Annotated in this window: 44 protein-coding genes (1 of these 44 running past the window's edge); 20 read left to right on the top strand and 24 right to left on the bottom strand. The window is 71.9% G+C overall.

Annotated features, from left to right (window positions below; genetic code table 11):
* The 6 genes from treS to ACWGKQ_RS27885 form a co-directional block, all read left to right on the top strand.
* Positions 1–938 carry the 3' portion of a maltose alpha-D-glucosyltransferase gene (treS, locus tag ACWGKQ_RS27910; RefSeq protein WP_453294710.1) on the top strand. 781 nt of this gene lie to the left of the window's left edge, so the window shows 938 of its 1719 coding nt (coding positions 782–1719); its start codon lies beyond the left edge, outside the window; it ends in the stop codon at positions 936–938.
* Between the two features lie 31 nt (positions 939–969).
* Positions 970–2331 (top strand): maltokinase N-terminal cap-like domain-containing protein, encoded by a 1362-nt coding sequence (locus ACWGKQ_RS27905; protein ID WP_453294709.1) that lies wholly within the window; start codon positions 970–972, stop codon positions 2329–2331.
* 5 nt (positions 2332–2336) lie between these two features.
* A complete protein-coding gene (gene glgB / locus ACWGKQ_RS27900) occupies positions 2337–4583 on the top strand; it encodes a 1,4-alpha-glucan branching enzyme (protein ID WP_453294708.1) in 2247 nt (748 codons plus the stop codon).
* Between the two features lie 106 nt (positions 4584–4689).
* Positions 4690–5778 (top strand): glutamate--cysteine ligase 2, encoded by a 1089-nt coding sequence (locus ACWGKQ_RS27895; protein WP_453294720.1) that lies wholly within the window; start codon positions 4690–4692, stop codon positions 5776–5778.
* 129 nt (positions 5779–5907) lie between these two features.
* Entirely contained in the window at positions 5908–7812 is a 1905-nt protein-coding gene (locus tag ACWGKQ_RS27890; RefSeq protein WP_453294707.1) for an AMP-dependent synthetase/ligase, read from the top strand.
* A gap of 94 nt (positions 7813–7906) precedes the next feature.
* On the top strand, positions 7907–8341 hold the full coding sequence (locus ACWGKQ_RS27885) for an ATP-binding protein (protein ID WP_453294706.1): 435 nt from the start codon (positions 7907–7909) through the stop codon (positions 8339–8341).
* Positions 8342–8399: 58 nt separating this feature from the next.
* Here the strand turns inward: ACWGKQ_RS27885 and ACWGKQ_RS27880 are convergent, their stop codons facing one another.
* Positions 8400–9209 carry a methyltransferase domain-containing protein gene (locus tag ACWGKQ_RS27880; RefSeq protein ID WP_453294705.1) on the bottom strand — a complete coding sequence of 270 codons (810 nt, stop codon included), beginning with the start codon at positions 9207–9209 and terminating at the stop codon, positions 8400–8402.
* Positions 9210–9480: 271 nt separating this feature from the next.
* On the opposite strand from ACWGKQ_RS27880, the gene ACWGKQ_RS27875 reads away from it, so the two are divergent.
* On the top strand, positions 9481–10857 hold the full coding sequence (locus tag ACWGKQ_RS27875; protein ID WP_453294704.1) for an NAD(P)/FAD-dependent oxidoreductase: 1377 nt from the start codon (positions 9481–9483) through the stop codon (positions 10855–10857).
* Between the two features lie 16 nt (positions 10858–10873).
* Positions 10874–13126, top strand: a complete 2253-nt coding sequence (locus ACWGKQ_RS27870; protein WP_453294703.1) for an FUSC family protein — start codon at positions 10874–10876, stop codon at positions 13124–13126.
* Between the two features lie 67 nt (positions 13127–13193).
* On the opposite strand, the gene ACWGKQ_RS27865 is transcribed toward ACWGKQ_RS27870, so the two are convergent.
* Positions 13194–14024, bottom strand: coding sequence for a SigB/SigF/SigG family RNA polymerase sigma factor (locus tag ACWGKQ_RS27865; protein WP_453294702.1), 831 nt, complete (start codon positions 14022–14024; stop codon positions 13194–13196).
* A gap of 229 nt (positions 14025–14253) precedes the next feature.
* On the bottom strand, positions 14254–14673 hold the full coding sequence (locus tag ACWGKQ_RS27860; RefSeq protein WP_453294701.1) for an ATP-binding protein: 420 nt from the start codon (positions 14671–14673) through the stop codon (positions 14254–14256).
* 397 nt (positions 14674–15070) lie between these two features.
* Here ACWGKQ_RS27860 and ACWGKQ_RS27855 point away from each other — a divergent pair, with 397 nt between their 5' ends.
* The gene (locus ACWGKQ_RS27855) at positions 15071–15520 is read left to right on the top strand and encodes a cyclic nucleotide-binding domain-containing protein (RefSeq protein WP_453294700.1); all 450 of its coding nucleotides are present in this window, start codon (positions 15071–15073) and stop codon (positions 15518–15520) included.
* Between the two features lie 6 nt (positions 15521–15526).
* Here ACWGKQ_RS27855 and ACWGKQ_RS27850 read toward each other — a convergent pair whose 3' ends face one another.
* Both ACWGKQ_RS27850 and ACWGKQ_RS27845 read right to left on the bottom strand, forming a co-directional pair.
* Complete coding sequence (locus ACWGKQ_RS27850; protein ID WP_453294699.1) at positions 15527–16831, bottom strand: MFS transporter; 1305 nt, start codon at positions 16829–16831, stop codon at positions 15527–15529.
* Between the two features lie 128 nt (positions 16832–16959).
* On the bottom strand, positions 16960–17577 hold the full coding sequence (locus ACWGKQ_RS27845; RefSeq protein WP_453294698.1) for a LysE/ArgO family amino acid transporter: 618 nt from the start codon (positions 17575–17577) through the stop codon (positions 16960–16962).
* Positions 17578–17663: 86 nt separating this feature from the next.
* Between ACWGKQ_RS27845 and ACWGKQ_RS27840 the strand changes: the two genes are divergently transcribed.
* On the top strand, positions 17664–18545 hold the full coding sequence (locus tag ACWGKQ_RS27840) for a LysR family transcriptional regulator ArgP (RefSeq protein ID WP_453294697.1): 882 nt from the start codon (positions 17664–17666) through the stop codon (positions 18543–18545).
* Here the strand turns inward: ACWGKQ_RS27840 and ACWGKQ_RS27835 are convergent.
* Positions 18511–19299 carry a TetR/AcrR family transcriptional regulator gene (locus tag ACWGKQ_RS27835; protein ID WP_453294696.1) on the bottom strand — a complete coding sequence of 263 codons (789 nt, stop codon included), beginning with the start codon at positions 19297–19299 and terminating at the stop codon, positions 18511–18513. The two genes, ACWGKQ_RS27840 and ACWGKQ_RS27835, sit on opposite strands and share 35 nt — an antisense overlap.
* A gap of 125 nt (positions 19300–19424) precedes the next feature.
* On the opposite strand from ACWGKQ_RS27835, the gene ACWGKQ_RS27830 reads away from it, so the two are divergent.
* Both ACWGKQ_RS27830 and ACWGKQ_RS27825 read left to right on the top strand, forming a co-directional pair.
* Positions 19425–20639, top strand: coding sequence for a saccharopine dehydrogenase family protein (locus tag ACWGKQ_RS27830; protein ID WP_453294695.1), 1215 nt, complete (start codon positions 19425–19427; stop codon positions 20637–20639).
* Positions 20640–20748: 109 nt separating this feature from the next.
* Positions 20749–21003, top strand: coding sequence for a WhiB family transcriptional regulator (locus ACWGKQ_RS27825; RefSeq protein ID WP_453294694.1), 255 nt, complete (start codon positions 20749–20751; stop codon positions 21001–21003).
* On the opposite strand, the gene ACWGKQ_RS27820 is transcribed toward ACWGKQ_RS27825, so the two are convergent.
* The 4 genes from ACWGKQ_RS27820 to ACWGKQ_RS27805 form a co-directional block, all read right to left on the bottom strand.
* Entirely contained in the window at positions 20996–22855 is a 1860-nt protein-coding gene (locus ACWGKQ_RS27820; RefSeq protein ID WP_453294693.1) for a HAMP domain-containing sensor histidine kinase, read from the bottom strand. The two genes, ACWGKQ_RS27825 and ACWGKQ_RS27820, sit on opposite strands and share 8 nt — an antisense overlap.
* Positions 22852–23553: a response regulator transcription factor gene (locus ACWGKQ_RS27815; RefSeq protein ID WP_453294692.1), complete on the bottom strand. Its 702-nt coding sequence runs from the start codon at positions 23551–23553 to the stop codon at positions 22852–22854. Before ACWGKQ_RS27815 ends, ACWGKQ_RS27820 begins: the two co-directional genes overlap by 4 nt.
* Positions 23554–23572: 19 nt before the next feature.
* A complete protein-coding gene (locus tag ACWGKQ_RS27810) occupies positions 23573–24316 on the bottom strand; it encodes a hypothetical protein (RefSeq protein WP_453294691.1) in 744 nt (247 codons plus the stop codon).
* Positions 24317–24438: 122 nt separating this feature from the next.
* The gene (locus ACWGKQ_RS27805) at positions 24439–25842 is read right to left on the bottom strand and encodes a M1 family metallopeptidase (protein WP_453294690.1); all 1404 of its coding nucleotides are present in this window, start codon (positions 25840–25842) and stop codon (positions 24439–24441) included.
* Positions 25843–26009: 167 nt separating this feature from the next.
* Between ACWGKQ_RS27805 and ACWGKQ_RS27800 the strand changes: the two genes are divergently transcribed.
* Positions 26010–26357 carry a DUF488 domain-containing protein gene (locus ACWGKQ_RS27800; protein ID WP_453294689.1) on the top strand — a complete coding sequence of 116 codons (348 nt, stop codon included), beginning with the start codon at positions 26010–26012 and terminating at the stop codon, positions 26355–26357.
* 36 nt (positions 26358–26393) lie between these two features.
* On the opposite strand, the gene ACWGKQ_RS27795 is transcribed toward ACWGKQ_RS27800, so the two are convergent.
* Both ACWGKQ_RS27795 and ACWGKQ_RS27790 read right to left on the bottom strand, forming a co-directional pair.
* Positions 26394–28067, bottom strand: a complete 1674-nt coding sequence (locus ACWGKQ_RS27795; RefSeq protein ID WP_453294719.1) for an FAD-binding dehydrogenase — start codon at positions 28065–28067, stop codon at positions 26394–26396.
* A 17-nt stretch (positions 28068–28084) separates the two neighbouring features.
* A complete protein-coding gene (locus ACWGKQ_RS27790; protein ID WP_453294688.1) occupies positions 28085–28738 on the bottom strand; it encodes a TetR/AcrR family transcriptional regulator in 654 nt (217 codons plus the stop codon).
* A gap of 121 nt (positions 28739–28859) precedes the next feature.
* Here ACWGKQ_RS27790 and ACWGKQ_RS27785 point away from each other — a divergent pair, with 121 nt between their 5' ends.
* The 3 genes from ACWGKQ_RS27785 (at position 28860) to ACWGKQ_RS27775 (ending at position 31582) form a co-directional block, all read left to right on the top strand.
* Entirely contained in the window at positions 28860–29486 is a 627-nt protein-coding gene (locus ACWGKQ_RS27785) for an alpha-ketoglutarate-dependent dioxygenase AlkB (RefSeq protein ID WP_453294687.1), read from the top strand.
* An 86-nt stretch (positions 29487–29572) separates the two neighbouring features.
* Entirely contained in the window at positions 29573–30322 is a 750-nt protein-coding gene (locus ACWGKQ_RS27780; RefSeq protein ID WP_453294686.1) for an MBL fold metallo-hydrolase, read from the top strand.
* 24 nt (positions 30323–30346) lie between these two features.
* Complete coding sequence (locus ACWGKQ_RS27775; RefSeq protein WP_453294685.1) at positions 30347–31582, top strand: DUF4032 domain-containing protein; 1236 nt, start codon at positions 30347–30349, stop codon at positions 31580–31582.
* A 21-nt stretch (positions 31583–31603) separates the two neighbouring features.
* Here ACWGKQ_RS27775 and ACWGKQ_RS27770 read toward each other — a convergent pair whose 3' ends face one another.
* Entirely contained in the window at positions 31604–32473 is an 870-nt protein-coding gene (locus ACWGKQ_RS27770; protein WP_453294684.1) for a universal stress protein, read from the bottom strand.
* Between the two features lie 188 nt (positions 32474–32661).
* Here ACWGKQ_RS27770 and ACWGKQ_RS27765 point away from each other — a divergent pair, with 188 nt between their 5' ends.
* The 4 genes from ACWGKQ_RS27765 to ACWGKQ_RS27750 all read left to right on the top strand — a co-directional run bounded on the left by ACWGKQ_RS27765 (position 32662) and on the right by ACWGKQ_RS27750 (position 39151).
* Entirely contained in the window at positions 32662–34338 is a 1677-nt protein-coding gene (locus ACWGKQ_RS27765; protein WP_453294683.1) for an FAD-dependent oxidoreductase, read from the top strand.
* Positions 34335–35813, top strand: a complete 1479-nt coding sequence (locus ACWGKQ_RS27760; RefSeq protein WP_453294682.1) for an ATP-binding protein — start codon at positions 34335–34337, stop codon at positions 35811–35813. The genes ACWGKQ_RS27765 and ACWGKQ_RS27760 overlap by 4 nt, the downstream gene beginning before the upstream one ends.
* Positions 35810–36163: a UBP-type zinc finger domain-containing protein gene (locus tag ACWGKQ_RS27755; protein WP_453294681.1), complete on the top strand. Its 354-nt coding sequence runs from the start codon at positions 35810–35812 to the stop codon at positions 36161–36163. Before ACWGKQ_RS27760 ends, ACWGKQ_RS27755 begins: the two co-directional genes overlap by 4 nt.
* A gap of 117 nt (positions 36164–36280) precedes the next feature.
* Positions 36281–39151, top strand: a complete 2871-nt coding sequence (locus tag ACWGKQ_RS27750) for a helix-turn-helix transcriptional regulator (protein WP_453294680.1) — start codon at positions 36281–36283, stop codon at positions 39149–39151.
* Between the two features lie 25 nt (positions 39152–39176).
* On the opposite strand, the gene ACWGKQ_RS27745 is transcribed toward ACWGKQ_RS27750, so the two are convergent.
* The 11 genes from ACWGKQ_RS27745 to ACWGKQ_RS27695 all read right to left on the bottom strand — a co-directional run bounded on the left by ACWGKQ_RS27745 (position 39177) and on the right by ACWGKQ_RS27695 (position 57236).
* Entirely contained in the window at positions 39177–40391 is a 1215-nt protein-coding gene (locus ACWGKQ_RS27745; protein ID WP_453294718.1) for an SGNH/GDSL hydrolase family protein, read from the bottom strand.
* Between the two features lie 44 nt (positions 40392–40435).
* Positions 40436–42778, bottom strand: coding sequence for a glycosyl hydrolase family 95 catalytic domain-containing protein (locus tag ACWGKQ_RS27740; RefSeq protein ID WP_453294679.1), 2343 nt, complete (start codon positions 42776–42778; stop codon positions 40436–40438).
* A 103-nt stretch (positions 42779–42881) separates the two neighbouring features.
* On the bottom strand, positions 42882–44678 hold the full coding sequence (locus tag ACWGKQ_RS27735; protein ID WP_453294678.1) for an alpha-galactosidase D: 1797 nt from the start codon (positions 44676–44678) through the stop codon (positions 42882–42884).
* Positions 44679–44714: 36 nt separating this feature from the next.
* On the bottom strand, positions 44715–45893 hold the full coding sequence (locus ACWGKQ_RS27730) for an ROK family protein (protein ID WP_453294677.1): 1179 nt from the start codon (positions 45891–45893) through the stop codon (positions 44715–44717).
* A gap of 121 nt (positions 45894–46014) precedes the next feature.
* On the bottom strand, positions 46015–48201 hold the full coding sequence (locus tag ACWGKQ_RS27725; RefSeq protein WP_453294676.1) for an alpha-galactosidase: 2187 nt from the start codon (positions 48199–48201) through the stop codon (positions 46015–46017).
* Positions 48202–48293: 92 nt separating this feature from the next.
* The gene (locus tag ACWGKQ_RS27720) at positions 48294–49655 is read right to left on the bottom strand and encodes an ABC transporter substrate-binding protein (RefSeq protein ID WP_453294675.1); all 1362 of its coding nucleotides are present in this window, start codon (positions 49653–49655) and stop codon (positions 48294–48296) included.
* Complete coding sequence (locus ACWGKQ_RS27715; protein WP_453294674.1) at positions 49652–50689, bottom strand: acetylxylan esterase; 1038 nt, start codon at positions 50687–50689, stop codon at positions 49652–49654. Before ACWGKQ_RS27715 ends, ACWGKQ_RS27720 begins: the two co-directional genes overlap by 4 nt.
* Positions 50683–53100, bottom strand: a complete 2418-nt coding sequence (locus ACWGKQ_RS27710; RefSeq protein ID WP_453294673.1) for a glycosyl hydrolase family 95 catalytic domain-containing protein — start codon at positions 53098–53100, stop codon at positions 50683–50685. Before ACWGKQ_RS27710 ends, ACWGKQ_RS27715 begins: the two co-directional genes overlap by 7 nt.
* A 32-nt stretch (positions 53101–53132) precedes the next feature.
* Complete coding sequence (locus ACWGKQ_RS27705; RefSeq protein ID WP_453294672.1) at positions 53133–54071, bottom strand: carbohydrate ABC transporter permease; 939 nt, start codon at positions 54069–54071, stop codon at positions 53133–53135.
* Positions 54072–54082: 11 nt separating this feature from the next.
* Positions 54083–55108 (bottom strand): carbohydrate ABC transporter permease, encoded by a 1026-nt coding sequence (locus tag ACWGKQ_RS27700; protein ID WP_453294671.1) that lies wholly within the window; start codon positions 55106–55108, stop codon positions 54083–54085.
* 67 nt (positions 55109–55175) lie between these two features.
* A complete protein-coding gene (locus ACWGKQ_RS27695; RefSeq protein ID WP_453294670.1) occupies positions 55176–57236 on the bottom strand; it encodes a fibronectin type III domain-containing protein in 2061 nt (686 codons plus the stop codon).
* Positions 57237–57487: the final 251 nt, after the last annotated feature.

The raw sequence follows: 57487 nt of genomic DNA, 5'->3' as shown, positions 1-57487 counted from the left end.
CCAACCAGTGGCCCGAGGACGTCGTCGACTACTTCGGCGACTACGACAAGGGCGGCGACGAGTGCCACATGGCGTTCCACTTCCCTGTCATGCCACGGATCTTCATGGCCGTGCGCCGGGAGTCCCGCTACCCCGTCTCGGAAATCCTCGCCAAGACCCCCGCCATCCCCTCCGGCTGCCAGTGGGGCATCTTCCTGCGCAACCACGACGAGCTCACCCTCGAAATGGTCACCGACGAGGAACGCGACTACATGTGGGCCGAATACGCGAAAGACCCGCGTATGCGCGCCAACATCGGCATCCGGCGGCGCCTCGCCCCCCTCCTCGACAACGACCGCAACCAGATCGAGCTGTTCACCGCCCTGCTGCTGTCCCTGCCCGGCTCCCCGATCCTCTACTACGGCGACGAGATCGGCATGGGCGACAACATCTGGCTCGGCGACCGCGACGCGGTCCGCACCCCCATGCAGTGGACCCCCGACCGCAACGCCGGCTTCTCCTCCTGCGACCCGGGACGGCTCTACCTGCCCACCATCATGGACCCCGTCTACGGCTACCAGGTCACCAACGTCGAGGCCTCCATGTCCTCGCCGTCCTCCCTGCTGCACTGGACCCGCCGCATGATCGAGATCCGCAAGCAGAACCCTGCCTTCGGACTCGGGTCCTACACCGAACTCCAGTCGTCGAACCCGGCCGTCCTGGCGTTCCTCCGCGAGTACGAGGACGACCTGGTCCTGTGCGTGCACAACTTCTCGCGGTTCGCCCAGCCCACCGAACTCGATCTGCGGTCCTACGACGGCCGGCATCCGGTCGAGCTGATCGGCGGGGTGCGGTTCCCGGCCATCGGTGAACTGCCGTATCTGCTCACCCTCGCGGGGCACGGCTTCTACTGGTTCCGGCTCTCCCGAGTCGCCTCCCGCATCGGCCTTCGGCGCTGAGCGTGCCGAGCCGAGGAAAGGACGCGTCCCCATGACGAAGACCGTTGACCTGCTGCCCCGGGGCACGACGGCCGGCCTGGACCGGCCGCTGGTGGCCTCGCTGGGCGGGCTGCTGCGCGACTGGCTGCCCCGGCAGCGCTGGTTCGCGGGCAAGGACCGGCCCGTCACGGAGTTGTCCGTGCTGTCGGTGACCGAACTCTTCCCCGGCTGCCTGCACCTGCTGGTGCACGCCGACCACTCCCCCCACGGGGACACCACTCCGTCCGGTGACTGCTACCAGCTCCTGCTCGGCGTGCGCGAACACCGCGCGCCCAGGCTGGAGCGGGCCTGCATAGGCCGGGCCGAGGAGGGCCCGCTGGCCGGGCTCGCCGTCTACGACGCCCTGCACGATCCGCACGCCGCCGAGCTGCTCCTGGAGCGGCTGCGCATACCCGGCACGGCCGGCCCGCTGCGCTTCGAGACCGCCCCGGACGTCCGGATACCCGGCGGACTCGCGCCCCGGCTGCTGGCCGCCGAGCAGTCCAACTCCTCGCTGGTGTACGGAGACTCCTACATCCTGAAGGTGTTCCGGCGGATCCAGCCCGGTGTCAACCCGGACCTGGAGGTGCCCGGCGCGCTGGCCGCGCAGGGCTGCGCACGGGTACCGGCACCCGTGGCCTGGTTCCGCACCACCGAGCCGAGCCCGGCGACGCTCGGCGTGTTGCAGCCCTTCCTGCCGGACGCGTCCGACGGCTGGACCCTCGCCCTGCGCGCGCTCGCGGCCGGGCACGACTTCACCACCGAGGCGCACGAGCTGGGGCGGGCCACCGCGGACGTGCACCTCGCGCTCGCCGCCGCGTTCCCGTCCGCCGTCCACGACGAACACAGCCGCACCGCGCAGGCGATGTCGGCGCGGCTGGACACGGCCGCGCATGCGGTGCCGGCGCTGCGGCCGTTCGTACCGGGGCTGCGCGGCGCCTTCGACGCGCTCGCCACCTGCGACGCGGGGCCGCTCGCCCAGCGGATCCACGGCGATCTGCATCTCGGGCAGGTGCTGCGGGCGGACCACGAATGGTTCGTCATCGACTTCGAGGGGGAGCCGTCCCGGCCGCTCGCCGAGCGGCGCAGCACCCAGTCGCCGGTACGGGACGTCGCCGGGATGCTGCGCTCCTTCGACTACGCGGCCCGGCAGCGCCGCCCCTGGCGCCCGGAATGGGCCCGCCGCTGCCGGGAGGCCTACTGCGCGGGATACGCTGCGCGGGCCGGCTGGGACCCGCGCAAGAAGCACGCACTGCTGCGCGCCCACGAGACGGACCGCGCGGTGTACGAGGTGGTGTACGAAGCCCGGCACCGGCCGGCCTGGCTTCCCGTTCCCATGGCCGCGATCGAGCGGCTCGCCCGCTGGGGAGGCTGACCGACATGGCACTGCGTGACTCTTCACTCCCCGAGCCCTCCGGGCCGTCCCGTCCCACGGCCCCGCCCCTGGACGCCGCGGACCGCGAACGGCTGCTCGCGGGCGCCCATCACGATCCGCACGCCGTGCTCGGCGCCCGCCCGGTGGAGGGCGGCGCCCTCTTCAGGGCGCTGCGCCCGCACGCCCGTGCCGTGTCCGTACTGGCCGACGGGGTTCGCAGCCCCCTGGCCCCGGAGGGCGACGGGCTCTTCGCGGCCGTGCTGCCGTACGCCGAGGTCCCGTCGTACACCCTCCTCGTCGAGTACGAGTACGAGGACGGGGACGGGAACGGGAACGAGGAGGCCGGAGAGGCCCGCGAGCACGAGGTCCACGATCCGTACCGGTTCCTGCCCGCGCTCGGCGAGTTCGACCTGCATCTGATCCGGGAGGGTCGGCACGAGCAGCTGTGGCAGGCGCTCGGCGCGGAGCCGATGACCCATGACGGGGTGGCCGGCACCCGGTTCACGGTGTGGGCGCCGAACGCGCAGGGCGTGCGGGTGGCCGGGGACTTCACGTGCTGGGACGGCACGCAGTTCCCGATGCGTTCGCTGGGCGCGGCCGGGGTGTGGGAGCTGTTCCTGCCGGGGGTGGGCGAGGGCGCCCGGTACAAGTTCGAGATCACGTCCCGGCACGGCGGCCGGTTCCTCAAGGCGGACCCGATGGCCCGGCGCACGGAGGTGCCGCCCGCGACGGCGTCGATCGTGACGGTCTCGCACTACGAGTGGGGCGACGCGGAGTGGATGGCGCACCGGGGTGACGTCCCGGTGCACGAGGCGCCGTTCTCCGTGTACGAGGTGCATCTGCCGTCCTGGCGACCGGGTCTGACCTATCGCCAGCTGGCCGAGGAGCTCCCCGCGTACGTCGACGACCTGGGTTTCACGCACGTCGAGTTCATGCCGGTCGCCGAGCATCCCTTCGGCGGCTCCTGGGGCTACCAGGTCACCGGCTTCTACGCACCGACCTCCCGGCTCGGCACGCCCGACGACTTCAGGTACCTGGTCGACGCGCTGCACCGGGCCGGCATCGGCGTGATCATGGACTGGGTGCCGGCCCACTTCCCCAAGGACGACTGGGCGCTGGCCCGCTTCGACGGGGACCCGCTGTACGAGCCCGGGGACGAGCGGCGGGCCGAGCATCCGGACTGGGGGACCTACGAGTTCGACCTCGGCCGGGTGGAGGTGCGCAACTTCCTGGTCGCCAACGCCGTGTACTGGTGCGAGGAGTTCCACGTCGACGGGCTGCGGGTGGACGCGGTCGCCTCGATGCTCTACCTCGACTACTCGCGGGACTCCGGACAGTGGACGCCGAACGTGTTCGGCGGGCGCGAGGACCTGGACGCGGTGGCGTTCCTCCAGGAGATGAACGCGACCGTGTACCGGCGTGCGCCCGGGGTGGTGACCATCGCCGAGGAGTCCACCGCGTGGGACGGGGTGACCCGGCCGACCGACGGCGGCGGCCTCGGCTTCGGGCTGAAGTGGAACATGGGCTGGATGCACGACTCGCTGGAGTACATCAAGCACGAGCCCGTCCACCGCAAGTACCACCACCACGAGATGACCTTCTCGATGGTCTACGCGTACAGCGAGAACTACGTCCTGCCCATCTCCCACGACGAGGTCGTGCACGGCAAGCGGTCACTTGTCTCGAAGATGCCGGGCGACTGGTGGCAGCAGCGCGCCAACCACCGCGCGTATCTGGCCTTCATGTGGGCCCATCCGGGCAAGCAACTGCTCTTCATGGGGCAGGAGTTCGCCCAGGGCGGCGAGTGGTCCCATGCCGACGGCCCGGACTGGTGGCTGCTCGACCCCGGGTACGGGGCCGAGGCCGATCACCGGGGTGTCCGGGATCTGGTCCGCGATCTCAACTCCGGGTACCGCGCGCACCCCGCGCTGTGGCAGCGCGACACCGATCCGGCGGGTTTCCAGTGGGTCCTGGGCGACGCCGCGGAGGACAACGTCTTCGCCTTCCTGAGGTTCGATGCCGAGGCCCGGCCCCTGCTGGCGGTCTCCAACCTCTCCCCCGTGGTCCGTCCCGGCTACCGGCTGAGCGTGCCCAAGGGGGCGCCCGTCTGGCGGGAGATCCTCAACACCGACAGTGCCCGGTACGGCGGCGGGGACGTCGTCAGCCGGGGGCCGCTGCTCGCCGACGAGGGCGCTCTGCGGCTCACGCTGCCCCCGCTCGGCACGGTGTGGCTGGAGCCCGTCGCCCCGTAGCCGGCCGCGGGCCCGGTCACGTGTTTCCGCGGCCCGGTCCGGGCAGTCCGGGATGAAAGACCCCGCCGCGCCCGGTCGCGGCCCGGCCGGAGGGCGGTTCCCTGTGCTGCGTACCGTCGGAGTGGAGGAAGAACTCCTGCTGGTCCACCCGGACAGCGGGGAGCCCAGGCCCTGGTCGGCCGCCGTCCTCGACCGGGCCGCCCAGGACGATCCCGGACAGGCCGTGTTCCAGACGGAACTGTTCGGGCAGATGCTGGAGCTCGCGACCAGTCCGCAGCGGGACATGGCGGAGCTCGGCGCCGAGATCGTCGGCTGCCGCAAGGAGGCGGGCCGGCTGGCCGGCGAGATCGGCTGCGCGGTCGCGGCGCTCGCCACCTACCCGCTGCCGGTCGACCCGGCGCTCACCCGGCACGAGCGGTACCACTGGATGGCCGGGCGGTTCGGCGCCGCCATGGTGGACTGGTTCGTCTGCGGCTGCCATGTGCATGTGTCGGTCGAGTCCGACGAGGAGGGGGTCGCCGTCCTCGACCGGATCCGGCCGTGGCTTCCGGTGCTGCGTGCGCTCAGCGCCAACTCGCCGTTCTGGCAGGGCCGGGACTCCGGCTACGTCAGCTTCCGCAGCCGGCTGTGGGCGCGCGGCCCGTCGGCGGGGCCGACCGAGCTGTTCGGCTCGGCCGAGCGGTACCGGCGGCGGGTGGCGGACATGGTGGCCAGCGGGGTCATCCTCGACACCGGGATGGTGTACTTCGACGCCCGGCTGTCCACGCGCTACCCGACGGTGGAGATCCGGGTGGCCGACGTGTGCCTGCGGGCGGACACCACCGTCCTCGTCGCCGCGCTGATCCGCGCCCTGGTGGAGACGGCGGCGCGCGACTGGCGGGCCGGGCGGCCGCCGCTCGACCCCAGCGTGAGCATGCTCCGGCTGGCCTCCTGGCAGGCCGCCCGCACCGGCCTGGAACAGGAGCTCCTGGACCCGGTCACCATGCGGCCCCGGCCCGCCGTCGAGGTGGTGCGCGCGCTGCTGGCGCACACCGCGGACGCGCTCGCCGACAGCGGTGACACGGTCGGCGTCGAGGAGGGCGTCGCACAGTTGCTGCACAGGGGTACCGGCGCCCGCGAGCAGCGGTCCTTCCTGGCGCGCACCGGGAGCCTGCGGGACGTCGTCGTGGAGTGCGTGCGCCGCACCCAGGGTTGAGCTCCTGTCATCAGGTGGAAACGAGTTGACCGTTCCTGACACGGGCCGCACTCCCCTGGGCTAGATTCGACCCGCATCGACAACAGTACTGATCGGGAGGGTCACCCTCCGTACATCCAGGAGCAGCGCATGCGCGACTACGCCCTCGCTCCGACGACCGCTTCGACCCTGACCGGCGGGCTCGCCGACAGCATCTTCGAGACGGCGGACCGGAACCCCACACTGCCGGTGCTCGCGCGCCGGCCCGACACCGCCGCCGGGAGCTGGGAGGAGGTCACCGCGGTCGAACTGCGGGACGAGGTGGTCGACCTGGCCAAGGGGCTGATCGCGTCGGGGATCTCGCCCGGACAGCGGGTGGCCATGATGGCGCGGACCCGCTACGAGTGGACGGTGTTCGGCCTCGCCCTGTGGTCGGTGGGCGCGGAGGTCGTCCCGATCCACCCGACGTCCGCGCGGGACCAGGTCGAGTGGATCCTGCGGGACGCCGGCTGCGTGGCCGTGGTGGTCGAGGACGACCGGGCGGTGATGACCGTAGGCACGGTGTGCGAGGGGCTGCCCGGGCTCAAGCACGTGTGGCAGCTGGACGCGGGGGTGCTGCCCGAGCTGGTGCAGAAGGGCGCGTTCGTCCCGCTGACCACGGTGGAGTCGCTGCGCCGGATCGTGATGCCGGACTCCACGGCGGCCATCACCTACACCTCGGGCACCTCGGGCCGTCCGCTGGGCTGCGCGCTGAGCCACCGCGGGCTGGCGTACCCCTGCGACACCCTGCTGGCGGGCTGGGGGCACACCGCGTCCCGCCCTGGCGAGCAGGCCTCCGTGCTGGCCTTCCTGCCGTTCTCGCACGTGTACGGCCTGATGATCATGGTGATGTGTCTGCGCGGCGGCATCCTGATGGGCCACGAGCCGGAGATGACCGAGGCCGCGCTGGCCTCGGCGCTGGGCACGTTCCGGCCGACGTACCTGTACGCCGTGCCGTCGGTGCTGGAGAAGCTGTACAAGACGTTCCTGCGCACCTCCCAGCAGCACGGCCGGGGCGCCCTGTTCGACCGGGCCGCGGAGACCGCCCGGGACTTCGCCGCCGCCCTGGAGCGGCAGCGGCTGGGCGTCGGCACGGGCCCCGCCTTCGACCTGCGGCTGCAACACGCCCTGTACGAGCGGACGGTGTACCGCAGACTGCGGGGGGCACTCGGCGGCCGGGTGCTGCGGGCCACGTCCGGCGGCTCCTCGCTCAGCCGTGAACTCACCTTGTTCTACGAGGGCATCGGCATGTACGTCCATGACGGCTACGGCCTCACCGAGTCCAGCGGCGGGATCACCATGCAGCCGCTGGGCCGGGAGAAGTCGGGCACGGTCGGCCGGGCCCTGCCGGGCACCCAGATCCAGGTGGCCGACGACGGGGAGATCCTGGTGCGCGGTCCCTCGGTGTTCCAGGGGTACGTCGGTGACGACTACGCGACCCGGGCCGCGCTGCGCGGCGGCTGGCTGGCCACCGGGGACATCGGGCGGCTGGACTCCGAGGGCTATCTGACCATCACGGGCCGCAAGAAGGACATCATCATCACCAGCAGCGGCAAGAGTGTGGCCCCGGCGCCGCTGGAGCAGCGGCTGCGGATGCACCCGCTGGTGCACCAGGCGGTGGTCGTCGGCGACGACCGGCCCTGTGTGGGCGCGCTGATCACCCTGGACCCGGACTTCCTCGCCCACTGGCGGGGGGCGCTCGCGGTGCCGGGCGACTCGCCCGGGCGCGAGGCACGCGAGGAGAACGCGCTGCGCGAGGAGATCGCCCGTGCCATCGCGTCCGCCAACAGTGTGGTGTCCCGCTCCGAGTCGATCCGGGTCTACCGGGTGCTCCAGGAACCGTTCGCCCCGGGCAACGGCATGCTGACGCCGTCGATGAAGCTGCGCCGGGACGCCATCGCGCGCCACTACGCGGCCGAGATCGACGCCATGTACCAGGCCCGCTCGCAGGCGGTACGCCGGCCGGGCCAGCCGGAGCCGGCCGACTGGGACGACTCGGACAACGTGTTCCGGTGAGCGGGCCAGGCGTACCCGGTGCCATGGTGGGAACTCGCGGCGCAGGGGAACACCAACGCGACGACGGCCCCCTCCCGGGGCTGAAAGAGACGACATGGCATCCGGACGACGGCGGGACGACAGGCGATCCGCGGAGGAGACCGGCGGGTGCACGGCCTCCTTCCCGGGGCGGCTCGGCGATGTGACCGGTGCCAGGCTCGCCGCCGACGGCTACCTGGCCGGCCTCGCCCGCACGTCGCCGCCCACCGGTCCCGACTGCTGGAACGACATCCTGCTGGTCGTGACGGAGCTGGCCGCCAACGTCGTCCAGTACGCGCCGGGCCCCTTCGAGCTGCGGCTGCGCCGCACGTACGACGGCGTCCACGTCACGATGCACGACTCCAGCCGGGTCCGGCCCGAGCCGCGGCCCTTCCACCCGGACGGGGGCGGCGGCGGCATCGGCTGGCATCTGCTGCACACCCTGTGCGACCAGGTCAGCGTGGTCGTCACCGCGAACGGCAAGGACGTCCACGCCTTCCTGCCCTGGTGAGGTATGCCCCGGTGAGGGAGCCTCGGTGAGGGCAGGGCGCCGTGAGGGCAGGGCGCGGTCACTGGGGCCGGTGCGCGACCACCCCGAACATCGTCACCGACATGTGCAGCGCCCCCTGCTCGGCGGCCTCGGCGAGATCGGCGTACAGGGTGTCCCGCTGTTCCTCCGTGACGGCGCCGGTGCGCACGGCGGCCTCGCCGAGCATGCGGATCAGCGGCCAGGCGACCGAGCGGTGGTCCTGGAGCAGGGCCTGCGAGCCGCGGTCGTCCACCACGAGACCGGCGGCGCTCAGCTGGCCGACCAGGCGGCGCCCGGCATAGGGGTTGGCACCGTTGAGGGCGGCCCCGGTCAGCGCGCGCACCACCGCCGGGTCGCCGGGGTGCAGGAGGGTGGTCCCCCAGTCGGTGTCCAGCACCGCCACCCGGCCACCGGGGCGCAGTACCCGGGCCATCTCGGCGATCGCCCGGTCGGGCTCGTGGAGGTGCTGGAGGACCCGCTCGCACCACACGACGTCCATCGAGCCGTCGGGGACCGGCAGCGCCTCCGCCTCGCCGTCCAGGAAGCGGGCCCGGCTGTCGGCGGACCGTTCCTCGGCGACCGCGCGCAGGCTCGGGTTGACCTCGATGCCGATCGCGACGCCGTCCGGGCCGGCCAGGGCTGCCAGTGCCCGGGTCTGCGAGCCGGTTCCGGAGCCGACGTCGAGGATCCGGTCGCCGGGCCGCACCGCCAGTGCCTCCTCGGCCCAGGCGCGCAGCCGCCGTACGCCGGGGTTGGCGTCCTGGGAGTCCAGGGCGGCCACCAGGGGGGTCACGCGGTCGGGGTCGATGTGCCGCTTCTGGAAGCCCGTTCCGGGCTGGGTCTGCGCCATGGCGGGCACTCTACTGGCGTCCGTGATCGCCGTGGGACGGTCTTCAGCCGGACGAAAGCCGGACGGAAGTACGGCGCATATCTGTGCGACAGCCGGTTTCTCCGGGCGATCTAGGGGCATGCTGGAGCCCACGCGTTCGGCTGCCTGCTCCGCCCCCCGGCTGGCGGAACGGCGTCGGGCACGGTGGGATCGATGTGGTGCGAAGCAAGCGTTCCGGGGCACGCGGACGGCGTCGAGCCGGACGGCCCGGAGCAGCGGAAAGGGATACACCGTGACACGACCCAGGATCCTGGTGGTGGGCGCAGGCTTCGCCGGAGTGGGGTGCGTGCGCCGCCTGGAGCGGAAACTCTCCCCCGACGAAGCCGACGTCACCCTGGTGTCGCCGACCTCCTACCAGCTCTATCTGCCCCTGCTGCCGCAGGTCGCCTCGGGCGTGCTGACGCCCCAGTCGATCGCCGTGTCGCTGCGCCGCAGCAAGAAGTACCGCACCCGGATCCTCCCGGGCGGTGCGATCGGGGTGGACCTGAAGTCCAAGGTGTGCGTCGTCCGCACCATAACCGACAAGCTCGTGAACGAGCGGTACGACTACATCGTGCTGGCCCCGGGCAGTGTCACCCGCACCTTCGACATTCCCGGCCTGACCGAGCACGCGTTCGGGATGAAGACCCTCGCCGAGGCCGCCTACATCCGCGACCACGTGATATCCCAGCTGGATCTGGCCGACGCCAGCGACGACCCGGCCGAACGCGCCGCACGGCTGCAGTTCGTGGTGGTCGGCGGCGGCTACGCGGGCACCGAGACCGCGGCCTGCCTCCAGAAGCTCACGCACGCGGCCCTGCACCGCTACCCGAACCTCGACCCCAAACTGATCAAGTGGCACCTGATCGACATCGCCCCGAAGCTGATGCCGGAGCTCGGCGACAAGCTCGGCCGCAGCGCCCAGGAGGTGCTGCGCCGCCGGGGCATCGACGTCTCCCTGGGGGTGTCGATCGAGAAGGCGGGCCCCGAGGAGGTCACCTTCACCGACGGCCGGGTGGTGCCCACCCACACGCTGATCTGGACCGCCGGGGTGGTGGCCAGCCCGCTGATCGCCACCATGGGCGCGGAGACGGTCCGGGGGCGGCTCGCGGTCGACGCCGAGATGACCCTGCCCGGCCATGACGGGGTGTTCGCGCTCGGCGACGCGGCGGCGGTGCCGGACAAGGCGAAGGGCGAGGCGGGCGCGGTCTGTCCGCCGACCGCGCAGCACGCCATGCGGCAGGGCAAGGCGGTCGCCGACAATGTCATCGCGGCGCTGCGGGGCCGGCCGCTGCACCCGTACGTGCACAAGGACCTGGGGCTGGTGGTGGACCTCGGCGGCAAGGACGCGGTCTCCAAGCCACTGGGCATCGAACTGCGCGGTCTGCCCGCCCAGGCGGTGGCCCGCGGCTACCACTGGTCGGCGCTGCGCACCAACGTGGCCAAGACCCGGGTCGCGACCAACTGGCTGCTGAACGCGGTGGCCGGTGACGACTTCGTGCGGACGGGCTTCCAGTCCCGCAAGCCCGCCCGGCTCAAGGACTTCGAGTACACGGACACGTATCTGACGCCGGAGCAGGTACGGGCGCGCGCCGAGGGCCCCGAGGACCCCGGCGGCTCGCCTGCGTGACACGGAGCGCGGCGGAGTGAGCACGGCGGGGCGGTCGGTGCGGGCCGAGTTCCTGGGGCGGCTCGCGGCGGCCGACCCCGGGCTGCTCCGCTTCACCGCCGGTCTGCGCACGGTCACCTCGATCGCGCTCACGCTCGCCGTGCTGGCGGCGCTGCGGGTCGACGTGTCCCATCTGGTGGCCGGGGCCATCACGGCGATGGTGGCCACCTTCGCGATCCGCGAGAAGGGTGGCTCGCAGCAGGCGGTCACGCTCGCCCTCGGCCTGCCGGTGGCGCTGGCCTCGATGTCGCTGGGCGCGCTGCTCAACTCGCGGGTGGTGATCGGTGACCTGTTCTTCGTGGCGCTCATCTTCTGTGCGGTCTACGGCCGCCGGTTCGGCGACCGGGGCACGGCGCTGGGGCTGATCGGCTTCCAGATCTACTTCGTCTCGCTGTTCGTGCACGCGACCGTGCCCGCGCTGCCCGGCCTGTATCTCACGATCACGGTGGCGTTCGGCTGCGCGGCCGTGGCGCGTTTCGTGCTGGTCCGGCAGACGGCCGCGGGCATCCTGGACCGGCTGCGGCGTGCCTTCCGGGCCCGGTTCGCCCAGCTGGTCGCCGCTCAGGCCGAGTTGCTGGACGCCGGGCCGGACGAACTGGACCGGGCGGTGGAGGAGGTCCGGGGCAGGACCGCCCGGCTGCACGAGACGGCGCTGCTGATCCAGGGGCGGCTCGTGGACGGTACCTCCGACGAGGCCGTGGCCAGGCTGGTGCAGCGCCGGATCGCGGACGCCGAGATCGCCGCCGAGCGGCTCGGGCTGCTGCTGCTCACCGCCCGCAGCGCCGAGCGGGCGGACACGCTTACTCTTCATCTGCCGGGCGCCCGGCTGCCGTCGGCCGCCGTGGAGCCGGTGCGGGACGAGGCGATGGAGCGGCTGCGGCTCGATCTGGAGGCGCTGCGGCTGCTGGTGCTGCGCCCGGCCGGCCCCGGGAAGGGGACCGCGCTGGCCCGGCTCCGCAACCGGCTGCTCGGCTACCGCGAGGAGGAGAACCTGCCGCCGGCCCCGTCCGCCGTCCAGGACGTGTTCCGGGGCATCGGCGAGGCCGCGCGGGCGGTACTGGGGCTGCGGATCGCGCTGGACGGGCCGCAGGACGAGTCCGACGACACCCCGGCCACCTCCCGGTCCCGGGAGGAACTGGACGCCGAGGACGCGGCCATCGAGGGCGCCGAGGAGGGCGAACGGGAGACCGAGGAGGCGACCGGGCTGCGCCGGCCGACCACGCGGGCGGCGGTGCAGGTGGCGGTCGGCTCGTCGCTGGCGATGGTGGGCGGGGAGTTCCTGTCCGCCCAGCGCTGGTACTGGGCGGTGCTGACCTGCTGGATCGTGTTCCTCAACACCGCGTCCACCGGTGAGATCCTGGTGAAGGGCTACCGGCGGCTGCTCGGCACGGTTCTCGGCGTGGTGGCCGGCATCGTGCTCGCGGGACTGGTCGGGCACCACACCTGGACGGCGTTCGGGCTGGTGCTGCTCTTCGTCTTCGCGATGTTCTACTCGGCGCCGATCTCGTACACCCTGATGTCGTTCTTCGTGACGGCGATGCTGGGCCTGCTGTACACGCTGCTCAACACCTACAGCCTGGACGTCCTGGTGCTGCGGGTGGCGGAGACGGCGCTCGGTGCGGTGTGCGGGGTGATCGCGGCCGCGGTGGTGCTGCCGGTGCACACCGACCGGCGTACCGACGAACTGCTCGTCGAGACGCTGGACCGGCTGGCCGACGTCACCCGGGCCTCGGCCGACCAGTTGAGCGGGGCGGCGCCGGTCGACCTGGTGGAGAAGGCCCGTGACCTGGACCAGGCGCTGGCCGATCTGGCGGCGGCCGTGCAGCCGCTGACGCATCCGATCACTCCGCTGCGCTCCCGCCGGGACACGGCGCGCTATGTGGTGGCGCTCCTGGAGACGTGCGCCTATCACGCGCGGTCCCTCGCGGCGACGGCGGAGCTGCTGCCCACCCATCCGGCGATCGCGGCGGATCCGCGGCTGCGCGGGGCGGGGCAGCGGATCGTGCACAACATCGAGGCGATCGCCGCCCAGGTGGCCGGCCGGCAGCCCGCCCCCGGGATCGAGACCGGTCCCAGCATCGCGGCGATGCTGAAGCCGGGCACGCTGGGCGCTCCGCGCTACGGCCGGGTGACCGACCGGGTGCTGCGGCATCTGCAACGCCTGGACGAGGCGGTGTCGGGCCTGGCCCGGCCGCTGGGGGTGCCGGTGCGGCCGCGGGCGGCCGCTTGACGGGCCGTCACGCTGTTGCGTCCCTGGTGTTCGGCAGCCGCGGGTCCGGCTGCCGCGTCCGCGGCGCTCAGACGGACCGGCCCAGGGCCTCGGCCCTGACCCGGGCGCAGCTGCGGCTGATGAGGCGGGACACGTGCATCTGGGAGATGCCGAGGCTCTCGGCGATCCGGCTCTGCGTCATGTCCTCGAAGAACCGCATGTAGAGGATGGCCCGTTCCCGCTCGGGCAGCCGCCGCAGCCCCTCCTTGGCCGCCTCCCGGTCGACGACGACGTCGTACGACCCTTCGGACTGCCCGAGGGTGTCGGCGAGGCTGTGACCGTCCTCCCCCGCGGAGAGCTCGGCGTCCAGGGACAGGGTGCTGAAGCTCTCCAGGGCCTCCAGGCCGGCGTTGACCTCGTCCTCGGTCAGCCCGGTGTGGGCGGCGAGGGCCGCGGTGGTGGGTTCCGGGCTGCCCGGGCTCTGGGCGAGCTCGCGGCGGGCCACCCGCACCCGGTTGCGCAGTTCCTGCACCCGGCGGGGCACGCGCAGCGCCCACATCCGGTCGCGGAAGTGCCGCTTGACCTCGCCGGTGATGGTGGGCACCGCGTAGCTCTCGAAGGCGCCGCGTGCGGGGTCGTAGCGGTCGACGGCCTTGACCAGGCCGAGCGCGGCGACCTGGCGCAGGTCCTCGACGGACTCGCCGCGGTCGCGGAAACGGCCGGCGATCCGGTGCGCCATGGGCAGCCAGGCGGCGACCAGTTCGTCGCGCAGGGCGTCCCGCTCGGGGCCGTCGTCGAGCGCGGCGAGGCGGGTGAAGAGGGCCGCCGTGTCGGGGGCGTCGTCGTGGGTGCGGCGGTTCGTCGTGCGAGTGGTGCGGTCGGGCGTGCGGGAACGGCTGGTCGACAAGTCGGTGGGCATGCGGAATCGCTCCTGAAGTATGGGTTTCAGGGCGTCACCGGAACGTGGTTCCGGGACTCGGCCCGAACTGCGGGGTGAGGGCCGCCGGAAGCACCACCCGGACCGCTCTGCGAGCCCGGGGGCTGTCGTAGGACTGCTCCCTCTGGCGCGCCTCCGGTCCGAAGCACAAACTCCGTCTGCCCCTTCGGTCGGGGCGCAAACAGCGTCCTGCGGGAAGTCGCTCGGCGGCTCAGGCGAGCGGCACGACCGCGGTGATCCGCTTGCCTCCGCAGGGCAGTCCGGCGACCTCCACGTCACGGGCCAGTCGGCAGACGATGGGCCAGCCCCGGCCGCCGGCCCGCCAGCGGTCGCGTTCGTCCACGGCCCGTTCGGCCACCGGTATCTCGTCGCTGCGGTCGCTGACCGACACCTTCAGCACGCACCCCTCGACGTCGATGTCGAAGCCGGTGATCCCGCCGCCGTGCAGGATCGCGTTGGTGGTCAGTTCCGAGGTGACGAGCAGGGCGTCGTCGAGGGCTTCGGCGGCGTACGGCAGGGCCCGTCGGGCGACCGCGCCGCGTACCGCTCTGCGGGCTTCGGCCGGCCGCAGCGGCGGACGGCGGAACTCTGTTGCGGCGACTGATGACTCGGTCCGGTACTTTTCCTGCATCCTTTCACTCCCTGACTGGTGGACCGGTTGCTCGGCTGTGTCCCGTTCGTACGGGGCTCTCCTCTTCGGCTGACCGATGAGGGCGCGACCAAACCCGTTGAGGGGCCACGAGGGGTTCCCGAAGTGAAACAGGTCACGTAGCCTGTTCCCAGTTGCGCGAAACCGCTCTGGATGGTTTACCGTTCATCCATAAGTGGTCGAGGGGTTGACATCAGGTCCTCCCGCGCCACCTTTGACGGCCCTGGCTGGCCTCCCCCGTCCAGCCAGGGCTTTTTCATGCCCGGACCGCTTTCCGGCGGCGATTCTCACCTTCTTCGAGGTGCCCGGCGGGACGGCAGCGGCTGAAATGGGCGTAGGGAAAGCACCCCGTACCCTCGCCGGCGAGGAGCCCCGTGCCATGACCAAAGCCATCAAACTGCTGACCGCCCTGCCCCAGGCGCAGCGCGAGCGCCTCATGGAACTGGCTCACGAGGTGTCCTTCCCGGAGGACACCAGGATCTTCGAGGCCGGCGGCACCGCGGACCGCTTCTGGGTGATCCGCTCGGGAGCGGTCAACCTGGACCAGGAGGTGACGTCCCGCAAGCGGGTCACCGTGGCCAGTCTGGGCGCCGGGGACCTGCTCGGCTGGTCCTGGCTGTTCCCGCCGTACACCTGGGACTTCGGGGCGGTCGCCTTCAGCCAGGTACGGGCGTACGAGTACGACGCCGCGGCCGTGCTCGCGCTGAGCGTCGAGGATCCGCTGCTCGGCCTCTCGCTGGTGCGGACCGTCGCGGAGATCCTGGCCAGCCGGCTGGAGGTCACCCGGGGCAAGCTCCTCGACGCGTACGTCGGACGACGGCCGGTGTAGCCGGGATCAGATCCGGTAGCGGCGCAGGGCCGGGACGGCGGCGGCCAGGGCCAGCATCACCGCCACCACCAGCAGCCCGCCGCCCGTGACCGCCGCGCGCGGCCCGAAGACCGAGCCCGCGGTGCCGTGCAGCACGTCGGCCAGCCGCGGGCCGCCCGCGACCACCACGGTGAACACGCCCTGCATGCGGCCCCGCATCTCGTCGGTCGCGGCGGAGAGCAGGATCGCGCCACGGAAGACCATCGAGACCATGTCGGCGACCCCGGCCGCGGCCAGGAAGGCCACGGCGACCCAGAGGTTGCGGCTCAGCCCGAACCCGGCGACGGCCGCGCCCCAGCCGACGACCGCGCCGATCACCATCCAGCCGTGCCGGCGGGCCCGCGAGAACGTCCCGGAGAAGAGCCCGCCGAGGACCGCGCCGACGGGAATGGCCGCGAACAGCATGCCGAGCGCGAGCCCCTCCCCGTAGGGGGCGTAGGTCTGGGCGGCGAGCTGCGGGAACAGGGCGCGGGGCATGCCGAAGACCATCGCGATGATGTCCGCGAGGAACGACAGCAGCAGCACCTTGTGCATGGAGATGTACCGGAAGCCCTCCGCGATCTCGCGCACCCCGGCGCGCCGCGCCGTCGCGCCGCCGAGCGGCGGCAGCGCGGGCAGCCGGTAGACCGCCCACACCGTCACGCACAGCGCCAGCGCGTCGATCAGGTACAGCTCGGGCAGCCCGATGACGGGGATCAAAGCACCGGCGAGCAGCGGGCCGACCACCTGCCCGGTCTGCATGACCGTCGAGCCGAGCGCGTTGGCGGCGGGCAGCTGCCCCTCGGGGACCAGCCGGGCTATGGAGGCGGTGCGGGCCGGCGCGTTCAGCCCCCAGAACGCCTGCTGCATCGCGAGCAGCACCATCAGCGCGGCCACCGACTTCATCCCGGTGGCCGCCTGGACGAAGAACAGCACCGAGGTGACGCCGATGCCGGTGTTGGTGATCAGCAGCAGCTTGCGGCGGTCCATGCTGTCCGCCACCGCGCCGCCCCACAGCGCGAACACGATCAGCGGCAGCAGCCCGGCGAGGCTCGCCGCGCCGACCCAGGCGGACGACCCGGTGATGTCGAAGATCTGCTTGGGCACCGCGACGGCGGTCAGCTGGCTGCCGACCGAGGTGACGATGGTCGACGTCCACAGCCGGCGGTAGGCCGGGATGCGGAGCGGGCGGGTGTCCATCGCCCAGCGGCGCCAGCCGCTCCGGGACGGGGCCGCCGTGGTGTCGTCGGGGGTCTGTATGTCGGACTGGGTGCCGCTCTCGCTGGTGTCCACGGAGTTCCTGGTGTCCTGGTCTTCTCGATGCCCGCTACATCTTTCGGTTGCAGGTTCACTATCCCAGCAACTTCTGCCGCCGCCGAACCGGTTGTCTCAGGATGCGGCCGCTCCGGGCGCCGGGCGCCTCAGGATCCCGCCACCAGCATCACGCCGAGCCCGATCATGGTCAGCGCCACCAGCCCGTCCAGCACCCGCCAGGCGGCCGGCCCGGCGAGGTGGCGGCCGAGCAGCCGGGCGCCGAAGCCGAGGGCGGTGAACCAGCAGAGGCTGGCCAGGGCGGCGCCGAGGCCGAAGGTCCAGCGCAGGTCGCCCCGGTGGGCGGCCAGGGTGCCGAGCAGGAACACGGTGTCGAGGTAGACGTGCGGGTTCAGCCAGGTCATGGCGAGGCAGGTGAGCACCGCCCGCCGCCGGGACCCCGCCGCCTCGCCCTCGGTGCGCAGGCCGCCGGTGCCGGGCCGCAGGACCCGGCGGGCGGCCAGGAGGCCGTAGCAGAGCAGGAAGGCGCCGCCGACCAGCCCGACCGCCCGCACCGCCCCCGGCCAGGCCACGACGACCGCACCCACCCCGCCGACGCCCAGCGAGATGAGAGCGGCGTCGGAGAGCGCGCAGATGCCGACGACCACGAGGACCGCGTCACGGCGGATGCCCTGGCGCAGCACGAAGGCGTTCTGGGCGCCGATGGCGACGATGAGCGAGAGGCCGCTGCCGAAGCCTGCGGCAGCGGCGGCGAGAGAGCTGGGCATGCCCTCGACGCTACGGAAGCGATCACCGTAGGTACAGCTAAAGATTTTTACGTACCCTTAGCAGGATTGAAGACGGGAGTAGGACGGTGGAGCTTCCCCTCGACCAGGTGCGGACACTGCTGGCGGTGGTGGACGAGGGCACGTTCGACGCGGCGGCCGCGGCCCTGCATGTGACGCCGTCGGCGGTCAGCCAGCGGGTGAAGGCGCTGGAGCAGCGCACCGGCCGGGTCCTGCTCCAGCGCACCAAGCCGGTACGGCCGACGGAGTCGGGTGAGGTGCTGGTCCGGTTCGCCCGGCAGCTGGCGCGGCTGGAGCGGGACGCGCGCGGCGCGCTGGGCATGAGCGGCGCCGGGGAGCCGACCCGGGTGTCGGTCGCGGTCAACGCGGACTCGCTGGCGACGTGGTTCCTGCGGGCGCTGACCGGGCTGCCGGGCGTCTACGTCGAACTACGGCGGGAGGACGAGGATCACACGGCCGCGCTGCTCCGGGAGGGGCTGGTGATGGCGGCGGTGACGTCGTCGCCGGACGCGGTGCCGGGGTGTTCGGTGCGGGCGCTGGGGCGTATGCGCTACCTGCCGGTGGCGGCGCCGGAGTTCGCGGCGAGGTGTCTGACCGATGTGCTGCCGGATGCGCTGGCCGGGGCGCCGGTGATCGTGTTCGACCGGCGGGACGATTTCCAGGACGCCTTCGTACGACGGCTGGGCCGGAGTGGGGCCGGTTCGCTACGGCACTATGTGCCCACGTCGGAGGGGTTCGTGGACGCGGTGACGGCCGGGCTGGGGTGGGGGATGGTGCCGGAGTCGCAGGCGGAACCTCGTTTGCGGAGGGGCGAGTTGGTGCGGATCGGTGGGGATTCATGGGTGGATGTGCCGTTGTACTGGCAGCAGTGGAAGCTGGATTCGCCGGCTTTGGGGGCGGTGGCGGAGGCGGTGGTCAGGACGGCGGCGAGTGCGTTGCGCCAGCCGTAGGGGGGCCGCCGGCGGTCGTGCGAGTGCGGGTGGGTGGGGGCTGGTCGCGCAGTTCCCCGCGCCCCTGACGGGGCGCTGCACTGTCCAGGAGCATTTCCAGTGCCGTCGGATAGGCGCTGGTCACCATGCGCTTCGCCAGGAGCGGGGCCGCCTCCGCGATCCGCGGGTGGGTGGTACTCGGCAGGCGGGCGTAGGTCGAGTGCCACTTGTCCTCGTCGGCGCGCTGGGAGTCCTTCGGGAGGGCGAGGGAGGCCGCGTCCAGGGCCGCGAAGGCCAGGGTCTGGTCGATGAAGGCGTGGTAGACGCGCACGGTCTCGGGGAGCGAGAAGCCCGCCGTGCGGAGGACGTCCAGGACCGCCTCGTCGGCGGCGAGTTCATGGGCGCGGCCCGTCACCCGGTTCGCCGTCAGCAGGGCCGCCTGCGGGTGGGCCACGTACTGCGCGTGGATGCGCAGACCGATCGTCCGCAGGTCCGTCCGCCACTCCCCCGTCGGCGTCCAGCCGGCCAGCGCCTCGCCGATGAGAGCGTCGCCGATCGCCAGGGTCAGGTCGTCCATGCCCCGGAAGTAGCGGTAGAGGGTGCTGGGGTCGCAGTCGAGGGCGAGGCCCAGGCGGCGGGCGGTCAGGCCCGCGCTGCCGTGCTCGCGCAGCAGGCGGAGCGCGGTCTGCACGATCAGCCGTTCGGAGAGCACCGTGCCGCTGCGGGTGGGGCGGCGCCTACGGCGCTTATCCTCCGGTATGACCGGTTTGGGCATCGCGTGCTCCCTGCCGTCCTTATGCCAACGCCATTGACCTTACGCGACGGCCAGGCGTTTCATTCCGGCCAAGGCGCCCCGTATCAGACTCGACCTCGCTCTCTGTCCGAGAAGGAGATTCCCGCATGCGTGTACTGCTCGTGGGAGCCGGTGGTGTGGGCACCGCCGTCACCCGGATCGCGGCCCGGCGGCCGTTCTTCGACCTGATGGTGGTCGCCGACTACGACCCGGCCCGCGCCGCGGCGGCGGTGGCGGCCGTCGGCGACGACCGGTTCCGGGCCGAGCGCGTCGACGCCGGTGACGAGGCGGCGGTGGCCGAGCTGCTGGCCCGGCACGGCTGCGACGTGCTGTTCAACGCCACCGACCCGCGCTTCGTGATGCCCCTGTTCCGGGCCGCCCGGACGGCGGGCGCCGGCTACCTCGACATGGCGATGTCGCTGTCCCGGCCGCATCCCGAGCGGCCGTACGAGGAGTGCGGGGTGAAGCTGGGCGACGAGCAGTTCGCGGCGGCCGGGGAGTGGGAGAAGGCGGGTGTCCTCGCCCTGGTGGGCATGGGGGTGGAGCCCGGCCTGTCCGACGTGTTCGCCCGGTACGCGGCCGACGAGCTCTTCGACGAGATCGAGGAGATCGGCATCCGCGACGGCGCCGATCTGACCGTGGACGGCTACGACTTCGCGCCCTCCTTCAGCATCTGGACCACCATCGAGGAGTGCCTCAACCCGCCCGTCGTGTACGAGAAGGAGCGCGGCTGGTTCACCACTGCCCCCTTCAGCGAGCCCGAGGTGTTCGACTTCCCGGAGGGGATCGGGCCGGTCGAGTGCGTGAACGTCGAGCACGAGGAGGTGCTGCTCGTGCCGCGCTGGGTGGACGCGCGGCGGGTCACCTTCAAGTACGGGCTCGGGACGGAGTTCATCGAGACGCTGAAGACGCTGCACCTGCTGGGCCTGGACCGCACCGCCCCGGTGACCGTGCCCGGCGCCGACGGCCCGGTGGCGGTCTCGCCCCGGGACGTGGTCGCCGCGTCGCTGCCCGACCCGGCGACGCTGGGCGAGCGCATGCGCGGCAAGACCTGTGCGGGCACCTGGGTGCGCGGGGTGAAGGACGGGCAGCCGCGGGAGGTGTATCTCTTCCACGTTGTCGACAACGAGTGGTCCATGGCGGAGTACGGTTGTCAGGCCGTGGTGTGGCAGACGGCCCTCAACCCGGTCGTCGCCCTCGAACTCCTGGCCACCGGTGCGTGGTCGGGCTCGGGCGTCCTCGGCCCGGAGGCGTTCCCGGCCCGCCCGTTCCTCGACCTGCTGACCGAATACGGCTCCCCCTGGGGCCTGCGCGAGCAGTGACCGCCCGTGAATCCTGCGGGACTTGGCCGTTTCAGCCGTGCCCGGACCGGTGACCCGGATCCGAGTGACGCACGTACGGCAGAATCGACTTGGATCGCAGGTGACTTCGATGGACGACTGGCGAGACCACGCCGAGTGCCGCAACGAGGACCCCGACCTCTTCTTCCCGATCGGCACCACCGGCCCGTCACTGCACCAGACACGACGCGCGAAAGCGGTCTGCGAGCGCTGCCCGGTGCAGGAGCCCTGTCTGAACTGGGCGATGGAGTCCGGACAGGCCGTCGGCATCTGGGGCGGTACCACCGAGGCGGAGCGCCGGCTGCTGGCCCGGCGCCGGCAGCGGGCGGCGCGCCGGTTCAGCTGACGTCGGCCGGGGCCGGTGCGGCCGGCAGCCGCAGGGTGAACTCGGCGCCCTTGCCGGGTTCGCTGCGCGCCTCGGCGGTGCCGTCGTGGGCGGCGAGCAGATGGCGCACGATCGGCAGGCCCAGGCCGCTGCCCCCGGTACGTCGGCTGCGGGACTTCTCCGCGCGCCAGAACCGCTCGAAGACGTGCGGGAGATCGTGGGCGGCGATGCCCGGGCCGGTGTCGGCGACGGTGAGGACGGCGTCGTCGCCGTCATGGCGGGCGGACAGTGTCACGGTGCCGTCGTCGGGGGTGTGCCGGATGGCGTTGGAGACCAGGTTGCCGAGGGCCTGCCGCATCCGCACCGGGTCGGCGTCGAGCCAGACGGAGCCGTCGGTGTCGGTCAGCAGGGTGACCCCGGCCGCGTCGGCGGCGACCCGGTGGGCGGCGGCGACCTGCTCGATCAGGTCGGCGGCGCGCACCGGTTCGCGGTGCACGCGCAGGGTGCCGGCGTCGGCCGCGGCCAGGTCCTGGAGGTCGTCGATGATCCGCTGGAGGACCAGCGCCTCCTCGTGCAGGGCGGCCAGCAGGGCCGGGTCGGGGTCGACCAGGCCGTCCCGGGTGACCTCCAGCCAGCCGCGGATATTGGTGAGGGGGCTGCGCAGTTCGTGGGCGATGTCGCTGACCATCGCCCTGCGCTGCTCCTCCAGGCGCTCCCGGCGTTCGGTGAGGTCGTTGAACGCCTCGGCCAGCAGGCCGGTCTCGTCCCGGGTGCGCACCGGTGCCCGGACGTGCAGTTCGGGCGGCTGCTGCGCGGCGGCGGTGAGCGCGCGCAGCGGCCGTACCAGACGCATGGCGACGACGGCGGTGACGGCGACCGTGACGGCGAGGACCAGACCGGCCGCGCCGACGATCCTGGCCTTGTTGGCCGGGGACATGTCGAAGCGGGGCGCGGTCTGGTCGCCGATGCCGAGGAAGAGTTCGGCGGCCGGGGCGACGTACGGTTCCAGCTGGATGCGCCGCGCGTTCAGAACACAGTTCTTCGCGATCTTGTCCATCGATCGTCCGGCGTCCTTCTTGGTGATGAGGAAGCCGCCGGAGACCGGGTTGCGCCCGGTGGTGTCGTAGGTGAGGGAGAGCTTGCCGCCCAGGTCCATGTCCTTGGCCTGGAGGCAGGGGCGGGACAGGCCGGTCAGCGCGGTGAGGGCCTTCGTCTCGGTGTAGGTCGGGAAGTCGAGCGCGTCGCTCGCCGTCGCGGCCGACTCGCCGAACGCCTCGCCGCACTTGGCCTCGATGTAGAGGGGGGCGTCCGCCGCCTCGTCCACGACGACATGGGGCCGCCCGCTCGGAGTGTGCTGGACGGTGCTCCGGACCCCCACGTGGTCGAGGCACTCCTGCTCCCTCTTCGCGACCGTGTCCAGCTTCTCGCGTTCCGGCCCGGTCAGCCGGAACGGGCCCACCGCACGCGGGTCGATGCCGCTGAGCTGGGCGCCGAACTCGGTGTAGGTGTCGGTGTGCAGGGGGTCCACGGCGGCCGCGGGCCGCGGCGGCAGCGGGGTGTCGTGGGGTGCCGAGTCGGCGATCAGCGTGCGGTCGGCGGTGGTCAGGGCGACCCTGCGGCCGGTCTTCGCGGCCAGGGCCCGCACGGTGTGCTGGACCCCGGACCAGTCGGGGTGGTCCGCCGCGTATCCGCTGAGCTCGGCCAGGATCTTGTTGTCGGCGGCGAGATCCTGTCCCTGTTCCTCCTCCAGCGCGCTGGTGGTGGTCGTCACGGCGAGCCAGGCGGTGGCGGCCACGGAGCAGAGGGCGATCAGCACCGAGGTGAACAGCAGCCGGACCAGCAGCCGTTTGCGCCACGGTATCCGGGGCCTCACGGCCGCCCCCCGCTCAGCTTGTAGCCGACGCCGAACACGGTCACCAGCCGCACCGGCCGCCGGGGATCGGCCTCGATCTTCCGGCGCAGGTTCATCACATGGACGTCGACGGCCCGTTCGGTGGAGGACCGGTCGAAGCCGCGGGTGCACTGGAGCAACTGGCGGCGGCTGAACACCCGGTCCGGTTCCCCGGCCATGGCGAGCAGGATCTGGAACTCGGCCGGGGTCACCTCCACCGGCTCCCCGTCGCAGCGCACCGTGTGCCGCACGGGATCGACACTGATCCCGGCGGCGGTCACGGCGGGTTCCTCCTCCCGGACGGCGGCGGCCCGCCCGCTGCGCCGCAGGATCGTCCGGATCCGGGCCATCAGCTCGCGCGGGCTGTACGGCTTGGTCATGTAGTCGTCGGCGCCCAGCTCCAGGCCGAGCAGCACGTCGTCCTCGTCGGAGCGGGCCGTGAGCATCAGCACCGGGATCTCCGGGTCGCCGCCGCGCAGCACCCGGCAGACGCCGAAGCCGTCGATCACCGGGAGCATCAGGTCGAGGACGACCAGGTCGGGCCCGAACCGCCGGGCCGCGTCGAGCGCCGCGGCCCCGTCGTGGACCACGATCGCGGTATGCCCTTCTGCGAGCAGCGATCTGCGGATCAGCTCGGCCTGCATCTCGTCGTCCTCGGCGACCAGCACGTGCGCACACACAAGTTCGAATCCTAGCCGTCTACTGTGCGAGCCAGTCGGCGTGCCCCATGACGACCACCGGATGCCGGTCCGGGTCGAGGGTGCGCAGCAACTCCTTCATGTGTGCCTTGGCGACGCTCACACAGGCGTGCGTCGGACCGCCGTGGTCGACGTGCAGCCACACGCCACCGCCGCGCTTCGCGCCCAGCGGCCGGGTCCAGTCGAGCGGTGAAGTACCGGGCTCACGGTTGTAGTTGATGGCGATCACGTAGTCGAAGGCCCCCTCGAGCGACTCGCCCTCGAACCCGATACCGGGCGAGGTGAAGCCGTAGGAGTGGTGGTACGGCAGCCGGCTCCCCGGGTCGGCGAGCAGACCCCCGGCATCGGTCAGGCCGTACACCCCGACGGGCGAGCGCAGGTCCCCGGCCATGTGGTGCTCGCTCCAGCCGTCCTTGCCGTTGTGCGCGGGCCAACGGGCCCCGGGCTGCCAGACGTCGTCGTCGCGCGAGTAGAGCACGACGGTGGAGAGCGGGGAGTTCTTGCCCCGGCCCGACGCGACGACGACCTGCTCCGCCCGCTCGGGTATCGCGGCCGTCGTCCTGGGTCCGAGCCCGGGTATGCCGCTCGGCTGCGGGCTGCTGCTCTCGGGTGGGGGGGAAGCCGTCACCGGCACCGGCCGGTCGTCCTGCGACCGACTCGGCGCGGCCTCGGCGCCACCCCCGCACCCGGAGAGCAGGACGGGGGAGGCGGCGAGGAGGGCGACGGCGGCTCTGCGATGGATCATGAGACAGACCCTGACCGACGCTTGTAAGAAACTCGTCAGCTTTTTGATGCCCCTTAGGGCAGCGCCCCGTCAGGGGCGCGGGGAACTGCGCGACCAGCCCCCACCGGCCGGCACCCGAACCGCTACGGCTTCCCCTTCTTGTACAGCCACGTCTGGAACAGGGAACCGAGATCGTTCCCCGACTCCTTCTCCGCGAGCTTCACGAACTCCGCGGTCGTCCCGTGCCCGTACCGGTGCTGCGAAGCCCAGTCCCGCAGAATCCGGAAGAACACCGCGTCCCCCACGGCCTTCCGCAGCTCGTGCAGCGCCATCGCGCCCCGCGCATAGACAGGCGTGCCGAAGATGTTCTTGCCGCTGCCCGGATCCCCCGGCGGGTACGCCCACAACTCGTTGCTCGCCGGCTTGGCGTACAGCGCGTCGAACGTCTTCTGCGCGCTGTCGCCCCCGTGCTGCTCGCTGTAGAGCCACTCGGCATACGTGGCGAAGCCCTCGTTGAGCCAGATGTCCTTCCAGGCGGTGAGCGAGACGGAGTCGCCGAACCACTGGTGGGCGTTCTCGTGCACGAGCGTGCTCAGGTCCGGCGCCGAGTCGTAGATCGGCCGGCCCTGGGTCTCCAGCGCGTATCCGACGTTCGGCGCGTGGTCGACGATCGACCCGGCGGAGCGGAACGGGTACGGCCCGAACAGCTTGCTCTCCCACTCCAGCACCGACGGCAGCTTCTTCAGCACCGCCGCCGACCCGCTCGCCTCGCGCGGGTCGACCGCGTTGTACACCTTGATCCCGTCCGCGGTGGTGTACTGCTGCACCTTGAACTTGCCGACCGTGGCGGTCGCGAGGTACGCGGCCATCGGCTCGGCCTGCCGCCACCGGAAGGTCGTGCGGTCGCCGGAGGTGTGCTGCCCGAGGAGGACGCCGTTGGCGACGGCGGTGCGGCCCTTGGGGACGGTGATCGTGAAGTCGTACGACGACTTGTCCTTGGGGTGGCTGTTCGCCGGGAACCAGGTCATCGCGCCCTGCGGCTCCCCGGCGACGAACGCGCCGTCGTCGGTGCGGATCCAGCCGTCGGCCGAGCCGTCGGGGTCGGTGACCTGCTTGGGCGTGCCGTTGTACGCCACGGTGACGCGGAAGTCCCGGCCCTTCGCCAGCGCCCGGGACGGCGTGACGACGAGTTCCTGTCCGCTGCGGCTGAAACGCGCGGTCCGGCCGTCGACGGTCACCCGGGTGACCTTCAGGCCGCTGAGGTCGAGGTCGAAGCGGGTGAGCTTCTGGGTGGCGCGGGCGGTGAGGACCGCCTTGCCGTCGAGGTGCCGGGAAGAGGTGTCGTAGCGCAGCGTCAGGTCGTAGTGGCTGACGTGGTACCCGCCGTTGCCGCTGAGCGGGAAGTACGGGTCGCCCGCGCCGGCGGCGCCGATCGTGCTCGCCGAGGCCGTTCCGGCGCCGGCCAGCAGGGCCGCCACGGCGACCGGGACGGTGGCGAGGACGGCCTCGCGGCGGAGGACTGCGGTACGTCTGCTTGCGCCCTGCACATGAGCTCCTTGAGGGGGGTGGCCAGTGATCAATGGCCCACAGACTAGGCGCGCGGGTGTCCGCGTTTCCCCCTCATTCTGGTCAAGCTGCGCCGCGTCGGCAGCCCGTGCGGCGGACCGCCGCATACGCTCGCGGCACCGTCAGCGAGCCGAGAGGTGCATCGACCGTGAGCGTGCGCGTCCGCAGGATCTATGAGTCGCCCGAGCCGGCCGACGGGATGCGTGTGCTGGTGGACCGGCTGTGGCCGCGCGGGCTGTCCAAGGAGGTCGCGCACGTGGACGAGTGGCCGAAGGGGCTGACGCCGTCGGACGAGCTGCGCCGCTGGTTCCACGCCGGCGGGACGTACGAGGAGTTCGTGCGTCGTTACGAGGCGGAGCTGGCCGCTCCCGAGGCCGCCGAACTCCTCGACGGCCTGCGGAAGTCGGTGCGCGAGGGCCAGGTGACCCTGCTCACCGCGTCCAAGACCCCGGACGAGAGCCACGCCACGGTGCTGGCGCGGCTCCTGGCCGATTAGGCGGTCTTCCTCCGCCTCGGACGGTCTCCTTCCGCCTCAGGCGGTCTGCTTCGCCGCCGCGCGTCCCGCCGCCCGGCCCGAGAACAGGCAGCCGCCGAGGAACGTGCCCTCCAGCGCGTTGTAGCCGTGCACGCCGCCGCCGCCGAAGCCGGCCACCTCGCCGGCCGCATAGAGGCCGCCGATCGGCTGCCCGTCAGTGCCGAGGGCGCGGGAGTCCAGGTCGGTCTGGATGCCGCCGAGGGTCTTGCGGGTGAGGACGTGCAGCTTGACGCCGATCAGCGGTCCGGCGGCCGGGTCGAGGATGCGGTGCGGGGTGGCGACCCGGCCCAGCCGGTCGCCGATGTAGCGGCGGGCGTTGTGGATGCCCTGGACCTGGGAGTCCTTGCTGTACGAGTTGTTGATCTGGAGGTCGCGGGCGACGATCTGGCGGCGCACCTCGGCCGCGTCGAGGAGCGCCTTGTCGGTGAGGCCGTTCATCTTCTCGACGAGCTGGTCCAGGGAGTTCGCGGTGACGAAGTCCGCGCCGTTGTCGAGGAAGGCCTGCACCGGGCCGGGCGCGCCCTTGCCGAGCAGCCGGTCGCGCAGCACGGCCTTGCGGTCCTTGGCGGTGATGTCGGGGTTCTGCTCGGAGCCGGAGAGCGCGAACTCCTTCTCGACGATCTTCCGGGTGAGGACGAACCAGGAGTGGTCGTACCCGGCGATGTCCTCGGTGGTGCGCAGGTGCTTGAGGGTGCTGAGAGTGTCGTAGCCCGGCAGGCAGGGGTCGGGCAGGCGGCGGCCGAGGGCGTCGAGCCAGATGGAGGACGGGCCGGGCAGGATGCGGATGCCGTGGCCGGGCCAGATCGGGTTCCAGTTCTGGATGCCCTCGGTGTAGTGCCACATGCGGTCGCGGTTGACCAGGCGGACGCCGGCCCCCGCGCTGATGTCGAGCATCCGGCCGTCGACGTAGGCGGGGACGCCGGTGACCATCTCGGTCGGCGGTGTGCCGAGGCGCTCGGGCCAGTAGCGGCGGACGATGTCGTGGTTGGCGCCGATGCCGCCGGTGGTGACGACGACGGCCTGGGCGGTGAGTTCGAAGTCGCCGATGCGGTCGCGGTTGGAGGAGACGCCGCGCGGTGAGTCGTCGGGCGCGAGGACGGTGCCGCGTACGCCGCGCGCCTCGCCGTCCTCGATGACGAGTTCGTCGACCTGGTGGCGGTGGTGGAAGGTGAGCAGTCCGTCGCGGGCGGCCTGCTTGGCGTACCGGACGAAGGGCTCGACCACACCGGTGCCGGTGCCCCAGGCCACGTGGAAGCGGGGCACGGAGTTGCCGTGCCCGTCGGCCCGCAGGTCGCCGCGCTCGGCCCAGCCGACGGTCGGCAGCAGGCTGATGCCGTGGCTCTGCAGCCAGGGCCGCTTCTCCCCGGCCGCGAACTCGACGTAGGCGCGCGCCCAGCGCACCGCCCAGGAGTCCTCGTCGTCCTTGCGGTCGAACTGGGCGCTGCCCTGCCAGTCGTTCCAGGCGAGGTCGAGGGAGTCCTTGATGCCGAGCCGGCGCTGCTCGGGCGAATCGACGAGGAAGAGCCCGCCGAAGGACCAGAACGCCTGGCCGCCGAGGTTGGCGGCGTTCTCCTGGTCGACGAGGGCGACGCGCCTGCCCCTGCTGGTGAGTTCGTGCGCCGCGACCAGGCCGGCGAGGCCGGCTCCGACGACGATGACGTCCGCGTCCATGGCGACTGATGCCCTTCTCATACGGGGTGGGTGGTGCCGTTCGTTCGTGCGGGGTGGGTGCTGCCGTCGGTCAGCAGCGCGGTGAGCAGTTGCTTGAGCCAGGCCCGGGCCCGGTCCACGTCCCTGTCGAGGAGCAGTTGGACCGTGACCCCGTCGTACGCGGCGACCACGGCGTGCGCGGCGCCGTCGGCGTCGCCGAGCACGGCGGGGACCGGGGTGTGGCCGCGGGCCCGGAAGAGCCGGTCGGCGATGGCCTGGCGGAGCCGGGTCCGGTGGTCGAGGAGGACGCCGGCGACGGCCGGGTCCCGGGCGGCGTGCACCAGGAAGTCGGTCTTCACCAGCAGCCAGTCCACGTCGAGGAGCAGTACGTCGGTGACCCGGTCCACGGAGGCCGGTACGTCCAGGTCGGGTCCGTCGCCGGCGAGCGCGTCGGCGACCTGCTGGGCGATGAGGGCGGCGCGCTCCCGGTACAGGGCGAAGAACAGCTCGTCGAGGGTGGCGAAGTTGGAGTAGAAGGCGCCCCGGCTGAACCCGGCGGCCTCGCAGACCTCCTCGATGGAGACCCGCCCGAAGCCCTTGGCGGCGAACACGGTGAACGCGGCGTCGAGCAGCCGGGCGCGGGTCTGCACCCGCCGTCGGGTCACCCGCCGGTGCGAGCCGTCCTCTGCCATGTCCCGACCTCCGTTCGATACACAAACGTATCGGATACATGAACGTATCGAAAGACCCCGGGGCGGCGCAGCCCGAGATCAAAAGGGAACACATTTTCGATTAAGGAGTACGCTGGGTGCCATGGCCACGCACCTCCAGGGCTCCCTGTTCGACCAGACCGACGAGCTGCGGCTCGGCAGCCTCGACGGCACCGGCCGGACCGCGCTCGGCTCCGGCGCCTGGATCGACGTGCTGCCCGGCTGGCTGAACGGCGCCGACGCACTGTTCGAACAGCTGGCGGCGGAGGTCCCCTGGCATGCCGAGCGCCGCACGATGTACGACAACGTCGTGGACGTACCGCGCCTGCTCGCCTTCTACGGCGCGACCGACCCGCTCCCTCACCCCGTCCTCACCGAGGCCCGCGAGGCGCTCACCCGGCACTACGCCGAGGAACTGGGCGAGCCGTTCGCCACCGCCGGGCTCTGCTACTACCGCGACGGCCGGGACAGCGTCGCCTGGCACGGCGACCGGATCGGCCGGGGTGCACGCGAGGACACCATGGTCGCGATCCTCTCCGTGGGCGCACCCCGTGACCTCCTGCTGCGCCCGCTGCACGGCGGCCCCTCGGTCCGGCGCCCGCTCGGCCACGGCGACCTGATCGTGATGGGCGGCTCCTGCCAGCGGACCTGGGAACACTGCGTACCGAAGACGACCCGGGCCACCGGGCCGCGGATCAGCATCCAGTTCCGGCCACACGGGGTGCGCTGACCAGGGTCCTCGCCAGTCGGCGCCCCGCCCCATGTGGTTGGCTGTCCCCCGTTGCGATCTGCACGAACGGGCGAGCCGGAGTGATGATGCGGGCAGCGGTACACGAAGTCGGCAAGGGCGCCTATCTGGTGCACGGCCAGCACACCAACTGGGTGATCCTCAAGGACGGCGACGCCGTCACGCTGGTCGACACCGGCTACCCCGGCGACCGGCAGGGGCTGCTCGACTCCCTCGCGGAGGTGGGCAGTTCACCGGAGGCGGTCGCGGCCGTCCTGATCACGCACGCGCACAACGACCACCTGGGCTCGGCCGAGTACCTGCGCGACGCCCACGGCACGCCGGTCTATCTGCACGAGGCCGAAGTACCGCACGCCCGGCGGGACTTCCTCCAGCAGGTGTCCGTGGGCGAGGTGGTGAAGAACGCCTGGCGGCCGGGTGTGGTGCCGTGGCTGGTGCACGTGCTGCGCGTCGGCGGCACCGAGCAGCACCCGGTCAAGGCGCCCGAGTCGTTCCCGGTCGCCGACGGCCCCCTCGACCTGCCGGGCCGCCCGGTCCCGGTGCACACCCCCGGCCACACCGACGGGCACACCGTCTACCACCTGCCCGAAGCCGGACTCGTGATCTCCGGGGACGCCCTGGTCAGCGGCCACCGCACCTCCCGCGTCCAGGGCCCGCAACTGCTCCCCGACATGTTCCACCACGAGCGGGCCCGCGCCCTCGCCTCGCTGGAACTGATCGGGGCGCTCGACGGCGACGCCCTGCTGCCGGGCCACGGCCCGCTGCACCGGGGCCCGGTGCGGGCGGCCGCCGAGCGGGCCCGGGAGCAGGCCTCGTAACCCTCCGGCCTTAAGGTTCGTCCCATGGCCTTGCAGATCAGCGCCACCAACCCGGAGCACCCCGCGCTCCTGCTCGAACTCCCCTGGGACGTCCCGCTGGAGGAGTGGCCCGAGGACTACCTCGTGCCGCTCCCCCGGGGCATCTCCCGGCACGTGGTGCGCTACGCCCGGGCCGGCAGCGAGGTCATCGCGGTGAAGGAGCTGGCGGAGCGCCCGGCGCTGCGCGAGTACGAGCTGCTGCGCGACCTGGACCGGCTCGGCATCCCCGCGGTCGACCCCCTTGCAGTGATCACCGGCCGGCTCGACCCGGACGGCGAACCGCTGGAGTCGGTGCTGGTCACCCGGCACCTGGGCGGCTCGATGCCGTACCGCTCGATGTTCGAGACGACCATGCGCCCGGCCACCATGCACCGCCTCATGGACGCCCTGGCGGTGCTGCTGGTGCGCCTGCACCTGGCCGGGTTCGCGTGGGGCGACTGCTCGCTGTCCAACACCCTGTTCCGGCGGGACGCGGGCGCGTACGCGGCGTACCTGGTGGACGCCGAGACCGGCGACCTGCACCCGCAGCTGAGCAACGGGCAGCGGGACTACGACCTCGACCTGGCCCGGGTCAACATCAGCGGGGAGCTGCTCGACCTGGAGGCGTCGGGGGCGCTGCACCCGTCGCTGGACCCGATCGAGTTCGGGTTCGAGATCTGCACCCGGTACGGCGAGCTGTGGGAGGAGCTGACCCGGACCTCGGTGTATCCGGCCGGCAAGTACCACTTCATCGAGCGCCGGATCCGACGGCTCAACGACCTCGGTTTCGACGTGGCCGAGATGCAGATCGAGCACTCCTCCAACGGCGACACGGTCACCTTCGTGCCGAAGGTCGTCGACGCCGGCCACCACCAGCGCCAGCTGCTGCGGCTGACCGGCCTGGACGCCGAGGAGAACCAGGCGCGGCGGCTGCTCAACGACCTGGAGAGCTGGATGGCCACCCAGGACGACTACGCCCCGGGCGACCCCCTCGCCGCCCGCCCCGAGGTCCTGGCCCACCGCTGGGTGCGGGACGTCTTCCGCCCCACCGTGCGGGCCGTACCGCTGGAGCTGCGCGGTTCCATGGACCCGGCGGAGATCTACCACGAGCTGCTGGAGCACCGCTGGTACCTGTCCGAGCACGCGCAGCACGACATAGGCCTGGACAACGCGGTCGAGGACTACATCGAGAACGTGCTGCCCAAGGCGCGGGAGACCCTGGAGCCGGTCACCCCGGAGTGAGCGGGGCGGGCGGGCCGCGGGTCAGTCGTGCGGGACCACGGCCACCGGGCACTCGGCGTGGTGCAGCACCCCGTGCGCGACCGACCCGATGCGCGCGCCGACCGCCGTGCGGTGGGCGCGCCGCCCGACGACCATCAGCTGGGCGCGGCCGGCCACCGACAGCAGCACCTGGCCCGCACTGCCCATCTCCACGTGCTCGGCGACCGGCACGTCCGGGAACCGCTCGCGCAGCGGCCGTACCGCCTCGGACAGCGCCTTCTTCTCGAAGGGCTCCATGCCCCCGGACTCGTCCAGCAGTTTCAGGGAGCCCGGGCTGTAGGCGAAGACCGGCGGCAGGGTCCAGGCCCGCACCACCCGGACCGTCGCGCCCCGGGCCGCCGCCGTCTCGAACGCGAACTCCAGCGCGGCCGCGCTGTCCTCCGCGCCGCCCTGCTGGCCGACGACGACCTCGCGCCCGGCGGCCTCGGCCGCGGGGCGGTCCCCGGCCCGCACCAGGACCACGGGCCGGGCGGCCTCGGCGATCACCTGCTGGCCGACGGATCCAAGGAGGAATCCGACGACCCTGCCGTGCCCGCGCGAGCCCAGCGCCAGCAGCTCGGCCCCGGCGGCCGCGGCCACGAGCACCTCGACCGCGCCGCCCTCCACGACGTCGACGCTCACCGCGAGCTCCGGATACCGCCCGGTGACGGTCCGCACCGACTCGCTCACCCCGTCCGACACCCACCCGCGCTGGGTCTCCCGGTCACCACCGGCCGCCTCGTACGCCTCGTACCGCCAGGCATGCACCACCCGCAGCGGCAGCCGTCGGCGCACCGCTTCCCGGGCCGCCCAGTCGAGAGCGGCGTGGCTCTCCTCCGTACCGTCGACCCCTGCCGTGATCGGGCGTGTCATGCACCGGCCTCCTCGTCGGTTGCGTGTCTGCGTGATCAGTCTTCCGCACCTGCGGGTGCCCGCCGTGCACCCTCGTACAAGAGCGAAGGCGGGCGATCGAACATACGATGGGCGGGAACCGGTGCGGCGGTCGCGCTTCTCGCAGGGCCCGCCGTCCCGTGGAACCAACGGCTCGGGGTGGGAGACGTATGGCACAGGCTGCCGACGCAGCACGGACCGTCATCATGACCGTGGACGACGACCCGGGAGTCTCCCGTGCCGTCGCCCGGGACCTGCGGCGCCGCTACGGCGCGACGTACCGGATCGTGCGCGCCGAGTCCGGGGACTCGGCGCTGGAGGCACTGCGCGAACTGAAACTCCGCGGCGACCTGGTGGCGGTGATCCTGGCCGACTACCGGATGCCGCAGATGAACGGCATCGAGTTCCTGGAACAGGCGCTGGACGTGTACCCGGGCGCGCGGCGGGTGCTGCTGACCGCGTACGCGGACACCAATGCGGCGATCGACGCGATCAACGTCGTCGACCTGGACCACTATCTGCTCAAGCCCTGGGATCCCCCGGAGGAGAAGCTCTACCCGGTCCTCGACGACCTCCTTGACGCCTGGCGGGCCAGCGACTACAAGCCGGTGCCGGCCACCAAGGTGGTCGGGCACCGCTGGTCGGCACGGTCCTCGGACGTACGGGAGTTCCTGGCCCGCAACCAGGTGCCGTACCGCTGGTACTCGGTGGAGGAGCCGGAGGGGAAGCGGCTGCTGGCGGCGGCCGGGGCCGACGGGGAGCGGCTGCCGCTGGTGATCACGCCGGACGGCACGCCCCTGGTGGAACCGGAGGCCCCGGAGCTGGCCGCGCACGTCGGGCTCGCGACGACACCGACGGCCGACTTCTACGACCTGGTGGTGATCGGCGGCGGCCCGGCCGGGCTCGGCGCGGCCGTGTACGGGGCGTCGGAGGGGCTGCGGACCGTGCTCGTGGAGCGGTCGGCGACCGGCGGGCAGGCCGGGCAGAGCTCGCGGATCGAGAACTACCTGGGCTTCCCGGACGGCGTGTCGGGCGCCCAGCTGACCGACCGGGCCCGGCGGCAGGCCGCCAAGTTCGGCGCGGAGATCCTGACCGCCCGCGAGGTCACGGCACTCGAGATCAACGGGGCCGCGCGGGTGGTGCGGTTCGCGGACGGCTCGGCGGTCGCGGCGCACAGCGTGATCCTGGCGACCGGTGTGCAGTACCGGCAGCTGGAGGCCGCCGGCTGTGTCGACCTGACCGGCTGCGGGGTGTACTACGGCTCCGCGCTCACCGAGGCGACCTCCTGCCAGGGCCAGGACGTGTACATCGTCGGCGGCGCCAACTCGGCGGGCCAGGCGGCGATGTACCTGTCCCGGTTCGCCAAGTCGGTGACCCTGCTGGTGCGCGGCGCCGACCTGTCGGCCTCGATGTCGTACTACCTGATCCAGCAGATCAACGAGGCGCCGAACATCGCCGTACGCAGTCACACGGTGGTGGACGCCGCGCACGGCGCCGAGCGTCTGGAGCAGCTGACCCTGCGCCATGTGCAGAGCGGGGACCGGGAACAGGTCGACGCCCAGTGGATGTTCGTGTTCATCGGGGCGGCACCGCTGACCGACTGGCTCGGCGAGACGGTGCTGCGGGACGGGCGCGGGTTCATCCTGTCCGGGCCGGACCTGACCGTCGACGGACAGGCGCCGGCGGGCTGGGAGCTGGACCGGCCGCCGTACCACCTGGAGACCAGCATTCCCGGCGTGTTCGTGGCGGGCGACGCACGCGCCGAGTCCGCCAAGCGTGTCGCGTCCGCCGTCGGAGAAGGAGCCATGGCAGTGATGCTCGTCCACCGTTATCTGGAGCAGTCATGAGCGGGCAGTTGGTGCCGTGCAGCCCGAAGGAGATCGGCGCGCTGTTCCTGTTCGAGAAGCTGGAGCCGGAGCAGCTCGGGCGGCTGTGCGCGGCCGGCCGGGTGGAGCTGTTCCAGCCCGGGCCCGTCTACACCGAGGGTGAACCGGCCACCTGCTTCTACGTGATGATCGAGGGCGCCGTGGCGCTGTCCCGGCGGGTCGGCGGGGACGACGTGGAGGTCACCCGGACCTCGCAGGCCGGGGTGTACGCGGGCGCCATGCAGGCGTACATCGGCGACCGGGTGCGGCAGGTGTACAACAACTCGATGCGGGTGACCGAGCCGACGCGGTTCTTCGTGCTGCCGGCCGACACGTTCTCGGACATCATGCGCGAGTGGTTCCCGATGGCCGTGCACCTCCTGGAGGGCCTGTTCTTCGGTTCGAAGAGCACCCAGGCGGCGATCGGGCAGCGCGAACGGCTGCTGGCGCTCGGCTCGTTGTCCGCCGGGCTCACCCACGAGCTCAACAACCCGGCCGCGGCGGCCGTGCGGGCCACGTCGACGCTGCGCGAGCGGGTGGCGAAGATGCGGCACAAGCTCGCGGTGATCGCCGAAGGGCCGTTTTCGCGGGAGCAGTTGGCGGGTCTGATCGAGATCCAGGAGCGTACGGCGGAACGGGTCGCCAAGGCGTCGACGCTCAGTCCGATGGAGGCCGCCGACCGCGAGGACGCGCTCACCGACTGGCTGGAGGACCGCGGCATCGACCGCGGCTGGGAGCTGGCGCCGACCTTCGTGCAGGCCGGGCTCGACGTCGACTGGCTGGAGCAGGTCGCCGCCGCCGTCGAGGAGGGGATCCTGCCGAACGCGGTCGGCTGGCTCAACTACACCATCGAGACCGAGCTCCTGATGAACGAGATCGAGGACTCGACCACCCGGATCTCGAACCTGGTCGACGCGGCCAAGCAGTACAGCCAGCTGGACCGGGCCCCGTACCGGGAGGTGGACGTCCACGAACTCCTCGACAGCACGCTGCTGATGCTGTCCGGGAAGATCGGGCAGGACATCCAGGTGGTCAAGGAGTACGACCGTACGGTCCCGCCGGTGCCCGCCTACCCCGCCGAGCTCAACCAGGTGTGGACCAACCTCATCGACAACGCGGTCTGCGCGATGAAGGACGGCGGCGGCAAGGGCGGCGGACACGGCACACTGACCGTGCGGACCGCGCTCGACCACGAGCAGCTGCTGGTCGAGTTCCGGGACACCGGGAGCGGGATCGCGCCGGAGATCAAGGACCGGATCTTCGACCCCTTCTTCACGACCAAGCCCGTGGGGCAGGGCACGGGTCTCGGTCTGGACATCTCGTGGCGGATCGTCGTGAACAAGCATCACGGCAGCATGCGGGTGGAGTCGCAGCCCGGCGACACCCGTTTCCAGGTACTGCTTCCGCTGACCGCCGAGGCGCCTGAGGAAACCGAGACATCTGTGGAGGCAGTATGAGTGGCGGCGACGGCATCGACTCCAAGGTTCCGCCGAGCGGCGCCGGGTGTGTGGAGTGCGACAAGGCGGGGGGCTGGTGGTTCCATCTGCGGCGGTGTGCGCAGTGCGGGCACATCGGCTGCTGCGACGACTCGCCCGCGAAGCATGCGACGGCGCACTTCCGTGACACCGGGCATCCGGTGATCCGGAGCTACGAGCCGGGCGAGGGGTGGTTCTGGAACTTCGCGACGGAGGAATTGTTCGAGGCCGGGCCGGAGTTGGCGCCGCCGGTGAGTCATCCTGCGGATCAGTCGGTGCCGGGTCCTGCGGAGCGGGTGCCGGAGGACTGGGCTCGGATATTGAGGGGTTGAGTGCCTAGGGGGGTGGGGGTTCTGTGGTGACGGCGGCTGCGGGTTCGTCGTGGCTTGTCGCGCAGTTCCCCGCGCCCCTTGGGGGTTGCGCCTTGCGCTTCCTGCGAGGATGAGGGTGTGTTGCAGAGATCTTTTGGCAGCCCTCTGATCGGGCGGGACGACGAACTGGGGCGCCTTGCCTCGGTGTTGGAGCGTGCCCGGAACGGTAGTGGGCAGGCCGTGTTGGTCGCTGGGGACGCTGGGGCGGGTAAGACCCGGCTGTTGGACGAGGTCGCGGCTCGGGCCGGCGAGGGCGGGGCCACCGTCGTCACCGGGCACTGTGTCGATCTCGGGGATGTGGGGCTGCCGTATCTGCCGTTCACCGAGATTCTCGGGGTGTTGGCCGGTGATGAGCGGTTTTCCGGGGTTCTCGCCGCCCATCCGGCTGTTGAGCGTCTCCTCGGTGCCGCCTCCGACTCGGCCCGCGACGCGGACGCTCGGCTGCGGCTCTTCGAAGGTGTGGCCGGGCTGTTCGCCGAGTTGGCGGCTGCCGCGCCGCTGGTGCTGGTGCTGGAGGATCTGCACTGGGCCGACCAGTCGTCGCGCGATCTGCTGCGGTTTCTGCTGAGCCGGGGGGTGCTTCCGCGCCGGCTCACCGTGCTGGCCTCCTACCGTGCCGACGATCTGCACCGGCGGCATCCGCTGCGGCCGCTGCTCGCCGAGCTGGTGCGGCTGCCCGGTGTGGAGCGCCTGGAGGTGCGGCCGCTGGGCGATGCCGAGGTGGCGCGGCTGGTGCGGGCACTGGAGGAGCGGCCGCTGTCCGAGGCGACCGTGCGGGACATCGTCGAGCGGGCCGAGGGCAACGCCTTCTACACGGAGGAGCTGGTGGCCGCCGCCGACACGGACGGGATGCCCACCGGGCTCGCCGATCTGCTGCTCATCCGCGTCGAGCAGTTGTCGGAGACGGCCCAGCAGGTGCTGCGGACGGCTGCGGTGGCCGGGCGCCGGGTGGGGCACGATCTGCTCCGGGACGCGGCCGGGCTGCCCGAGGAGGAGCTGGAGTCGGCGTTGCGGGAGGCGGTGGGGCGGCAGTTGCTCGCGGCCGGGGACGGGGACACGTACGCCTTCCGGCATGCCCTGGCGCGCGAGGCCGTGTACGGCGATCTGCTGCCCGGGCAGCGGTCGCGGCTGCACGGCACGTACGCCAGGCTGCTCGCCGCGCGCGGGGGCGGGGCCAGGACGGCGGCCGAGCGGGCGCACCACTACCGGGAGAGCCACGACCTGCCCGAGGCGCTCGCCGCGTCCGTGGAGGCCGCGGACCATGCCCGGCGGGTGGGCGCCCCGGCGGAGGAGCTGCGGCATCTGGAGGCGGCCCTGGACCTGTGGCCGGCCGTGCCGTGCGAGGCGCGGCCCTCGGGTGACGGACTCGACCAGGTGGCCTTGACGCTGCGGGCGTCGGCGGCTGCCGTGCACTCCGGTGACGCGCACCGCGCGGTGTCCCTGACCCGCGCCGCGCTGGCCGGCACCGGCCAGGACGCGGATCCCGAACTCGCCGCCCGCGTGCGCTACACCCTCGCGGGGAACCTCATGACCGTCGACAACCTCGCCGCCGCGTTCGCCTACAGCAGCGAGGCGCTCGCGATGATCCCCGCCGAACCGCCGTCCCGGACCTGGGTGTGGGCGGCGGCCACCCATGTCATGGCGGCCCGCCAGACCGGCGACGACGAAACGGCGTTGCGGGTCGCGCGGCAGGCCCTGGAGGTCGCCGAGCGGATCGGCGCCACCGCCGCCCGGGCCGACCTGCTGATCTCCCTGGCCCGTCTGGAGGGCGGCGGGCGGCGCACCCTGGAGGGCCGGGAGCGGCTGCGGGAGGCGCGGGAACTGGCCCGGTCGGCCGGGGACACGCCGGTGGAGATGCGCGCGCTGTTCAGCCTGGCCATCGGCTGCTTCGAGTCGGGCGAGCTGCGGGAGTGCCTGCCGTGGATCACCGAGGGGCTCGACCGGGCCCGGCGTTCGGGGCTGCTCTCCTCCCCCTACGCCTTGGAGATGCGGTATCTGCGGCTGCTGGTGCTCTACACGCTGGGGCAGTGGGACGAGTGTGTGCGGGTGGCCCGCGCGGATCCGGCGCCCGGTTTCGCCGAGGGGCCGGTCCTGTACATCGCGCTGGCCCGGGGCAAGCCGGATGTCGTGGCGCGGGCCGGGGCGCTGCTCGGCGAGCCGTTCGACTGGATGGGCACGTTCGTCGGGGGGATCGTGCTGACCGACGCGGCCGCGCTGCGGGGTGATCCGGAGGAGGCCGTGGCACGGGCGCGGGACACGGTCGCGGTGCTCTCCGACGAGTTGGGGCGGGCGCCGCACGTGACGGTCCGGCTCGCCACGCTGGCGCTGGCGGCGGTCGCGGACCGGGCGGCGGCCGAACGGCGCGGCGGCGGGAGCGCGGACCGCTGGGGCGGTGTCGCCGGTGAACTGGTGGAGTTGGCGCGGACGACGGCCGCGGGGCAGGGTCCGGAGGGGCAGGCCTGGCTGGCGCGGGCCGAGGCCGAGTGGACCCGTGCCGGGTCCGGGCCGGAGACGGCGGCCTGGGAGAAGGCGGTGGCCGCGTTCGCGTACGGGGACGTGTACGAGGCGGCCCGGGTGCGGCTGCGGTACGCCGAGGCCCTGGCGGCCGACGGCCGGCGTGCGGAGGCGGAGGGCGAGGCGCGGGCGGTCCGGGAGACGGCGGTGGCGCTGGGGGCCGCGCCGATGCTGGAGCGGGCGGACGCGCTGCTGCGACGGTCGGCACAGGACTCGGTCTCGCCGCTGACCGCACGTGAGCAGGACGTGCTGCGGCTGCTGGCGCTGGGCCGCAGCAACCGGCAGATCGGCGAGGAACTGTTCATCACCGGCAAGACGGCGAGCGTCCATGTCTCCAACATCCTCGCCAAGCTGGGCGCGGCGAGCCGTGGGGAGGCGGTGGCGATCGCCTACCGGGAACGCCTGATCACCCCCGAGCCGACGGCCCAGGGGTGATCGGACGGGGGGTGGTCCAGGTGTGTCAGTGGTCGCAGTCGAGGCTCGCCAGGTCGACGGAGTCGGCCATGGCCTGCATTCCCTTGTCATTGGGGTGGAGGTGGTCGCCGCTGTCGAGGAACGGCAGCATCCGCGCCCCGTCGTAGGGGCTGCGCAGGATCCGGTCGAAGTCGGCGATCCCGTCGAACTCGCCGCTGGTACGGATGTACTGGTTGACCTGCAGGCGTACGGCCTCGCCCGCCGGGTCCCACTCCGGCCAGCCCTCGAACGGCCCGACGGTCGAGGCGACCACGCACTTCCCGGCCGCGTGCGCCCGCCGGACGATCTCCTGGTAGCCGGCGATCAGGTCGGCCGCGGTGACCCCGGTGTGGGCCTTGATGTCGTTGACCCCCTCGAAGAGGAAGACGGTACGGACGCCGGGCTGGCTGAGGACGTCGCGGTCCAGCCGGTTGAGGGCCGCCTGTCCGGCGCCGTCGGCGAGGACCTGGTTGCCGGAGATCCCCTCGTCGGCCACGCCCTTGACCTCGGTGTCCGCCTTCTGGAGCCGGCGGGCGAGGTAGTCGGGCCAGCGCCGGTTCTGGTCGCTGGTGGACGCCCAGCCGTCGGTGATGGAGTCGCCGAGCGCCGCCACCGCCCCGGTGTCCGGGTCCGACGGCCGTACGGCGACCGCGTCCAGGTACCACCAGGAGCTGGTGGTCCCGGTCCAGTCGGCGGCGCTCTCCTCGGCGGTGTGGTCGCCCTGGGTGACGTAGGAGGTCTGCATGGCCATGCCGTGGCCGGTGGCGTGGCCGGCCGCGTCGGGGCTGTGCAGGCTGACGACCAGGTTGCTGCCGGCGGGCAGTCTGCCGGGCAGCGGGTCGCTCCACGCGGTGGCGCCGGCCGGCACGGTGACCGTGCGCGCGCCGTCGAAGGTCAGCCGCTTGTTGCTGCCCGGCTCGAGGGCGGCGCCCTGGCTCTGCAGACCGGCGTAGACGCTGTCCAGGGTCAGGGGCCGGTCGCCGAAGGCGTTGGAGAGGCGGACTCGCAGACCGCTGCCGGCCGCGCTGGTGTGCACGACCAGCCGGTAGCCGCGGTCGGCGGTGCCCGTTCCCAGCTCGTCGGCGCTGGCTCCCCAGGTGACGATGTCCGGCCGGGTGGAGGCCGCCCGGACGGCGGCCTCCTGGGCGGGCACGGTCCGGCCGGGGCCGGTACCGGTGGCGGTGGCCCCGGCCGCCCCGGTCTGGCAGACGACCCCGACCATCAGTAAGGCGGCCAGTCGGCCGCCGGCCCGTGCGAGCCCGCCGGTCACCGCACCAGATCCCTCAGCGTGACGGACTGGCCGGGCTTCAGCGTCACCGTCCGGGACGTCCCGCCGTAGGCGACCGTCGTGGTACGGCCTCCGACGCTGCGGATCCGGGCCCGGGTCGGCTTGCCGTCCCGCCAGTGCAGGTCCACCACGAAGCCGCCGCGGGCGCCCGCTCCGGTGATCGAACCGGAGGCGGCCCAGGCGTCGGGGAGGGCGGGCAGCAGCTCCAGGTGGCCCGGCCGCGAGTACAGCAGCATCTCGGCGATCGCGGTCGGCGTGCCGAAGTTGGCCTCGATCTGGAAGATGCCCCGGCCTTCCTCGACCTGGTAGATGTCGAAGAGGTTGGGGGACGTGCCGTTGCTGCCGTTGCTGGACGGCCGGAGGTTGCGGACGACGAGCTGGTAGGCCTTGTCGGCGTCCTTCAGCCGGGACCAGCACAGAGAACGCCAGGCGTTGGCCCAGCCGAAGCTGTCCATGCCGCGGGCGGTGAGCAGTGCGGTGGCGCCCTTGACGATGTCGTCGGGGGTGGAGCCGTCGGGGCGGATCCGGTCGCCGGGGAAGAGGTTGATCAGCGGCGAGAGGTGGCGGTGGGTGGTCTCGCCGAGGTTGTCCGGGGACATCCACTCCTCCAGCCAGCCGGTCTTGGGGCTCACCACCGGCAGGTAGAGGCGGTCGCGGAGCTTGCCGATGGTACCCGCGTATCCAGCATCCCTCTTCAGCTCGGCGGCCGCAGTCCGGAAGTTCCCGAACAGCATCCACACCTGTTCCTGAGCATAGGTGATGCCCTTGGCGTCCAGCGGTCCCTGCTCCGGGGACCAGTCGCTGTCCGCGATCAGCACCTCCTTCCCGTCGTCCAGGGTAGTCGTGAGCAGCCGGGCCTCCCAGAACTCGCAGGCGCCCTTGAGGAGAGGGTAGATCTTCTCCAGGTGGGCGCGGGACTGGGTGAACTCGTAGTGCTCCCAGAGGCTCTGGCACAGCCAGGCGTTGCCCGCGGGATGCCACCACCAGCCGCCTCCGCCGAAGGGGTTGGTGGAGATGGCGACGGTCCAGCCGGCCACCTTGCCGCTGGAGTTGCGGTAGCGGTTGCGGGAGTCCTGGAAGAGCCGCTGGGTGAGGTCCGTCCAGGACGGGAGCTGGTCGACGCAGTAGTCGGTGTAGGCGTCGAAGCACTGGGACAGGCCCAGCCGGTCGGACATCCAGTAGTTCATCTGGATGTTGATGTCGGTGTGGTAGTCGCCCATCCAGTCCGGGTCGTTGCCGTCCAGCCAGATGCCCTGCAGGCCCATCGGCAGGCTGTCGCGCGATCCGGCGATCATCAGATAGCGGCCGAACTGGGCGTAGGCGGCCTCCAGTTCCGGGTCCGGGTCGCCGGTGTCGGCGCGCGCCTGGATGCGCGCCCAGGTGTCCAGCTCCCGCTGGTCGGCCGTCGAGGTGCCGAGGGAGAGGTCGAACTGCCCGAACAGCGCGCGGTGGTCGGCCGCGTGGGTGCGCAGCAGCGAGTCCGCCGAGTGCCGGGCGGCCGCCTTGACCTTGGTGCGGGCCAGCGCCACCGGGTTGACGGAGGGGTCGCGGTAGTCGGCCGCGGCGTCCGGCGCGTAGTCGGTACCGCCGCTGAGTACGACGGTCAGCTCGCGGCAGTCGGTGAAGGTGATGTGCGCACCGCTCACCCGCACGCTGCCGCCGCTGCCGTACGCCTTGACGGCGGCCCCGTACTTCAGTCCGTTGGCGAAGGACCCGGCGAACGACTCGGCGGTTCCGGTCTCCCCGTGGGTGCCCTCGAAGGTGATGGTGCCGGTGTAGCGCCCGCCGCCGTCCTGGCCGAAGTGCAGCACGATCACGTCGTCGGGACGGCTGGCGAACACCTGCCGCCGGTAGGTCACTCCGGAGCGGACGTAGGACGTCGTCACCACGCCGTTGTCGAGGTCGAGGGTGCGGCGGTAGTCGGAGACGGCGCCCAGGTCGTGGTCGGGGATCTCCACGGTGAGCCGGGCGAGCAGGGTGAGCGAGCCGAAGTCGGCCCGGCCGTAGGGGAACTGGCCGTCCGAGTCGAGGGTGTCGTTGAGCCCGCCGGTCCACAACGTGGCGTCGGTGACAAGGAGGAGCTCACGGCCGGAGTCGTTGCTCGCGAGCGCACCGAGCCGGCCGTTTCCGACGGGCAGGCCCTGCGTGATCATCGACCCGTCGTCGGCGGGCGCCTGCCACCAGAGCTGGTGCCGGGGAGCGGCGAGCGGCGCGGTGGACCGCACCGGGGCGGCGGAGGCGGTGAAGGCGGGGAGCCCGGCGAGGGCGCCGGTGGCAGCGGCGAGAGCAAGGAAGTTGCGGCGGCTGGGGTGGTTGTCCATTGCGGGATTCCTTCGTCGAAACGCGCCCCTTGGGGGCGCGGGGAACTGCGCGACCAGCCACAGCCGGTCCGCAGTTCCCCTACGGCCTGACCCAACGGAGCTTTCAGCGGGGTGACGTGGGAACGTCGATCCGGTCGATGTCCGGCGCGTATCCCGACCCGCTGTCGAAGCTGATGGTGTTCGCCCCGGCCTTCAGGGTGACCGGCACGCTCACGCTCGCCACCGTCCCCCAGTCCCCGGTCGACGGGAACTTGTGACTCGTGCCGCCCCCGGCGTTGGCCGAGACCGTGGCCGGCCGGGAGTCACCGCTGACGTAGGCGACCTTCACCAGGTAGGTGCCGGCCTTGTCGACGACGACGTTGTTGAAGGTCAGCTTGCCGCCGAGGTAGAGGTTGCCGACCTTCTTCGCGCCGGAGCACGCGTCGCAGCCGGCCACGGAGGCGTTGCCGCTCAGCGTGTTGGCGCTCGCCTCGGCCTCGTACCCGGTGGAGGCCAGCGCGCTGCCCTTCGGCGTGACGGTGAACAGCCGCGAGCCGTGCGCGGGCAGCGCCTCGGTGATCTTGTTCTGGAAGCTGCCGAGGTCCTCGTGGTTCCACAGGTCCCGTACCGACGCCTTGCCGGTGAAGCCGAGGGCGGTCCAGTCGGCGGTGACCGCCGAGGGCGAGTCCGCGAGGTTGAACAGGGCCACCGTGTACGTCCCGTCGGCGTTCTTCGCGGCCCAGACCTGCTGCGGGTCGGACGGGGTGATCGGGCGGGCCGGCGGGTTGTCGCTCTGGTCGATGCCGATGACCTCGCTGTTGGTCAGCAGGGAGATGCCGTAGTCGTCGAGCTTGGTGATGTCGTCGCCGGTGAACAGCGGCGACTTGGCGACGGCCCAGAGCGTGGCGTAGCTCTGCCGTTCGGCCTTGGTGAGGCCGTCCATCGCGCCGTTGCCGACGTCGAGGGAGTCGAGGTCGTTCCAGCCGCCGGGGCCCGCCTTGCCGGTCCAGGCCGGGGTGTCGTCCCAGCGGTCGTTGACGGAGTTCTCCCAGGTGACCAGGGTGTTGCAGTAGCACTCGACGTCGGTGTCGATGCGCCAGCCGTTGGTGTACTTCTTCCAGTCGGCGGCGTGCCCGAAGTCCAGGGACCAGGAGGCCTCCAGGTGGATCGGGCGGCCGGTGGCGGCGATGGCCTTGTTCCAGGCGGCCACATCGGCAACGTTGTCGTATTGATCACCGCTCTTGCCGGAGCCGGGGCCGACTCCGTCGAGCTTGAGGAAGTCGTAACCCCAGCCGGCGATCAACTGGGCCTGGGAGTCTATGTACTTCTGCGCGCAGGGCTTGTCGAAGTCGATCTTGTACGAGCTGTCCCAGCCGTTGGTGGTGCGCAGGTCGGGATAGACGATGTCGGCGGTGGTGCAGCCGTCGGCGTTCCAGATCGGCGTCTTCCCGTCGCCGTAGGCGCCCTTCTCCAGGCCGGCCGGGAGGTAGATGCCGGCCTTGAGGCCCTTGGCGTGGATGTGGTCGGCGACGGCCTTCATGCCGCTGGGGAAGCGGGCGGAGTCGGCCTTCTGGCGGCCGTACTGGTCGTAGCCGGACTTCCAGTTCCAGTCCATCCACCAGCCGGCGTCGATGTTGACGTAGTCGTAGCCGAACTTCTTCAGCTTGCTCGCCAGGGCGTCGGTCTGCTTGAGGACGTTCGCCTCGGTGAGGTAGCTGTAGTCGCCCTGGTCGTTGAGGCCGGGGTACTTGGACGACTGCATGCTCCAGCTCGACCAGCCCATGTACGGCTTGGCGGCGATCGGGGCGGGGGTCTGGGCCTCCGCGGCCGGCACTGCGGCGGCGAAGGCCGCGGTGAGTGCCAGCACGAGGACGGCTCTCAGCCCGCGTGCGGGCAGGTGGGAATACGAAGGTGACCGCATGGGCCCTACCTCCTGGGTTCGGGGGTCGTGGGCGGCTCAGCCCTGGGGAGTTGGGGTGATGAAGGAGTGGATCGCGGTGGCCGCGGCCCCGCGGGCCCACTCCTCGAACGGGAGCGGGCGGGTCTGTACGTCGCACCGCGCGGCGGAGCCGAAGGCGGCCGCGGTGAACGAGTCACGGATCTGCTCGGCGAAGAGGTCGTGGGCGGCGAGGCCCTCGCCGGAGATGATCACGCGTTCGGAGCCGAACAGGTTGGCCACGGTCGCGATGCCCCTGCCGATGGCCGCGCCGGCCCGCGCGTATGCCTCCCGCGCCCCGGCGACGCCCGCGTGGGCGAGCGCCGCGGCCTCGGCGGAGTCGGCGATCCGGCGTCCCGTCACCTGCCGGACGCGGGCGACGATCGCGGCGTCCCCCGCGATCGCCTCCACGCAGCCGCGGTTGCCGCAGTGGCAGAGCGGTCCGGCCGGGTCGATGGCCACATGCCCGATCTCGCCGGCCACTCCGTGGGCACCGGCGACCAGCCGGCCGTGGACCACGAGTCCGCAGCCGATGCCCGCTCCGACGGTGACCACGGCGAAGTCCGAGAGCCCGACGCCGGCGCCGAACCACTGCTCGGCCACGGTCAGGGCCCGCACGTCGTTCTCGACGACGACCGGCAACCCCGCTGTCATGTCGGCGAGTTCGGCGAGGGGGACGTTTCGCCAGTCCAGGAAGGGCGAGTAGCGCACGACCCCCCGGGCGCGGTCCACGTCGCCGGAGACCGCGACCCCGAGGCCGAGGACGGGGGCGCCGAAGTCTTCGGCCTCGACGCGCAGTTCGTGGGTGAGCTCGGCGATCGAGGCCAGCACGGCCTTCGCCGCACGGTCGGTGACCGGAAGCCGCCGGACCAGCAGGATCCGGCAGCACAGGTCGGTGAGGACGGCGATGATCTCGTCGCCGGTCACCTTGACGCCGATGAACAGGGCGCGCCCGCCGTCGACCCGCACCAGGTTCGCGGGCCGGCCGAGCGCGGGCCGGGCCCCGTCGTCGGCGCCCTCGGCCAGGTATCCGGCCGCGAGCAGCGGCCGGACCGCCTTGGTCACGGCGGCCGGGGACAGTCCGGCCCGGCGGGCCGCCTCCAGCCGGGTGAGGGGGCCGTGGGACAGGACCGTGGTGAAGATCTGCGAGGCGGCCGGCGTGTGCACCGGAAACGTTTCGCCACGGGTGGTCGAGCGCATGGCCGGGAACCTATGGCCCTTAATTTCCGCTGTCAATAAAAGAAACAGGAATCACCTGAAGATTCTCTGTGAGGCTGTTGAGCATTCGAATGACGGATGGCGTCACGCAGTTGCCGCGGCGTCAGGCGGGCGTGACCCTCGCGAGTTCGAGCAGCAGGGCCTGCTCGGGGTTGAGGTTGGGCATGGGCAGCCCCGCCATCGTGAGGACGGAACCGGGCAGGGTCAGCCGGCCGTCGAGTGCCGCGGCCAGCCAGGCGGGCCCCGCCACCTGGTGGAAGGACGGCAGGCCCAGCTCGGTGCGCACCCGTACCCGGTAGGTCGCCTCGGGGGCGAGGCCGGGCAGGCGCACCCGCCCGTACTGGCCCTCGGGGGAGGTCGCGAGCCGGGCCCAGCAGTAGAGCGCGGCCGAGCCGTCGTACGCCACGACCCCGTGCAGCAGCACCGACTCGTCGGTGAGGTCGGCGCGGACCGTGCGGCCGCCGTGCAGCAGCGGGCGCAGTTCGCGGTGGAGCGCGGTCCAGGCGGTGAGGCGGGCGAGTTCCTCCGGTGAGCAGCGGGTGAGGTCCTGTTCGATGCCGGCGTGCCCGAACAGCGCCGTGGTCAGCCGCAACGGGTCGGAGCTGACCCGCTCGGTGGTGTGGCTGGTGCGCGGGCCGACATGGGTGCCGACCAACTCGGGCGGCAGCAGCAGCCCGGTCCAGCGCTGGATGGCCTGGCGTTCCACCGGGTCGTTGCAGTCCGAGGCCCAGACCCGGTCGGTCCGCTCCAGGATGCCGAGGTCCACCCGGCCGCCGCCGGCAGCGCAGCTCTCGATCTCCAGCGCGGGGTGCCGCTCCCGGAGGGCGTCGATCAGCCGGTAGAGGGCCACCACCTGGGCGTGTGCCACGGGACGGTCGGCGGTGCCGTGCACGCTCTCGTGGAGTTCGCGGTTGTGGTCCCACTTGAGGTAGGCGATGCCGTACTTCTCCACCAGGGCGTCCAGCGAGTCCAGCAGGTACTGCCAGGCGTCGGGGTTGGACAGGTCCAGTACGTGCTGATTGCGGGCGGAGGGGCCGACCCCGCGGGCCGGGCCGAGCACCCAGCCGGGGTGCTCGCGGGCCAGGTCGGAGTCCAGGTTGACCATCTCCGGTTCCACCCACAGCCCGAACTCCATGCCGAGCGAGCGCACATGGTCCACCAGCGGGGTCAGCCCCTCCGGCCACACCACGGGGTCCACGGTCCAGTCGCCGAGCCCGGCGTCGTCCGAACGACGGCCCCGGAACCAGCCGTCGTCCAGCACGAACCGCTCGACGCCGACCTCGGCGGCCTTGTCGGCCAGCCGCAGCAGCCGGGCCAGGTCGTGGTCGAAGTACACCGCCTCCCAGCTGTTGAGGATCACCGGGCGGGGGCCGCGCGGATGGGCGGGGCGGGCCCTGAGCAGGGTGTGGAAGCGGTCGGCGAGACCGTCCAGGCCCTGGTCGGACCAGGCGAAGTGGCAGACGGGGGTGGTGTACGACTCGCCGGGCGCGAGCCTGATCTCCCCCGCCCGCAGGAGTTCGCCGCCACCGAACACCCCGGCATGGGTGCCCGCGCCCTCCGGCAACTGCTCGGCCAGATACCGCTGGTCGCCGCTCCAGGCCACGTGCACGGCCCAGACCTCCCCGGCGCGGAAGCCGAACCCGGGCACGCCGACGGCCATCACGTACGGCGAGTCCAGGCCGGGCTTGCCGCGCCGCACCTCCCGGCTGTGCGTGCCGAAGCCCAGCGGCCGCCGCTGGGGGGAGCGCTCCCGGCTCCACTTGCCGGTGAAGTCGAGGACCTCCGCGGCCCGCCGGGGCAGCGGCAGCAGCGTCGTGACCTGCGCGAGGTCGTACGGCGCCGGGTCGGCGTCCGGGCGGCGGGTGAGGGTGGTCCGCACCCCGAGCACGCCCGAGGGCTCCAGCCGGTAGGTGACGGTGGCGTCGAGTCCGGCGCCGGGGTCGGTGAGGTGCAGGGACAGCTCTCCGCCCGCCGCGCCCGGGTGGTACGAGCTGTCGGCCAGGGTCAGCCGGGGCGCGGTGAAGGCACCGGCGAGATGGCCCTCGTGGGCCGGGGTGCCGGACCAGCCGTCGGCCTCGGTGGGCCAGACGGTGAACCGGCGCGGGATGTCGATGGAGTTGTTGAGCACGGCGGGTTCACCGGTCAGGGCGAGCGCGGCCAGGGCGTCCTGGGACAGGTCGCCCAGGTCGGCGCCCCAGTGCAGGACCCTGGGCACCGGTTCGGTGAGCTCCACGACGAGAGCGGTGCCCGCCGCGCGCAGGATGTGGATCCGCGCCGTGCTGTCCGACATGCAGAGTCCTTTCGGGTCGCCCGGCCCCGCCGGACGGGCCCGGTTCAGGCGGGCTCGTCCGGCGGCCGGACGGGGGTTGTGCAGGGGCAGGGTCACTTCTTGGCGAGCAGCTGCTTGCTCTGGTTCTGCATGTCCGTGAAGACGGAGTCGTTCTTCTGGCCGGCGAAGTAGGCCTGGAACAGCGGCTGGAGCGCGTCCTGGAGGGCGGCGCCGTTGCCGTAGACCGGGGACGGGTAGAGGACCTTGTCCTTGATCATGTCAGTGAAGACGGACAGGTCCACGCCCGTCTTGGCCAGCGCCTTGGCCGAGGCGTCCATGGAGGCCGGGATCGACGGGAAGAAGGTGCCGGTCAGGGAGGCCTTGGACTGGCAGGCCTCGCTGCCCATGTAGGAGACCCACTTCCAGGTCTGCTCGGGGTTCTTGGTGCCGGCCCAGATGTTGTTCCCGTTGGAGTTGCTCAGCACGGACCTGGTCTTGCCGTCGGGGCCGTAGGGGGTGGGCGCGATCCCGACCTTGAGGCCGGGGATCTTCACGAAGGTCGAGGCCTCCCACGAACCGCCGGTCTCCATCGCGACCTTGCCGGAGGAGAGCAGGTCGACGTCGCTGACGCTGTCGGTGAACTGCCCGATCTTGGGGGCGTAACCCTTGTCGGTCAGCGAGCGGATCCAGTCCATGGTCTTCACGAACCGCGGGTCGGAGTAGTTGAACACCGTCGGCCAGGTGGTCTTGTCGCCCAGCCGCCAGCCCGTGGTGCTGACCAGCGGGTTCCAGGTGAACTGGCCGATGAAGTCCTTCGACGCGATCTCCCCGTAGCCGTACGTCTTGACGTGGGACTTGTCGAAGCCCTTCTCGTCGCCACGGCGTCCCTTGGTGTCGATCGTCAGGTGGGCGATCATCTTGCCCAGTGTGCCGCCGTTGTCCGGGTTCCAGTTCAGCGAGTCGACGTCCTTGTCGGTGTACCCGGCCTTCTTGATGGCGTCCTCGTTGAAGTAGACGCCGGACGCCGCCCAGTCCAGCGGCAGGGCGTACTGCTTGCCGTCAGTGTACTTCCAGGCGTCGACGCCGACGGAGAACCGCGACAGGTCGAACTTGTCCTTGGCGATGAAGTCGTCCATCGCCAGCAGCTGGTGCTGGGAGGCGTAGGCCTGGAAGAACTGGACGCTGTTCTGGAAGGCGTCGGGCGCGTTGCCGGCCACGAATCCGGCGGTCAGCTTGGTGAAGTAGTCGTTCACGTTGTACTGCGTGATCTTCACCTTGATGTCGGGGTTGGCCTTCTCGAAGTCCGTGGCGCACACCTTGTACGCGGCGGCCTGCTTGTCGTCCCAGGTCCACCAGTTGACGGTCTTGGAACCGCCGGCGGACGACGAGCCGCCCGAGCAGGCGGAGAGCACGGCGGCCAGGGTGAGCGTGGCGCCCAGCGCGACCGTCTTGCGAACTCTCGTGTTTCTTCTCATCGTTCCTTCTTTCGGGAGGACGCGGTGGGTGCAGGGGACGGCAGCACCGCAGGGTGGGACGACGTCTTGAGGAGCGCGCCGAACGCGCCGAGTACGACCGCCAGGTCGTCGGGTCCGCCGGCGTCGTGGCCGTTGAACTCCCACAGCCGCAGCTCCTTGGGGCCTGCGTAGGCGTGGTAGGAGGCGATCGCGGTGACCGGCGGGCACACCTCGTCGCGCAGTCCGGCGGAGAACCAGGCGGGGGCGGTCGCGCGCCGGGCGAAGGCGAGGCCGTCGAAGTAGCCGAGGGTGTCGAAGGTCCGCTCCACCCGGTCCCGGCGGGCGGCCAGGTAGCCGATGATCTCGGCGTAGGGCTCGGCGGAGGTGAGCCGGGTGGCCTGCCGGATGTCGCAGAGGAACGGCGCCTGGAAGTGGGCGGCGGCCAGTGCGGGCACCAGTCCGGCGACCGCGAGGGCGATGCCGCCGCCCTGGCTGGGTCCGACGACGGCGACCCGGGCCGGGTCGACGAGGTCGGTACGGGCGCGCAGGGCGTCGACGGCGCGGACGGCGTCGGTGAACACCCGGCGGTAGACGTAGGTGTCCTTGTCCTCGATGCCGCGGGTCAGGAAGCCGGGGTGGGCGGGGCCGCTGCCGACCGGGTCGGGGGTCGCTCCCCCGCCGGCCCAGGCGCCGCCCTGGCCCCGGGCGTCGACCAGCAGGTGGGCGTACCCGGCCGACGCCCACAGCAGGTCGTCGATCGGGGCGCCGCGCCCGCTGCCGTAGCCGTGGAACTGGACGACGGCGGGCAGCGGTCCGCCGCGGTGCCGGGGCATCCGGAGCCAGGCGCGGACCGGGTGGCCGCCGAAGCCGGGCAGGACGGCGTCGAAGACGTCGACCGTCTCCAGGCCGGTGGGAACCTCGGTGAGTTCCAGCGCGGGTTCCCGCTCGGCGCGGGTCTCGGCGAGGGTGCCCTTCCAGAAGGTGTCGAAGTCGGCGGGTTCCCGGTAGGCGCTGCGGTAGGCGAACAGCTCGGGGACGTCCTGTTCGGTCAGCACGGCACCGGCTCCCCCCGGGGACGGAGGGCGGCGTCCAGCTCGATCCGGTGCCCGGCCGGGAGCCGTAGTCCGGTCTCGTCGTCCCGGTGCCGGATCCGCACGGTCTCGGCCCCGTCGCCGGTGAGCCGGCGCACGGTGGCACCGGTCAGCGTGCCGTCGGCCCAGGCGAAGTCCACGGCGAGGCCGCCGCGGCAGCGCAGATCCCTGGCCGCGCCGTCGGCCCACTGCGCGGGCAGCGCGGGCAGCAGATGCAGGGTGCCGGTGTGGCTCTGCAGCACCATCTCGGCGATGCCGGCCATGAGTCCGTAGTTGCCGTCGATCTGGAACGGCGGGTGGGTGGAGAAGAGGTTGGGCAGCAGTCCGCCCCAGCGGGAGCCGTCCACGGGGGCGTCGACCGCGGCGTCTCCGTCGAGCGGGCGGACGGCTTCCAGGAGCAGCGAGCGCGCGGTCGCGGCGTCGCGCAGCCAGGCCCGCAGGGCGATCTTCCAGGACCACGACCAGCCCATCGCGCCGGGACCGCGGCGGTCCATCGACTTGCGTGCCGCGGCGGCCAGTTCGGGGGTCGTGTCGGGGTCGACCAGACCGAGCGGGTGGACGGCGATCAGGTGGGAGAGGTGTCGGTGGTGCGGGTCGGCCTCGGTGAGGTCCTCGGCCCACTCCTGGAGCCGGCCCTCGGCGGAGACCGGCAGCGGGCGCAGCCGGGGCAGCGCGGCGCGTATCTCGCCGGTCAGCGGGGTGTCCAGGCCCAGCAGCTCGGCTGCTCTGAGGGTCCGTTCGAAGGTGGCCCGGATCAGCGCCAGGTCCATGGTGGCGGACCGGGTCAGGGACCTCGGGGTGCCGTCGGTCAGGAAGAGGTTCTCCGGGGAGGTGGACGGCAGGGTGTCCAGGTGGCCGGTGCCGTCGTCGACGAGCCAGTCGAGGAGGAACTCGGCGCATCCGCTGAGCAGCGGCCAGGCCCGGTCGCGCAGGAAGCCGAGGTCGCGGGTGAAGTCGTAGTGGTCCCACAGGTGCTGGGACAGCCAGGCGCCGCCCATCATCCACAGCGCCCACGAGGGGTTGCCGTGGCCCATGCCGACCGGCAGGGCCCATCCCCACGGGTCGGTGTTGTGGTGGGCGACCCAGCCGCGCGCGCCGTACAACTGCCGTGCCACCTGCGTGCCTTGTACGGCCATCCGGTCGAGCAGGTCGAACAGCGGCTCGTGGCAGGCGCTGAGGCCCACCGCCTCCGCGCCCCAGTAGTTCATCTGGGTGTTGATGTTGATCGTGTAGTTCGACGACCAGGCGGGGCGCAGGTCGGCGTTCCAGATGCCCTGGAGGTTGGCCGGGGGGCCGGTGTGCGGGCGGGAGGCAGTGGCCAGGAGGTGCCGTCCGAGCTGGAACAGCACGGTGGCGGTGAGGAGTTCGTCGTCGCCGTCGAGGATGTCACGGGCGACGTCGTAGGTGCCGGAGCGGCGGGGTCCGATGCGCAGGCTGGTGGTACCGAGCAGGCCGCGCACATCGGCCTCGTGGTCCTTGAGGAGGTGGTCGGCGCCCTGTGCCGCGGCCCGCGCGGCGGTGTCGCCCGCCTCGGCCAGGTGGGCGGCACGGTCCACTGCCGTGGTCCCGCGCCAGTGGCGGTCGGCGGCGGTGGAACTGGCGAGGGTGAGCAGGACGTGGGAGGCGCCGGTGACGTGCAGGCCGCCCTCGTCGTCCAGCGTCGTCGTGCCGTCGGTGTGCAGGGTGAGGGCGAGGGCGCCGAAGGGGTCGTAGCCGTCGACGCGGCCGTCCGCGTAGTACAGCGGCTCGGCGACCTCGGGCTCGTGGGCGGGGGCGCCGTCCACCGGTATCTCGATGCCCAGGGTGATGCCGTCGAGTGCGACCGTGCGCAGCACCTCGCGCAGCGGGGTGGACAGTTCGACGGACAGGTCCACGGTGCCGCCGTCGGCGTCCAGTGTCGTGCACAGTGCGCCGGTGACGGCGTCGGCCCAGATCCGGCGCCGGACGGCGGTCCCGTCGAGGTCGAAGCCGTCCTCGGCCACCGCTGTGTCGAGGTCGAGCGTCCGGCCGTGGTAGGCAGCCCGCTCGCCGCCCGTCACGGTCAGGTACAGGTCGGCGTACGGGAGGTACTCCTGGGTGTAGGGCCCCTCGAAGGTCATGAGCAGGGACTCGGCCGTGTCCTGGTCTCCGGCGCGGAGCGCCGTGCGGACCTCTTCGAGCCGCTGCGGACCGGCCCCCTGGGCGCGGAGCGCGGCGAGGGCGGCGGCCGGTCCGCCGGGGGTGCCGGACCAGACCGTGGAGTCGTTGATCTGGATCCGGGACCGGCCGGCGCCGCCGAAGACCATCGCGCCGATCCTGCCGTTGCCGACGGGAGCGGCCTCGGTCCAGTCGGCCGCGGGCGCGGGCCAGCTCAGCACCAGGTCGCTGGAGTGCATGGCTGTGTCGTCCAATCGAGGGGTGCGGCGGGTCACTTGAGGCCGGAGAAGCCGATGGAGTTGACGATGCGCTTGCCGAAGGCGACGAAGAGCAGCAGCATCGGCAGCGCCGCGACCAGGGCGGCGGCCATCAGGCCCGCCCAGTCGGGGGCGGCCTGCGGCGAGGACTGCTTGAAGACGCCGAGGGCGAGGGTCAGCGGCTGCACGTCCTGGCTGTTGGTGATCAGCAGCGGCCAGAAGTAGTCGTTCCAGGCGTTGACGAACATCAGGAGCGACACGGTCGCGATGGGCGCGGACGACATCGGCAGGACGATCCGGAAGAAGATCCGCAGCGGTCCGGCGCCGTCGAGGATGGCGGCCTCCTCGACCTCGTTGCTCAGGCCGAGCATGAACTGCCGCAGGAAGAACAGGGTGAAGGCCTGGAAGAGCGCCCCGGGCAGGATGAGTCCGGCGAACGTGTTGGTGAGCCCCAGGTCTTTGACGAAGACGAAGTTGGGCAGCAGCGTGAAGACGCTGGGCACCATCAGCGCGGTGATGAGGATGTTGAAGACCAGGTTGCGGCCGCGCCAGTGCAGCCGGGAGAACGCGTAGGCGCCGACCGCGGAGAACAGGACGATCAGCACCGTCTGCACGGACGCGTAGATCAGCGAGTTCCGCAGATAGAGCAGGATGTCGATGGTGGCGCCGGAACCGCCCTGGGCCTGTGCGTCGGCGGTGGAGGCGATACCGAGGACGCGTTCGAAGGCGCCCCAGGTGAAGCCGACCGGCAGCGGCGAGGACGGATGGGTCGCCAGTTTGTAGTTGTTGGACAGCGCGGTGCGCAGGATCCAGTAGAACGGGAAGAGCGTGATCAGGACGATGATGCCGAGGTAGGTCCAGGCGACGATCCGGCCCGGCGAGAAGCGGCGGGGGTTCTTCCGGGGCCGGGGCTGTGCGGTGGCCGCCCGGCCGGGGGCGAGGGTGACTGCCATGACGGGCTCCTTCAGCTCAGGTCGGATTCGTTGGCGCGGGCGAGCCGCAGCTGGGTGAAGGTGACCGTGATGAGCAGGGCGAACAGGGCCAGCGAGAGGGTGGCGGCGTAGCCGAAGTCGAACTGCCGGAACGCCTTGCTGTAGATGTACATCTGGAGGACGTTCGAGGCGTTGGCCGGACCGCCCTGGGTGGTGACCTCCACGATGTCGAACACCTGGAAGGAGTTGATCACCGTGAGGACGACCACCATGACCAGGATGGGACGCAGCAGGGGCACGGTGAGCCGGCGGAACATCTGCACTTCACTGGCGCCGTCCACCCGGCCGGCCTCGTAGATGGTGGCCGGGATGGTCTGCAGTCCGGCGAAGATCAGCAGCGAGTAGTAGCCCATCCACTTCCAGATGCTGATCGCGGCGAGGGACGGAATGGCCCAGCCGCTGCTGCCGAAGAAGAGGATGGAGTGGCCCGTCAGGTGCTGGAGGACGAGGCTGATGACGCCGAGGGACGGGTCGAGCATCCACTGCCACACCAGGGCGGCGATGACGTTGGAGATGAGGAACGGCAGCAGGATGACGCCGCGCAGTGTCGACGACTTGGTCACCCGGTGCAGCACCACGGCCGTCACCAGCGAGGCCAGGGTGCCGAAGACGACGGCCAGGATGACGAAGTAGACGGTGACGAGCAGGGAGTGCCAGAAGACGTCGTCGCCGAACATCTCGTGGAAGTTGGCCAGTCCCACCCAGTTCGGCGGGGTGAGGACATGGAAGTCGGTGAAGCTCAGGTAGATGCCCCGGAGGGTCGGATAGGCGTAGAAGACCGCGAATCCGATGACGGAGGGGATGATCAGCAGGAGTGCGACCGGCAGGTCGCGGCGGCGGGCCGCCGCGGACCTGGTCGGCGTGTAGCGGCCCGCCCTGCGGGCCGGACGGGTCTTCTGGACGTGCGGGGTCGAGCCGGAGGCGGTGGCCGTGGTGGTCACCGCGGCTGACGGCGGTGCGGCCGGCCGCTCGGGCTTGCCCTGTGATGTGACCACCACGGCACTCTCCTCGGGTGTCAGGCAGATGGAACGTCGGTCGGGGACAGGGTCGGGATCGGACGGAGCGTCAGAGGACGATCCGGTCCACGTCGGCGGCGTAGTCCGAGGCGTTGCCGAAGGTGATCGTGTTGTCGCCGGCCTTCAGCTGGACGGGCACGGTGATCGAACTCGGCTGGCCCCAGTTGTTGTCGTTGCTGCCGGGCAGGAACTGCTGGAAGGAGGTGTCACCGGTGGTGATGATCATCGTGCGGCCGGTGTCGCCGTCGGTGTAGTCGAGCTTCATCAGGTACGTGCCGTCCCGGGGTGCGGTGACGTGGTTGATCGCCACGGTTCCGGTGCCGCCGAGGTTGCCGACCTTCTTGCCGCCCGAGCACGCCGAGCAGTCGCCCACGGAGGCGTTGCCGGTGAGGGTGTTCGCGGAGGCCTCGGCCTCGTAGGAGACCGGTCCGTCGGCCGCGGGCGTGGTGACGGGGACCGCCTTGCTCGCCGGGGACTTGCGGCCCTTGGCGTCATGGGCGACCACGGTGAAGGAGTAGCCGATGCCGGCCTTCAGACCGCTCACGGTGGCGGAGGTGCCGGTGACGGTGGCCGCCTTCTTGCCGTTCGCGTAGACGTCGTAACCGGTGGTCTTGGTACCGGAGTTGACCTTGCTCCAGGCGAGCGAGACGCTGCCGGCGGTCGACGCGGTGCCGTGCACGTTCAGCGGGACGCCGGGGTGGGTGCCGGTGGCGGCGGGCGTGATGCGCAGCAGGCGCGAGCCGTGCGGGGCCAGGTCGGCGGTGAACCTGCCGCTGACCGAGCCGAGGTTCTTGTGGCTCCACAGGTCGCGGACCTTGGCCTTGCCGCTGATGCCGAGGTCGCTGAAGTCGGCGGTCACGTCGGAGTAGCCCTTGCCCAGGTTGAACAGGGCGACGGTGTAACTGCCGTCGGCGTTGCGGGTGTACCAGGTCTGCTGCGGGGTCTTCTGGCTGACCGGCCTGGCGGGGGTGCCGGCCTGGTCGACCGCGATGACCTCGTCGTTGGTGAGCAGCTTCAGGCCGTACTTGTCGAGCTTGGTGAGGTCGTCACCGATGTACAGCGGCGCGGCCTCGATGGCCCACAGCGTCATGTAGCTCTGGCGCTCGGTGAGGTTGATGCCGTCCATGACGTCGGAGCCCACGTCGAGCGAGTCGAGGTTGTTCCAGTGGCCCGGCCCGGCGTCGTCGATCCACGGCACGACGTCGTTCCAGCGCGCCTTGACGGAGTTGTTCCACGTCACCAGCGTGTCGCAGTAGCACTCGACGTCCGTGTCGACGCGCCAGCCGTTGGAGTTGGCCTTCCAGACGTCGGCCTTGTTGTGGCTGAGCGACCAGGACAGCACGAACTGGATGGGACGGCCGGTGTTCTTCAGCGCGGTGTGCCACGCCTGGATGTCGGGGACGTTGTTGTGCGCGTCGTCGCCCTGGTTGGAACCGGGGCCCACTCCGTCGATCTTGAGGAAGTCCACGCCCCAGGAGGCCAGTTGGTCGGCCTCGGACTGGATGTACTTGGTGGTGCAGGGGCTGGAGAAGTTCAGCTGGTAGGAGACGTTGTCCCAGCCGCTGGTCTTGCGCAGGTCCGGGTAGACGATGTCCTTGGTGGTGCAGCCGGGGGCGTTGTAGATGGGCGTCTTGCCGTCGTTGTACGCCTGCTGGTAGAGGCCGACCGCCAGGTAGAGGCCGAACTTCAGTCCCTTGCTGTGGAGCTTGTTCGCGAGGTACTTCATGCCGTGCGGGAACTTCGTCAGGTTCGGCGTCGGCCGGGCGTAGGCGTCACCCTTGGGGTCGTTCCAGCCGGCGTCGACGTTCACGTAGTCGTAGCCGTGGGACTTCAGCTTCGAGGACAGGACGCCGGCCTGCTCGAGGACGTGCGACTCGGTGAGCCAGTCACCGTTGTAGCCGGGGAAGTTGGTGGATTCGACGCTCCAGGTGCTGTAGCCCATGTACGGCTTGGCGGCCACGACGGGCGAGGTCGTGGTGCCGGATGCCTGGGCCCCCGAGGCATCCGCGGTGGTCGCGGCCCGCGCCGAGGCGGGCACGACGAGTGCCGCCACGAGCGCGGAGAGGCAGGTGATGGTTCTCAGACGTGTGGGCAGAGCTGGACGAGCCATGGATGTACTCCGTCTGGGCGCGGCTGCAGGCGGGGTTGCCGCCTGAGGTGTGGAGGTGCGGGGAGCCTCTCGGTGTCGTCGTCCCGGGACATCACCGAGGGGTTCGCTGGGACCAACGGGCGCGTGGGTGGGGGCCACGCTCCTCACCGGCGCCGGACCGTCCCGTCCGCCCCGACGAGGAGTGCGGCGAATGTAGGCGCAGTTTCCTTCCAACGTCAACATAGTCGTTGGGGCAAAAACTCCGACCTTTA

Source organism: Streptomyces sp. NPDC054770 (assembly GCF_053611985.1).
This window is presented reverse-complemented; position numbering and strand designations above follow the sequence as displayed.

What these genes read in the sequence shown, in the direction of transcription:
- ACWGKQ_RS27905 (WP_453294709.1), top strand. Translation starts at nt 970, where the DNA reads ATGACGAAGACCGTTGACCTGCTGCCCCGGGGCACGACGGCCGGCCTG.
- glgB (WP_453294708.1), top strand. Translation starts at nt 2,337, where the DNA reads ATGGCACTGCGTGACTCTTCACTCCCCGAGCCCTCCGGGCCGTCCCGT.
- ACWGKQ_RS27890 (WP_453294707.1), top strand. Translation starts at nt 5,908, where the DNA reads ATGCGCGACTACGCCCTCGCTCCGACGACCGCTTCGACCCTGACCGGC.
- ACWGKQ_RS27885 (WP_453294706.1), top strand. Translation starts at nt 7,907, where the DNA reads ATGGCATCCGGACGACGGCGGGACGACAGGCGATCCGCGGAGGAGACC.
- ACWGKQ_RS27880 (WP_453294705.1), bottom strand. Translation starts at nt 9,209, where the DNA reads ATGGCGCAGACCCAGCCCGGAACGGGCTTCCAGAAGCGGCACATCGAC.
- ACWGKQ_RS27865 (WP_453294702.1), bottom strand. Translation starts at nt 14,024, where the DNA reads ATGCCCACCGACTTGTCGACCAGCCGTTCCCGCACGCCCGACCGCACC.
- ACWGKQ_RS27860 (WP_453294701.1), bottom strand. Translation starts at nt 14,673, where the DNA reads ATGCAGGAAAAGTACCGGACCGAGTCATCAGTCGCCGCAACAGAGTTC.
- ACWGKQ_RS27855 (WP_453294700.1), top strand. Translation starts at nt 15,071, where the DNA reads ATGACCAAAGCCATCAAACTGCTGACCGCCCTGCCCCAGGCGCAGCGC.
- ACWGKQ_RS27845 (WP_453294698.1), bottom strand. Translation starts at nt 17,577, where the DNA reads ATGCCCAGCTCTCTCGCCGCCGCTGCCGCAGGCTTCGGCAGCGGCCTC.
- ACWGKQ_RS27835 (WP_453294696.1), bottom strand. Translation starts at nt 19,299, where the DNA reads ATGCCCAAACCGGTCATACCGGAGGATAAGCGCCGTAGGCGCCGCCCC.
- ACWGKQ_RS27830 (WP_453294695.1), top strand. Translation starts at nt 19,425, where the DNA reads ATGCGTGTACTGCTCGTGGGAGCCGGTGGTGTGGGCACCGCCGTCACC.
- ACWGKQ_RS27825 (WP_453294694.1), top strand. Translation starts at nt 20,749, where the DNA reads ATGGACGACTGGCGAGACCACGCCGAGTGCCGCAACGAGGACCCCGAC.
- ACWGKQ_RS27810 (WP_453294691.1), bottom strand. Translation starts at nt 24,316, where the DNA reads ATGATCCATCGCAGAGCCGCCGTCGCCCTCCTCGCCGCCTCCCCCGTC.
- ACWGKQ_RS27795 (WP_453294719.1), bottom strand. Translation starts at nt 28,067, where the DNA reads ATGGACGCGGACGTCATCGTCGTCGGAGCCGGCCTCGCCGGCCTGGTC.
- ACWGKQ_RS27790 (WP_453294688.1), bottom strand. Translation starts at nt 28,738, where the DNA reads ATGGCAGAGGACGGCTCGCACCGGCGGGTGACCCGACGGCGGGTGCAG.
- ACWGKQ_RS27785 (WP_453294687.1), top strand. Translation starts at nt 28,860, where the DNA reads ATGGCCACGCACCTCCAGGGCTCCCTGTTCGACCAGACCGACGAGCTG.
- ACWGKQ_RS27780 (WP_453294686.1), top strand. Translation starts at nt 29,573, where the DNA reads ATGCGGGCAGCGGTACACGAAGTCGGCAAGGGCGCCTATCTGGTGCAC.
- ACWGKQ_RS27775 (WP_453294685.1), top strand. Translation starts at nt 30,347, where the DNA reads ATGGCCTTGCAGATCAGCGCCACCAACCCGGAGCACCCCGCGCTCCTG.
- ACWGKQ_RS27770 (WP_453294684.1), bottom strand. Translation starts at nt 32,473, where the DNA reads ATGACACGCCCGATCACGGCAGGGGTCGACGGTACGGAGGAGAGCCAC.
- ACWGKQ_RS27765 (WP_453294683.1), top strand. Translation starts at nt 32,662, where the DNA reads ATGGCACAGGCTGCCGACGCAGCACGGACCGTCATCATGACCGTGGAC.
- ACWGKQ_RS27760 (WP_453294682.1), top strand. Translation starts at nt 34,335, where the DNA reads ATGAGCGGGCAGTTGGTGCCGTGCAGCCCGAAGGAGATCGGCGCGCTG.
- ACWGKQ_RS27755 (WP_453294681.1), top strand. Translation starts at nt 35,810, where the DNA reads ATGAGTGGCGGCGACGGCATCGACTCCAAGGTTCCGCCGAGCGGCGCC.
- ACWGKQ_RS27745 (WP_453294718.1), bottom strand. Translation starts at nt 40,391, where the DNA reads ATGGTCGGGGTCGTCTGCCAGACCGGGGCGGCCGGGGCCACCGCCACC.
- ACWGKQ_RS27740 (WP_453294679.1), bottom strand. Translation starts at nt 42,778, where the DNA reads ATGGACAACCACCCCAGCCGCCGCAACTTCCTTGCTCTCGCCGCTGCC.
- ACWGKQ_RS27735 (WP_453294678.1), bottom strand. Translation starts at nt 44,678, where the DNA reads ATGCGGTCACCTTCGTATTCCCACCTGCCCGCACGCGGGCTGAGAGCC.
- ACWGKQ_RS27730 (WP_453294677.1), bottom strand. Translation starts at nt 45,893, where the DNA reads ATGCGCTCGACCACCCGTGGCGAAACGTTTCCGGTGCACACGCCGGCC.
- ACWGKQ_RS27725 (WP_453294676.1), bottom strand. Translation starts at nt 48,201, where the DNA reads ATGTCGGACAGCACGGCGCGGATCCACATCCTGCGCGCGGCGGGCACC.
- ACWGKQ_RS27720 (WP_453294675.1), bottom strand. Translation starts at nt 49,655, where the DNA reads ATGAGAAGAAACACGAGAGTTCGCAAGACGGTCGCGCTGGGCGCCACG.
- ACWGKQ_RS27710 (WP_453294673.1), bottom strand. Translation starts at nt 53,100, where the DNA reads ATGCACTCCAGCGACCTGGTGCTGAGCTGGCCCGCGCCCGCGGCCGAC.
- ACWGKQ_RS27705 (WP_453294672.1), bottom strand. Translation starts at nt 54,071, where the DNA reads ATGGCAGTCACCCTCGCCCCCGGCCGGGCGGCCACCGCACAGCCCCGG.
- ACWGKQ_RS27695 (WP_453294670.1), bottom strand. Translation starts at nt 57,236, where the DNA reads ATGGCTCGTCCAGCTCTGCCCACACGTCTGAGAACCATCACCTGCCTC.